Genomic DNA, 57,671 nt, shown 5'->3' on the forward strand with positions numbered 1-57,671 from the left:
CGACGATCGTCGTGTCCTACAATGTGAAGGACGCGCAGGGTGCGACGGTCGCGCAGACCGAGACGATCACGATCACCGGCACCAATGACGCGCCGACGGTTACGGCGGCGCTGACCTCGACGGCGGCCGAAGGTGCGCCGTCCTACGCGCTGGACCTGCTGTCCGGGGCCAGTGACGCGGACCATGGCGAAACAGCGACGCTGAGCGTTGCCGCCGTGAGCTATGCGGTTGACGGCGGAACTGCGTCTTCGACGGCGCCGGCCGGGGTGAGCCTGTCTGGCTCGACGCTGACGGTTGATCCGACGGACGCTGCGTTCAACAGCCTGGCGGTTGGCGAGCACACGACGATCGTCGTGTCCTACAATGTGAAGGACGCGCAGGGTGCGACGGTCGCGCAGACCGAGACGATCACGATCACCGGCACCAATGACGCGCCGGTGATCACCGCCAATGGTGGCTCGCTGTCCTATACTGAGAACCAGGCCGCGACGGCAATCGATGCCCTGTTGACCGTCTCGGACGTCGACAGCACCAATCTGACCGGAGCGACGGTGTCGATCACGACCAACTTCCCCTCAGGCCAGGATGTCCTCAGCTTCACCAACCAGAACGGCATCACGGGCAGCTACAATGCAGCGACCGGCGTGCTGACGCTGACCGGTTCTGCGACTGTGGCGAACTACCAGGCGGCGCTACGTTCGGTGACGTATTCGAACTCAAGCGATAACCCCTCGGGTGCGACCCGCACCATCAGCTATCAGGTGGACGATGGGGCAGGCGCCAATCACGCCAGCAACATCGTGACCTCGACGGTGGCGGTGACGCCGGTCAACGACGCGCCGGTGGCGCAGAATGACGCATATATCCTCGACACTTCAGGCGGAAATATCTTGACGGTTACAACGCCAGGAGTTCTCGCCAACGACTCTGATCCAGACAATGCAATAACTGCGGTCAAAGACACCAACCCGACCCACGGAACCGTGACGCTTAACCTCAATGGCTCATTTACTTACACGCGGACAGACTCCTTCTTAGGCACTGATGCGTTCACCTATCATGATTCAGATGGCTCGCTCTCTTCCAATCCTGTGACCGTCACAATAACGTTGGCCGGTAGCATCAGTGGACACGTGATCAATTTTGGAAACGGTACTGACATTGCCGATTTCGCTAACAATACTTTTGATGGAAATACGCCGGCCCCTTCAGGCAATTGGTCTGTCTTGATGGGGAATGGCGGCGATACTCTGGTGACAGCGTGGAATCACATCAACGGCACGACAACCTACAACGGTGGAAATGGATCAGACGGCGTCACCCTGGTTTTCTCGGCGACACAGCTTGAGCAAATCCTTTCGAATGCAACCTTTGAGAGCGCGCTGCAAAATTACTTGGACGGTAGTCCCACTGGAACCCTCGATCTTTTAGCCTCAAGTTGGCAGGCTAGCGTCACTGCTTTTGAAAGCGCAAATCTCGCTGTCGCTCTTAATGGGGGTGGCGCTGTCACCTACTCCGCAATCAGCCAAAATCTCCCCGACCTTTTGGCGGGGCTTACAGGCAATGCGTCCGATAATACTCTGGTCGGGACCGCCACCGGTGAGACGATGTCCGGCAATGATGGAAATGACATCCTCGTTGGCCTTGGCGGCGATGACACGCTAAACGGCGGAAATGGGTCTGATCTTCTGCTGGCAGGCGCCGGAAACGATACGATCACCGGCGGAGCAAACGCGGATCTACTGTCGGGCGGAGCCGGCAATGATACGTTCCGCTATACGTTGGCATCTGACTCGACAAACAGTGCTTTCGACACGATTATCGATTTCACATCGGGGTCCGATAAGATCGCAGCTACCTCGGGCCTAGCGATCACGTCGGTAGGCAGCTCGTTGGCTGCCGTGAACAGTAGCGTCGCAGCACACACGTTTGCCTGGTTCGTCGACACTGCCAACAACCAAACGATTGTCTACGGTAACGCCACCGCCGGCGCTCTCAATGGTGGCAATGCCAACCTGCTGGAAATCCATCTCGCGGGCATAACGTCACTGACTGCCGCCGACTTTGCGACCGGAGTAGCTCCGGCCGGCATCGCCGGAGAGCAGATCAACCTTGGCCTGACCGATCCGTCGTCGGACCCGAACGACCTTATCACGGTCACAGTCAGCGGTGTTCCGTTAGGTTGGAATTTGAACGCGGGAACGAACAACGGAGACGGTACCTGGACGGTGCAAACAAGTGATGTCCAGTCCCTGGCGGTTACCACGCTCACCGACGTCGCGGGCGCGGTTGTCCTCAACGTCGCCGAGACATGGACAGACGCGGACGGCAACACGGGGACCAAGTTTGTTTTCGACAATGTTGAAGCCTACGCGGCCGGTTTCCCAATCTTCGCTATTTCGGGGGACGACAACCTGACCGCTTCGAGCGGCAACGACTTGATCGTGTTCGCCCGACCGGTTGGCCACGATACGATCTACAATTTCGACGCCGCCTCGGATCAGATCGATCTGATCGGCTATGCCGAGTTCACCGGCTTTGGTGACATCCAGGCGCATATGGCCAATGACGCTGCCGGCAGCGCGGTGATCGCACTCGCTGATGGTCAGTCGATCACGCTAAACGGCGTCGATGCGTCGTCGCTTACCGCAAGCGACTTCGTCTTCGACCAAATCCCGGTCACGGAAAATGCCGGCAACATGGTGATCAGCGACGGCGCCGTCCTGCCGCTGAGCGGCGTGATCCATAACATCGGCTCGATCGCGCTGAACTCGACGGGCGACGAGACCGACCTCCAGCTGATCGAGCATGGCATCACACTCGATGGCGGCGGCCACGTCGATCTGTCGGATAGCGGCCAGAACGTGATCACCGGTACGGCATCCGACGTCACGCTCACCAACGTGGACAATACCATTTCTGGTGCCGGTCAGTTGGGAGCGGGACAGTTGACCGTGGTGAACCAGGGCACAATCGATGCAACTGGAACCAACTCGCTCGTCATCGATACCGGCACAAACGTCGTCACCAACTCCGGAACGCTCGAGGCAACGGGAACCGGTGGACTGGAGGTCCACAGCGACATCATCAACACCGGCCTGTTGTGGGCCAATGGCGGCAACGTCACAATCGACGGCAATGTCAGCGGTAACGGAACGGCTCAGATTAGCGGTTCGGCCACACTCGAATTCGGAGCGGCCTCGTCTGCGAATGTAGCGCTTGATGCCGAAGCGACCGGGACAATCGTGCTCCACGACTCCTTTGACTTTAGCGGGGTCGTGTCCGGATTTAACGGGGATGACCACCTGGATCTGCTCGGTGTGGCATTCGGGGCCGGCGCGACCGCGAGCTATGTCGCAAATCAGGCCGGTACTGGAGGAACCCTGTCGGTGACCGACGGAGTCCATACCGCCAACATTCTCCTGCTCGGCCAGTACGACCCGGCGGGCTTCCAGACAGAGGCAGACAAGAACACGGGAACGCTGATCAGCTACCACGACCATCTGGTCTGATGCGCAGCGCGGAAATGACTCGGGGCGAACGTTGCGGCTCCGACTTTTGACTACGATGTCCAGCGTTCGGCATTAATTTTGAAGAGGGGCGGATTTTCCGCTGATCTGTGTGAGTACTCCGTTCAAAAGACCCGACGAACTCCGACAGTTGCTGCAAGCCTGCAAAGGCTATTTCGCCACGGCTGCGATCTTCAGCTTGGCCATCAACCTGCTGTATTTGGCCGGCCCGCTCTACATGCTGCAGGTCTATGACCGGGTGATCTCGAGCGCCAGCCAGATCACGCTGCTCATGCTCACCATGGCCCTGTTGCTGGGTTATGCAGCACTTGCAGGTCTCGACGCGGTACGCGCGCGGGTACTCACGCGCGCCAGTGTTCGCCTCGACCATCAAATGGCACCGCGCGTGATGACAGCGGTGATCGATCGCACCGCAAGGGGCGGCAGCACGCGCAGCCAATTGCTGCGCGATTTCGACATCTTCCGCCAGTTCATCACCGGCGCAGGAGTTCACGCAGTCTTCGATCTGCCCTGGGCTCCGATCTACATTCTCGTGATTTTCGCGCTTCACCCGTTGCTGGGCGCCTTTGCACTCGCGTGTTGTGTCATTCTGATCCTGTTGGCCTTCCTCAATGAATTGGCAGTCAAGTCTCCGCTGTCGGAGGCCAACGAGGCGGCGAGCCGAAACTACATTTTTACCGAGATGAGCCTGCGCAACACCGAAGTGGTGCGCGCCATGGGCATGACGCCCGGACTGTTACGACGCTGGAGTCGGGACCGTATCCGGATGATCGAGCGCCAGGTCACCGCGAGCGACCGTGCCTCCACGATGCAGAGCCTGATCCGTTTCTCGCGACTGTCCATGCAATCGCTGATATTGGGAGTGGGCGCCTATCTTGTCATCGAGCGTCTCACCACCGCGGGAGCGATGTTTGCGGCCAGCATCCTGCTCGGCCGCGCGCTCCAGCCGATCGAGCAGATCGTGGGGTCCTGGCGCGGCCTTGTCTCAGCTCGCGGCGCCTTCGTGCGGCTGCGCGAGCTGTTAACCGCCCATCCACCGCGTGAAACCGGACTGACTCTGCCGCGTCCTGACGGCCAACTTTCGGTGGACGGCCTATTATTCGCAGCGCCGGGAACGTCAAAGGCCATTTTGCGCGGGGTCGCCTTCCGGATTGAACCGGGAGAAGTGCTGGGCATCATCGGTCCGTCCGGCGCTGGTAAATCGACGCTGGCGCGCCACCTCGTCGGAGTACAGACGCCTTCGGCAGGCGCGGCGCGGCTGGATGGCGCCGACATTTCGAGCTGGATCAGGTCGTCCTTGGGCCAGCACCTGGGCTACCTTCCGCAGGATGTCGAGCTCTTCGCCGACAGCATCGCCACAAACATTTGCCGGTTCGACGACGGCGACGACACTGCGATTATTGCTGCGGCAAAGCTGGCCGGCGTGCACGAAATGATTGTGCGACTGCCGGAGGGCTACGATACCGAGGTCGGGGAGGGCGGTGCCATCCTCTCCGGCGGCTATCGCCAGCGGATTGGCCTTGCTCGGGCGGTCTATGGCGATCCGAGCCTTGTCGTGCTTGACGAGCCGAGTTCGAACCTCGATGCGGATGGCGACGCCGCGCTTGCCCATTGCGTCCTGCAGCTGAAGCAACGTGGAACGACCGTGGTCCTGATCTCGCACCGGCCTGCCACCATTGGCGTTTGCGATAAGATTCTGGTGCTGCGTGAAGGTGTCGCCGAGATGTTCGGCCCGCGGAACGAAATTTTGTCGCGCCTGACGCGACCGGTGCCGGTCTCGTCCGTGCAGGCAGCGGCGAGTTAGGACAAATTGCATGGCCCTGGTGGATGCCGCAAACCGATCGAGAACCCCGATGTCAGCTGCAAGCCTACACGGCGGCCCCAATGACTCGATACGACGAATTGCCCTGGTGGGATGGCTGATCATCGCAGCGTTTTTTGGTGGTCTCGGCACCTGGGCGGTGACGGCGCCACTCAACGGCGCCGTGGTCGCGAATGCGGTGATCAAGGTTGACGGCAACCGCAAGAGCGTCCAGCACCTCGACGGCGGCATCGTCAATGAATTGCATGTCAGGGAAGGCGACAAGGTTCTCGCGGGCGATCTCCTGATCCTACTCGACGAGACCCAGGCTCGCGCCGAATACGACGTCCTGACGCAAGAATTTGCTGTGCTGCGGGCAACCGAAATCCGGTTGCTGACGGAGCTCGAGCATGGCTCCGAGCTCGTGATGCCCCCCGATCTCAAGGCTCGAACCAACGATCCCTATCTCAAGAGCGTCTGGAACGGTCAACTCAGCCAGTTCCAGAGCCGGCGGGCCGCGCTGGAAGGGCAGCGCAGCGTGATCCGAGAAAAGATCAACCAGCTCGGCTCGCAGATCGTGGGCGCCGAGGCTCAAGCCAAATCGTTTACCGACCAGATCAACTCCATTCACAAGGAAGCCACCGATATTGCCCCGCTGGTCGAGCGCGGCTTGATCGCCCGGCCGCGAATTCTGCAGCTGGAGCGCACCGCCTTTGGCCTCGAGGGGCAGATCGCGGATACAACGGCCAACATTGCCAAGGCGCGCCAAGCAATCGCGGAGCAGGAGCAGCAGATCGCGCAGCTCGATAACGATCGAATGACCGACGTCACCAAGGACCTGCGTGACACCCAAGCCAAGCTCCTGGAGGTGATTCCCAAGGCGATGAACGCCAAAGCGGTGTTAGGCCGGATGGAGATCCGCGCGCCGTATACAGGGCGGGTCGTGGGCTTGAGCGTATTTTCGGTGGGCGGCGTCATTCAGCGCGGGGATAAAATCCTTGATATCGTTCCGGACGAGGACTCGCTGACCATTGAGGCACAGGTCGGTGTCGATGACATCAGCGACGTGCATCCGGACACGCGCGCCGAGGTTCACCTCACCGCGTACAAGCAGCGCATCGTACCGATCATTCATGGCGACGTGATTCAGGTCTCGGCCGATCGGTTGACCGATCCGAAGACCAACGCGCCCTATTACACCGCATTCGTGCGGATCGACCGAGATGAGCTCGCCGCGATGCCGAACATTCGGCTTTACCCTGGCATGCCCGCGACAGTGATGATCCCGACCGTGCAACGAACTGCGTTTGAGTACATCGTGGGACCGCTCGCAATGTCGTTCAACCAGTCGTTCCGGCAGAAATGACGCGATCAGGCAAGTGATGGAAGACGCAGTTCGGTAGCGACGCAGATCGGAGCGAGGAGAGACAAATGCCTCATCCCGGAAGCCAGGCTCGCTCAACGACACAAATGGCGGCGGAAGCCAAGGCCGAACGAGTGCAGCGATGTGAAGATATAAGGCCTTCAACGCCATAGATGGCGCCTATCGCACAGGCGATCTCAACGCTTTGCTGGCTGCGCTGGTCATCCAGCTGATTCTCTAAACAGCCCGCATCCCGCCCATCTCGGCGTGACTGAATTCCCGCTCGGGTATGCGATATACTGGAGTCCATTCCATTTCGTCGAGACGCTGCTCGATCTCGGCTGCGATCCGAATTATCCTGACCTGTCCGGCTTTCCCTCACTGATCGCTGCGCTTTCCGCTTTGCGTAACGACCGGCATGACATTGTGCGCCTGTTGCCTGTGCGAGGTGCCGACGTGCAGCAACGCGGATTGAATGACTGGACGCCGCTGCACTACGCCGTGAGCCTTGATGACGGCGACGCAGTCGAGCTTCTGCTTACTCACGGTGCCGATATCGATGCGCCAATGCAAATTGATGATCGCGCCACGCCAGTGCAGCTGGCGGAATCATACGGCTTCAACGCAGCGATCAGGGTCTTCAGAGCAATCCCCTGAAGCGTCTGGCGTTGTCGCCCTCTGTGGCAATCCTCCTTTGCGAGACTTCCTTCAGGCGTGCCGGCCGCGCGCTTTCCTCGCAGACTCTCGTCGCTTGTGGGCAGCTTTGCAAATTGGTGGGCACATAAATTAAATGCCGGAACAATCAGCGTGGCGAATTCTTTTCGCGTGAGATATGCCATTTGGTGTCCGTATTATTCCGGTGATCCTGCGTCACTTCATGGTTAACTCCGCTATCTTGTTGTATTACCAGGCCATTTCTGCGATCGATCCGATGGCGCACTGTTCAAATCGATTAAAAGCGAAATCATATATATATTAAATATTGACGAGGATTTACATTTAATAGAGAGTTTATGAAGTGGCAGGTTGGAAATCGTCCGCAGCCGCTGAATGTGCCAACGGGCATCTGCAAATTCAACTGAGAAGGGATTTCGCTATGTTGAAATATTACATCAAGACCACGGAAGGCTTTAAGCGTCTGCGCGCGGACCAGGACGGCGTGGTGTCGTTCGAATACATCATCGTCGCCGTTTGTATCGTTGGCGCAGTCGGTGCTGTGTTTGGCGGTGGAGCTACTGGTCAGATCGGCGCGGCGCTGACGACCGGGATCACCGCTATCACCACTGCTTTCGCTACGGCCATCGCTGGTTGATACTGCCATTTTGATGCCAGAGGGGGGTAGTCCAAGCTGCCCCCCTCCTGCAAAAGTGCCCCCGCAAGTTTGCCTTCCACGTTTTTTGGGGCGTGCATTTCATGAATTGGATTGCTCCCACAGCCTCTATTCTGGAAATCTCATTGTTGCTCTATGTCGCAACGATCGATGTCGCGACGCGATTGATCCGAAACGAAATTTGTCTGGCGCTGGCGCTCCTCGGGATCGCTAGTCAATTGCCCAACGCGATGCAAGTTGCCGAGTCGCTAATAGCAGCCGCGATCCTCTTTCTGCTGCTGTTTGTCCTGTACACGCGCGGTGGAATTGGCGGCGGTGACGTCAAATTGCTGATTGCTTTGGCGATCGGCTTTCCGCTGACCGGCGTGATTCAGCTACTGACCATTACCGTGTTGGCCGGCGGCGTTCTTGCCCTGGTGCATCTGCTGATGCGCCTCCTGCCATATCCCAGGCTAGCGCCCGTCGGCTCGTCGCTCATGCGCCGCATCTATGCGGTCGAGCGTTGGCGTAATTTGCGACACGCACCGCTGCCTTACGGGGTGGCAATAGCATGCGGTGGTATTTGGACTATTTTGAGCAAAGGATTGTGAGATGTCATCCGCGTTGCGTCTGTCGATCATCATGGTGCTTTTGCTCGCAACCACTGCGTTCGGTCTGATTGCCTACAACATGAACCTGCCGAAGGCGCAGCCTCCGGCCCCGGTACAAGTCACAGAGACAACCCCGGCGCCGGCGGAGCCGACGACTTCCGGGTACTTTGTCGCGGCGCGTCCATTGCCGAAGGGGACTTTGGCCCGCGAAGAAGATTTCACCGTGCGGTCGGTGCCGCCGGAGCGCATTCCGCAGGGCGCTATCCTTGAAACGCCCGAATCCAAGGCCGGACTTCCCGGTTCTCTCATCCGCAAGTTCGTCGAAGCGGGCAGTCCCGTCACATTGCAGGACATCCTGCGCCCCCGGGATCGGGGTTTCCTCGCCAGTGTCCTGGCGCCAGACAGCCGTGCCATTAGCATCAAGGTCGACGAGGAGTCGGGCGTCTCGGGCCTGATCAGGCCGGGTGATCATGTCGACGTGGTGTTGACTCAGGTCTTCGAGAAAGTCGATCTCGTGCGTCGCGCCCTGAGCGAAACCGTTCTGGGCAATGTTCGAGTCATCGCGATTGACCAGGAGATCGTGCAGGGCGCGCGACCTATTAGCGGGATGGCAGGTAAGCAAACACAAACCGTGTCGCTGGAGCTCACGCAGGAGCAGGTCAAAAAGGTGTCTGTCGCAAAGCAGATCGGAACGCTCTCCCTGGCCGTACGCGCGGCTGTCGATCAATGGGATAAGGCGGACACTGGCGCGATGTCCAGCTGCGATGTCTCGCCGGAACTCGCCCGCCAGTATGCAATTGCCGCCCAGAGAACGGCAGTGGTCGTTCATTCGGGCGGTGAGGTCAAGCAATACACAGTCAGGAGACAAGACGAAGACGCTCTCATCAGCTGCGATGGGTCCTCGGAAGTTGTCCGCCAGACTGCAACCGCTATGGGTTACGCTAACAGATTGTCGGAGAAACGTTGATGAACATTGCCATAGCCACTCCGCCTGAAGAAGCGACATCGATCGTCACGCGTAACCGCATCGTCTGTTTCGTAAATGATGAGCTCAGCGCTGAGGCTTTGCGCAGAGGGCTGGAAGGCGCCAACCTCTCGATCAGACGCGGCACGATCCGCAATGCGATACGGATGCTTGAAACCGACACCGACCTGTTGGCGCTGGTGACAGACATCAGCGGCATCGATGATCCCTTTACTGAACTGGAAAGGCTTGCCGGAGTCTGTCCACCCGATGTCCGCGTAGCCCTGATTGGCGAGAACAGGGAAATCACCTTCTACCGTGAGCTTTTGGAGCTGGGCTTGACCGAGTACCTGCCGCGGCCGGTCACGCGCGATATCGTGCTGGACCAGCTGCGCCCGAAGCTGCTTGGCAACGTGACGCACAGTTCGGTTGATCGTGGCGGACATGTGATCTCGATCTGTGGTGCGCAGGGTGGCGCCGGCGCAACGAGTATCGCCATCAATCTCGCGCTGCAGCTGGCCGAGACCACCAAGGCCAAAGTTGCGCTGCTCGACCTTCACCTGCAAGGCGGCGAAACAGCTGTCATGTTGGGTGTTCAGCCCGGGCCAGGCCTGCGTATTGCGCTGGAAAACCCGATGCGTGCGGACACATTATTCCTTGAGCGCGCGGCAATTGAGGTCAACGAGCGAGTTTGCCTGATTTCTGCCGATGAAGAACTGGATGCGCAGCTCGACATCACTGAAGCCGGCGTGAGACACGTACTGGGTCTGCTGCGCCAACGGTTCAATTACATCGTTGTCGATGTCCCAGTGCCGTTTCCGGCATCCATTCACCCGGTGATCGCGCTTTCCCGTCACGTGCTGGTGTTGCTGGAAGCTGAGGTGACCGGACTGCGCAATGCCCATGCAGTGCGCGCTGCGGTGACCAATATCGCTGGCAAGGATCGGGTGTTTACTTTGCTTAACCGTGCCGATCGCCCCGGCGGCCTCCCCCGGGCGGCCGTTGTCAAGGCGTTGGGCGCAGAGCCAGATATGGTGGTGCCGGATCTCGGCAAAGGCATGACCCAAGCGGTCAATCTCGGAATTCCTGCGCTGAAGCACGTTTCAGGACTGCGACGTCACCTCGCCCCCATTGTACGGGAGATCACGGGGCTCGGCGCCGAGCGGAAGGGATGGCTGAGGAGGCTGCTCGGACGATGAAGACCTTCGGTAGGCGCGACGACGATACGCCAGCTCATTTATCGGCATTGACGCCGTTGCCGGCATCGCCGCCGAGCTTGCCTGCAGCTGCGCCCAGGCACGAACCTCCGCCCGAGCGGCCCCTGATGCCAACCTCGCTCCGCGAGCGGGTCATCGAGCAGATTGAGCCATCAGTGGCGGCAACTGTTTCGCGCGATGTCCTTCGGCGGCAGATCGAGCAAATCATCCATGGAATCGCCAACGAAGAACGGCTCGAGCTGTCAGCTCGCGAACAGGTTCAGCTGGCGGACGAGATTGCGGACGACATGACCGGCTACGGACCGCTGCGTCCGCTTCTGCTCGATCAATCGATCAACGATATCATGATCAACGGACCGAGTAACATTTATGTCGAACGAGCCGGCAAGCTGGAACGGGTCGCGGTGCGATTCCGCGACAATGACCACATCGCATCGGTGGCGCAGAAAATCGCCGCGCAAGTTGGGCGACGCGTTGACGAGTCCAGTCCGATGGTGGATTGCCGCCTGCCTGACGGCAGCCGGGTCAACATCATTTTTCCGCCGCTGTCGATCCATGGCCCTTGCATCTCGATCCGAAAATTTCCAAGCCGCCGTTTGGACATCGCCGGGATGATCGAAAACGGCTCGATGACCGCAGCCATCGGACAATTGCTCGAGATTGCCTCCCGGTCTCGGCTCAATGTTCTGGTCTCCGGCGGCACAGGGTCCGGCAAGACGACGCTGCTCAACGCCATGAGCCAATTCATCGATCACAGCGAACGCGTCGTCACCATCGAGGACGCGGCGGAGTTGCAGCTCCAGCAGCCGCACGTGATCAGCCTGGAGACCCGGCCTTCCAGCCTCGAAGGTACGGGGCAGGTGACGCAGCGCGATCTCTTGTGGAATGCGCTGCGCATGCGTCCTGACCGGATCGTCGTGGGTGAGGTGCGTGGCGCTGAGGCATTTGACATGCTGCAAGCAATGAACACCGGCCATGATGGCTCGATCTCCACGGTGCACGCGAATAGTACCCGAGATGCCCTGACCCGCATCGAAAATATGGTGCAGATGGGGCAGGTCAATCTACCGACGCGCGCCATTCGAGCTCAGATCGTCGCTGCGCTGGATCTCATTGTGCAGGTCGAACGCATGCGGGACGGACAGCGTCGGATCGTTCAGATCAGCGAGGTCGTCGGCCTGGAAGGGGACGTGATTACGACCAATGACATCGCAGCCTTCGAGTATCACGAGGAGGATGTGCATGGGCGTATATCGGGCTCCTACAGGTGCAACCTTGCAACCCCGAAATTCAAGAGCCGTCTTGTCTATTACGGGCTGGATGGAGCTTGGGCCGAGGCCATGAGGCAGGTGTGATGCCGGAGTTTGTGATCGTCGCTGTTCTGGCGCTCGCGATGTGCGCAGCAGCCATTTCGTTGTGGATCGACGCTCGGGAAAGACGCATCGATCGCCGGCTGTCGGTTGCCCTGCCGGCCTCACATCCAGCTAATCTGCCATCCATTCGCCGGTTGGAGACCGGGGCCGGGTCCCTGTTTCTCCATCGCCTGGCCAACTACAATTCCGAGATCTCGTACATTTGGCATCCGGCCTATGTGCTGCTTGCCGGTGTCGCCGCAGCAGCAGCAACTCTCTACGCGAATCACCTGCTCGGATATTCCATTCTCTACGGGTGCATTGGCGCTGCAATCGCAGCCATCATCGTGGTGCGAGGCCTGTTTGGATGGCAGCAACGTCGCGTTGCGCTTCAGCTTTTTCGACAGCTGCCTGATGCGATCCAGCTGGTGACCAGTACCGTTCGATCGGGTCTGCCCGTGCACGAAGCATTTCGCGCCCTCGCTCGCGATATGCCGCAACCAACGGCTGGCCAGTTTGCCATCGTATGCAGCGAGGTGAATCTGGGGAGACCTCCAGAGCAAGCCGTCGAAGCTGTTTATCAGCGAACGCAAGTGGCGGAATATGCAATGTTTGCGGTTACACTTGCAGTCCAGTTGAAGTCAGGTGGCAGCTTGGCCGAAACCTTACAGAACCTGGGAGACACGGTGAGGCAGCGTGTTGCGCTGGCTGGTCGCGCCAAGGCGCTCGCAGGAGAGGTGATCTTTTCATCGCGAGCGCTGACGATATCGCCGCTAGTTGGAGGCGGAGTATTATACGCGTCCAATCCGCAAACCGTTGATCTGTTGTTCACTGATCCGGTTGGAAACAAGCTGCTGGCTTACGCAGTGGGCTCGGTGCTTCTTGGGGCTCTGGTGATAAGCTGGATGGTCAGAAGGGAAACCGAGCTGTGACTGTTGGCCTAGGTCTGGTAGCCCTCGCACTAGCAGCTGGCAGTGCGACCTGCGTGTTGATCATCCAGGAATTACACCTTCGTGCATTGGACACGCGGGTATCGAACGCCGTGCTGGGTATCCCTTACCGGTCCGCCCCGTTCCAGGACGTGACCGGTTGGTTTTCATGGCTCGGCATGCGGTATCGCCGCTTCTACGCTGAGGAAAATCTGGATCAACTAAGCGCCATCCTTCAATCATCAGGTTTCAATCATCGGCGAGCGTTGCCGACCTGGATCGGCGTCAAAGCCGTCAGCATGTTCCTTTGCCCAATCATCGCCGCGGGTGTCGCCCTGCTTCTCGGCAAGGGACTGATGGATGTGCTGGTCTTTACACTCATGGGCGTGATGATCGGGATTTTGGGGCCGCGATTGATACTGACCGTGATGAAGCGGCGGTTCGATGCTGCCATTCGGGTCGGCACGCCGGATATGATCGATTTGCTGGTCGTGTGCAGCGAAGCGGGAATGGGTCTGGAGAGCGGGCTCGCACGGGTAACGCAGGAAATGAGCCAGACCAATCCCTCTGTCGCGCGGGTCTTGCAAGGTCTTATTGACGATCTCCGGATATTGCCAAGTCGCAGCGAGGCGTTCGAGAAATTAGGTGCTACGTCGGATGGGCTTCGCCGCTTCGGCACCATGGTCGCCCAAAGCCTGCAGTACGGAACGCCGGTGGGCCAAGCTCTGCGGAGTATCGCTGTCGACCTCCGGCGAGAACGCATTACCAAGCTTGAAGAACGAGCCCACAAGTTGGGCGCCAAGCTGACCATTCCGATGGTGTTGTTCCTGCTCCCCGCCATGTTCGTCATTTTGGGAGGAAGTCCAATTCTGCACCTGGTGCGTTCGTTCGCCAGCTTCGGTAAATAGCCATGAGCACGGTTGCCCTGTCGAAACCTTTCTCATACGGGCGCACGATGCAACTGTTCGGCGGCATGTGGTTCATGTTGCTGGCACTTGGTGTCGCCATCAAGATCGGATCATCGGCTCATGATCCCTGGCCGTCGCTCTTGTCGAGTGTTTGCCTCGCTGTCTTCTACGTGCTCCTGGCGCTGTTGATCATCACGCGGCCCCCGGCGAAGGCGCAAGCGAATGGCCTTCTCCCAAGGATAGCGGCGTTCGTCGGCACCTACATGCCATGGACGATCGCCTTCTTCGGCAAGACCGATCAAGCGTTACCAAACCTGGCGTCTACCGCTTGCGTGCTGATCGGCATGATCATGATGCTGGTCACCATTCGACATCTTGGCAGGTCATTCAGTTTGGTGCCACAGGCGCGCAACGTCGTGCAAACCGGTCCGTATCGGTGGATCAAGCACCCGCTCTACCTCGCGGAAGAAATCGCGGTGTTGGGCGTGGTGCTGAGAAACCCGACGCCGCTGACAGCGGTCTTGCTGGTCTTGCATATCGGCATCCAGATTTGCCGAATTTATTACGAAGAGGACCTGCTTCGGCGCACCTGCCCTGAGTATTCCGGTTACGAAGCCTCGCGCTGGAGATTGATCCCTCATGTCTGGTGAGTGCTATTGATCCGGTCGACGACCGGAATGGTGAGTATCGGTCGAGGTAGGCTCATGCGCCGCAAGAACTCTTTCATCGTGGATCAAGGCGGCGCCGTCGCGCTTGAGACCATGATCGTGTACATTTTCTTGGTGTCGTTCCTGCTTGTGCCGCTCGCCGACGTCGCTGCCGCGGGCTTCCAGTTTATCTCCGCGTGGTCGGCGTTGCGGTCCTTCGGGCAGTACGTCCAGTACTATAATCCGCTCGGCCCTGACGGCACGGTGACCTGGAGGTCAGGGCTACAGACGACAGTCGCTGGTCATGCGATCAGCAATCTACAAGTTAAATGCGGAGACGGGGGCGCTACCTGCTCGCCGAGCAATATTGCTTCTCCGAAGTACATGACGTTTTCGACGACCATCACTTTGGCTCCGATTGGGGCGCGTGTGCCTTTTTGGAGGTCAGTGCTGTGTCCCACCACTTGTACGTACACGCTGGCTTACTCAGAACGCTTCCAGTAGGTGCTTCCATGCGCAATCTGCTCCGTTCTCGACGAGGCTCTGTCGCATTCGCGACAGTCATAGCGCTCGTGCCGCTCATCGGAGTGGTCGCGCTCGGGGCCGAGGCCGGATCGTGGTACGTCACCCGCCAGCACGCGCAGAACGCCGCCGACTCTGCGGCCTACTCGGGCGCCTTGCGCCTTGCATGCACGATTGCTGGTGCGAGCTGCGACACGAAATCAGTGGACTATCGCGGCAAGGAATTCGCGGCGCAGAATGGGTTTTGCAACTCAAGTCCTAACGACGCTACCGCCTATCCGGACAGAAACTGTGCGACGAGCCTTCCGACCAGAGTGTCGCGAGCCGTGCAGATCGATATCGGCGATTACAATGGGACCACGTTCACAACGCCATCAACAGGCACCGGCAACGCCGTTCGCGCCAGGGTCAGCCAGCAACAACCGGCTTACTTGGCCGCAGTGCTGGGTTTGACCACCGTCAACATCCCCGCCCAAGCCATTGCGTTGGTCAAGCTGCCGAGCAAGGTGTGCGCCTTGGCGCTTGGACCTAATCCGACCGGTGGAGGGGCGCTTAAACTTGCTGGTGACGTCAGCAACAACGGAACAGGTTGCCCGCTGATGTCGGATGCGAGCGTCCAGTTTGCAAGCACTCCCTCTTTCAGCGGTTCGGGATGGGCCGTCTATGGTGCAAATGGCTGTTCTCCAACCAATACCTGCGCCGATCCCGGCATAGCGCACAACTACTTCATGCCTCCTGCGATGGATCCATTGCAGGGACTCACGACTGCGTCGTTCAACACGAGGACGAGCCCATCAACAAAACCATGCGGCGGCAATGTTACCAATGGTCAAACCTGCTCGCTGAACCCGAACAGCGCTAGCGGGGTGTACAGCGATCTAAAGGTGAACTCCGGAGGCACGGTAAATTTTGCCCCAGGAACCTACCTTTTCTACAATGCAACGATAAGTTTTGGAGGAACGGTCAGCGGCACAGGCGTAACGCTTGTATTGCTCGGGAATTCGAGCCTCACCATCAACGGCGGGAACGTCAATCTCTCGGCCCCTACGACCAACGCTTTCTCTTCTGCTCTGAATGGGGTTCTGATTGACGATCAATCGACTGCGAACGTCAACATTGGCGGCAATGGCGTGATCAAGCTCGCGGGCGCGATGTACTTCCCTAAAGCAGATGTGTCGTTCGGCGGGTCGACTCAGCCTAGCAACACGACCTGCTCAGAAGTGATCGCCAAAACACTCACCATGACCGGTGGCGGCTACCTGAGCACCGATGGATGTGCTCCAACTGTAATCGCCTACACCCAAGTCGTCTCTTTGGTGCAATGATGAGAAAGCTCGACAATCGTGGTGCCTCTGCGTTTGAATTCATCCTCGTGTTCGTGCCGCTTTTCACGTTGATGTTCGTCATCTTCGATCTCGGACGCTATGCCATCACGATGCAGTCCTTGCGGACGCTGGCGAGCGCCGGCGCCCGGGCGGTCATGATTAGCTGCTATACGCCTGCCATGGTCCAAAGCCCGCCGCAGTCGCCGGCCGGCTGCACAGGGGATCCCCTGTCCGCGACGGCCAAGCAGAACGCGGCGCCGTTCCTGTATTTCGGCCATCTCACGCCGACCCTGACGGTGGGGTCGAGTGGCAACAATTTGACCGTTACAGCTTCTCAGACAGCCTTTCAAATGCTGATGCCGATATGGGGCACATCCCTCAACAAGCCGAGCGCATCCACCCAAATTCCCTTCTAGTGGTAGTGAGCAACCACTCCCGGAATGCGTCTGGATTTCGGTAAGCGGGAAATTCCCGAACAGATCTTCCGAAAATGGATAGGGCGCTTGGCGAGCGCGAGAGCAACGGGAACCCGTCGGAGCGCTTACGCGGCGCGATAGTTCCAGGCAAGGCAGGAAAGTGGTGCGCGCTGGCAACATCTGCAAGTTTTCTCTGCTGTTGCCGCACTGCGGTAGCGGCTCTTTTCTTGCACTCAGGCGGCATAAGGGACGATGATCTTGCACCGCATCTTGCGGCCGGTGGAGAACGAGACGTGTCCTTTGCGGAGCCGGAGATAGGTTGGGGCCTCGACTGAGTGCGCGCATAAGCAGGTAACGATTTGTAGTGGGACAGATTGTAAACTCTGCGATGTAGTGCGCGAAGGCGAGTTGTTAGGTCAGTCGAGGACGTAGATTTACGGGGACAGCCGCGGATCGCGGCGAGAGGGACTCAGAATGAGTGGGGGGCGCGTTTCGAGTAAAGCGGAGGCGAGACTACTCGCCTTCAGCGCGATGGCTCTTGCCACGACGCTTGGCCTGTTCAATTCCGTTGACCGCGCGGCGGCTGCAGACCGGCGGGGCTCCGGCGGCGTCTTCCTCAGCGAGATGAACGATGTCCAGCGGGTCAAGATCGTCGTCAACAAGTCGCGCACCTTCAAGGTCGATACGGCCTTTGCGACGATCGTAGCGGGCTCACCTGACATCGTCGACGTGAAATCGCTGAGCGATCACCTTATCTATGTGCAGGGCAAGCAGACCGGCACCACAAATGTCATACTATTTGACTCGTCAATGAAGCAGATCGGGATCCTCGACGTCGAGGTCGTGATCGATTCCGGCAATCTGCAGCAGAACATCCGGAGCAGCACCGGCGGGCAGGGTATCCGCGTGTCGGCTTCCGAGGGGCAGGTGGTGCTCAGCGGAACCGCCGCCGACGCAGTTACCGCCGAGCGCGCCATGGCGATCGCCACCAGCACGGTTGCGAAAGGGGGAGTCGTCGTCAACGCCATGAGTGTCGCCGCGCCGCAGCAGGTGATGCTGGAGGTGCGCTTTCTCGAGGTCAGCCGGGAGGCCGGTCGAAACCTAGGCGTGAACCTTTCTGCGGCGAACGCCAACGGCACTAACATCGGTAACACCGGGCTGGGTCATGTGACCGCCGCCGGTCGATCACCGATTGGTGGTATTAATACCAACAACGGTCCGCTCGGTGCTGGGGGAGGACAGGTCGGCGACGCCCCGACGGGTAGCCTTCCGGTACTCCAAACTCTGGGGACGCTCGCCGGTACTGCAGGAGGCATCGCTCCTGCGCCGTTCGGAAGCTTGTTGACCAGTCTCATTCGGACCAGCAACGGCGGCTCGGTGGACTTGTTGATCTCTGCATTGGAAACGAAAGGGCTGGCACGTCGGTTGGCGGAGCCAAACTTGACCACGCTTTCCGGCGATGCCGCCCGCTTCCTCGCCGGCGGTGAGTTTCCAGTACCGATACCGACCCAGACGACGAACGGCTTTCCCACCATCACGATCGACTACAAGAAGTTCGGTGTTGAGCTGGCCTTCGTGCCGACCGTTCTTTCGCGCGGCGTGATCAACCTTCGGGTCGAACCCTCGGTCAGCGAGCTTGATTTCGCCAATGCGGTGACCATTCAGGGCACGACAGTTCCCGCATTGACCCGCCGCGATGCGCGCACCACGGTCGAATTGCGCGACGGCCAGAGCTTTGCCATCGCCGGCCTGCTCCAGACCCGCAATCGGCAGGACGTTTCGCAATTGCCATGGATCGGCTCGGTGCCCGTGCTTGGAACCTTGTTCAGCAGCAAGTCGTACCAGCAGGAGGAAACCGACCTCGTCATCATCGTGACGCCGCGCCTGGTTGCGCCGGCGGCACCCGGTCAGCAACTGGCGTCTCCGCTCGACTCCCGCCTTCCGGCCAACGACGTCGATTTCTTCCTCAATGGCCAGATGGAAGTCCGCAAGCGCTACAATGACTACGTCAATTCCGGCGGCGACGTGAAGGGTCCGTACGGCCACATCATCGCTCCTGAAGTTAGGGTGCCTGTTCCGGCACCGGCCGCCGCTGCCGACCAGCCGGTCGTAAAAACCCTCAACTAGCGGAGCGAGAGATGACCATCAGGTATCTGGTTCTGTTCGCGCCCTTGCTGCTCGGGGGATGTTACGGCCTCGCCGGTAACGACGAGATGGATCGCTACTTCCAGCGTTCCGATACCATCACCATGAGCGCCGGCAACGCCAAAGAGGTCAACGCCGTCACACATACGATCAGTCCATGGCCGCGAAACGTCGGTGACCGGAGGATCGCATATGACGCTCGGCGCGTGGGCGCCGCCGTCACACGCTATGGCAAAACGCAACAGCCGGTGGATCAGCTTCCCGACATAAGCGATGCGACGAGGCAAATGGGCCTGCGGACGACGCCGACGCAGAACGTCAACATCGAGGGCTTGGGGGCAGGTTCGGCAACCGGCGTGTCGGTACCGGTCGGCGGAGCAGGGGGCAGGTAACGCGTCCGGAAGTGAGTTTTTGTTTGCGAACGGCGCAGCGAGTTCGCTGGGCCGCGGGGGGATGAAGATTGATGCGACGTATCATCTTGATGCTGACCTGTTGCTGGTTGGCGACGGGCCTCGCAGGGTGTGACTACACGTTGCGGGAGGCTGCGATCGTCGCGCCTGTGGATCCGCCGGGCGGGGACCCCGTGCAGGAGCCGACCGACGTCAAATACTACCCGTCGGACGAACCCGTTCGGCTGGGGCTGGAGCATTACAACCGCGGCAGTTACGGGATTTCCCAGCGCTATTTCAAGGACGCCGTCGAGAAATCGCCGAAGGATTTGACGGCCTGGATCGGGCTTGCCGCGAGCTATGATCGGCTGCGTCGTTTTGACCTGGCTGATCAGGCCTATGCCCAGGCGGTCCGGCTGGGAGGCGAAACTGTTCAAATCCTGAATGACCAGGGATATTCGTACATGCTGCGCGGCAATCTGAGCGCGGCGCGGCGAAAGTTCGAGAAGGCCTATTCGCTCGATCCAGGTAACCCGGTTATCGCCAATAACCTTGAGCTCCTCAACGGCAGCCGGCGGTTCATTGAAAGGCCGCCGAACAATCAACCATAGGTAAAATAGCTAGCCGTAATAGATTAATCTTTATCGATTTGGTCTAGGCTGGAGCGCGCGCCGTGTGCCGGGGGCCATTGAGACAAGCTAACGTTTCTGACGTATGGTTAATCTCATGAGTCGACTTTTCAAGCTCCAATTCCTGGGACCATTTGTGCTCTTTGCCGCCACGCTTTGCGCCGAACTGGCCGCGCGTGCCCTTCAATATGCGCCCAGCTCTGAGCTTCTCTGGTTCATCAATCTCAGGATGTTCGGCATCTTTCAGCGTAGCGATGCCGCATTGAGCTATTTCGTTCCACTCAAAGGGTTTCAGTTCTTCGGGCTTGCGCTTCCGATCTTCGTGCTGGCCTGCGTTGGGCTCGCAGCTAGGTCGAGGCCCCTTTTCACGGTCGCAACGCACGTCAGTGTAGTCTATGCCTTGGTTTTGGTCGTCTCCTGGCAGCTTGGTACACCCACCGCTACGCAGGCATCGCTTGTAACCGTTGCGGTCCCGTCGGGTGGCTGGTTTGTGATGGCGACCATTTTAGGGGCCTGCCTCCTGTCCTTTGCGGTCACGCACCTGCTCTATTTCTTCGCAGTGGGACAGGAAATCAGAGCTTTGGTACGTTGGCTACGACCGATCCTGTTCTCGACGTAACAACCGCATTACGCGCAGGCTCACTGGATGCTCTTAGTCAGCGGCGGAGCTTGCGGTCGAGAATGGCGCCGAGAACGTCGGCATAATCGTCGTCCAGGTCGCTACGCGCGAGTCGGGATCTAGGCGCCTCCATCCCTCCATCTCCATCCGGGCCGCGCCGGCAGATCGCCGAGATCCCGCACATCCCGAGCAAACACAACCACTTCCGCGAGGATCCGCAACTCCTCGTCGACCGTGTCCGTCGGAAGCGGATCCTTTGCCATAGCCAACGAGGCCCTCCGCACTGCCGATTGCAGCCGCTGGCCGCCATAGCGCTATGTGCCGGCTGGAGATGTGCGACACGATCACGCCACGTGCCACGTGCGGTCAGGCGCGATAGATATCCGGCGAACGCCTCGCGCGTCAGAAGGTGCACATCGCATCGGAGGAGAACGCGTCGAGTACGATGAGATCCGGTGACGTTAATGGTTTCGGCGAGAGCATTGTCATAGGATTGTCCGAGACTGGCGACGGAGGGCTCCACGCCTCCTTCAGCCAGGCGCTCGGTGTATTTGATCGAGACGTACTGGGCGGAAGCGTGCGCCCAACTCCTTCAAACGGGTTCGGCGACCCTCGATGAAACTCCGCGCAACAGAACCGCGGTAAATCGCGAAGCTAACGAATTGTGCGCGTGAGCAGCAGTCAACTGGTTCGCCTAGCCGAGACGAGCAAGCGACTATGATCACGCTCGAACGTCAAGACGGGAGCGTGCTACGTCAGGCGAAGTGCTACTCAGTTGCGGCATCGCCGCTGCACTGGCTGCACGCAGATCTGTGCCTTTCGTTGAGTCGCCTCAGCGCCGCTGGCGCATCGCACCATCCGCGAGGCGCTGATTCCGGATCTCGCGGAGGAGCAGTATGCGTTTGGTTTGGGCGGCATTGAGCAGCCCCTCGAACATCACGAAAATCTCGCGCGCCTGCACGTAGACTTCCGTGGTGATGACGTGTTGATCGAAGCCGTGATTAGCGAGACGCGTGTCGATCTCGGTTGCAGCCGCTGCATCGATCCGCCAGCTCAGCGCGTTTTGTAACGTGTAGTACTCGGCCTCATCTTCGAACCCTGGGACGATCCCGACCATGTCGATGCTGCGAAGCGCAGCTTCGATTGCGTTTTGACGATAGGTCTCCAGAACCTTGTGGCGCAGCACTCGGTAGCGCTGGATCTCCCAGGAGAGTTCGGCGAGATCCACCGCGAGCAGCCATTCAACGGCGGATCGTGGCGCAAGGTCGGCGAAGATCGCCTGCCGCAGCGCCTGGTAATGCGCAAGAGTTTCGCCCGGCAGCAGCAAGGGAGGCGGCGCCAACACCTCAAACTCTGCCGGCAGCGCCGTCGCGGTCAGTTGGTCCGCCGTTTGGAAGGACCCGTTCATCGTGGTGCGGCCTCCGAGCCAAGGTTTGCGGGTAAGGCTGCGCTCCGGATCGTGGCTTTGGTTGCATCGTGGACCGGGCTAGCCGCCCACAAGCCATGCGCCGCCGGCAACGGCGCGATCTGCAGGTTCGCCCACCAAGCCCGCTCGTCGCCGTAGCGGTGCAGCTCGTGGTGATGGACGCGGCACAAGGGGACCGTGAACTCGTCGCTGACCTTGCGGCTCAGGGTCCGCGGTTGGGCGAATTTCAGATGGTGGGCGTCGCACGGGGTTTGCTGGCAAACGAGGCAGGGCTGGTCGCGGACAAACAACAGATGCGCCTTGCTGCGCTTGCGCGGCGGCTCCTTGGGATGGGCCAGTCCAGCTTCCTGCGCCGCCGGCAGAGCCGGCTGCAGCGCGGCCTCGGCGGCGGCCTCCGGGAGCGGTTCTGGCGGCGCGCCTTGCGCTCGATCTAAGACAGGCGCTTGGCCGGCCGTGCTTGCTGCAGGACGGATCGGGTCCTGAAGCTTGCTCTGATAGGCGGTCTCCACCAGACGGGCGTCAGGTTCCAGAAGAGTGTTCTTGAGCGGGAGGCTGGCCTTCGCCCAGGCAAGCAGGCCCTCACCCTCGTGCAGGGCGGCGAGCTGGCGCAACAGCCGCTCCCGGAGCTCCGCGGACTCTGGCGGCCCCAGCACCGGTGCGCGGTTGAGAACGTCCTTGGCGAGCTTGGCTTTCGCGCCAGAGGCTGCGTGCGGCACCGCGGCGGGCGGGCCGGCGACCACATCGGGGGCGTCGAGATCATCCTCGCCGGTAATCCCGACCAGCGCGAACAGGGCATAGCGCCTTGCGTAGGTCAGCGCCGCGCCCATGCGGTGCGGCGCCTCGACGTCCTTGAGTGCGCAGACCGGCCAGTCCGAGGAGATCCACTCGCCGGAGGCATGGGCGAGCAGGGTGGTGAGGTGAATGGTGGCGGTGGCCGTCTCGACCCGGGTGGTCTGGATGGTGGCGATCTCCTGCTGGCTTAAGGTCTTGCGCACGATATCGAGGCCGGACGCCAGAGAGGCGTAGCGAAACGTCCGATCGTCATCGCGCAGAAATGGCGAGCGGATCTGAGCCGTCAGGGTCTTCTCCGGGTTGGTCAGTTCCGCCTGCGCGCGGGCAAGCGCGGCGGCGATCGTTCCGATTTGCTCACTGGCCTGGTGCATGGATGCCCCCCATCTCCACCGGATCAAAGCTGATCGCGCCGGCTTTGGAGCGTTTGGCACGAAGGCCGTGGCCAAACGCTTCCTTGGCGTCCTCGGGCAGCAGCTTCTTCAGCTCGGCCTTGGCCAGTTCGTGCTCGCCATGGGCGGCGCGGGTGCGCAGATAGGTCGCCGCGCACTCCGCCCATAGATTGGACGCGGTCATGTCGACGACCTTGACGGCGGCTAATCGCGGCCGCGGCGGCTCGATCCCGAACAGGAGCGGCGGCTCGCCGGACTGCACGCAGCGCCAGAACTTCTTTTCTGCCGTAAGCAGCAGGTGCTGGTAGAGCGGGTCGGCATGCAGAGTGAGCTCGACCCATTTGCCGCCGCCGGTGATTATCGACAGCACCGCGGAACGGGCGGCGACCACCCACATGTTGTGCTGCAGTTGCGCCATGTGCTTGTCGGCCGCGGCGTCCTCGGTGAAGGCCCAGGGCAGCATGAACTTGGCCTCGAACACCGCGCCAGTTTCTAGGACGATGCCATCGAGCGTCGCCGCCATCCAGCGGTGGACGGGATGTCGGATCCGCTTCTGAATGTCGGTGACGGTCTGACCCGACGCGCGCTGATACCAGGTCCGGTTGAGGTCTTCGGTGACGGTGCCGAGCTGCACGATCAGGTTGTGCGCAAGATCTTGCGGCGCGATCTCGCCGCGCTTTTCGCGCCACAGACGCGTAAGATCCTCCTGATCATTGCCCATGATGATGCGGGCATCCGAGCCGCCGATGAAGGCCCGCCGGTCAATGGGGTCGAACTTGATGACATGATGTGGCGCCTCGGCGCCATTGGCTGAGATCGTGGCCACCCGGTATCTCCTTAGGTCTGACGCGGCTTGGCGCCGCACCGCCTAAAGCCCCGCCATTGCGAGGTGAGATTCCGGGGCTGGTGTGCCCGGTCCGACTCAGTAACGCTCCGTTTGCACGGGAATGCCAGTGCTTTCTGCAGCAAGATTCTTGCTCTTTTTAGGCCCAAATCCTTGATGGTTCGGCGCTTTGGAGCGACGTTTTAACGGACCGAAAGCGCGGGTCCTGGAGATGGCGTCAAACCAACAAATCGAAGCCAATCGCACCAATGCCAAGCGCAGCACGGGGCCGAAAACGGTGCCCGGAAAAGCAAAGTCCAGCGGCAACGCTTTGCGCCATGGACTCGCCAGGGGTTGCAAACGGGATAACCCGGAGTTCGCGAGGCTGATGGTCGCCATTCGCTCGGGCCTGGCATGTGAGATTGGATTGGAAACCGCAGCCGCCGTTGCGCACGCCAAGTGCGACCTATGGCGCGTGCGACTGGTCCGCCAGGCGATGTTGGCTGATCTATGGGATTGCCCGGTCGTAGACATCGCGCGGCGCCTAAACAAGCTTGAGCGCTACGAGCGCAGCGCACTGGCCGCACAGAAGCGCGCGCTTCGATCGCTCAGATAGAGCGAGCTAAGGTTGCCAAAAATGATTGGCTTCGTTCTGGAGAAAATTTCGACTTTCCACCTGACGGGGATGGGTTATGGGAAGTTATAATCATACCCCTCTCGGCCGACCGAAATGATGTCAAGTTCGATGTCATCGAACATTGCGTGGTTGCCCGCCCATTTCAAAAATTGCGAGGTGCTGTCGACCTGGTCGTCGTGCTTGCCGTATGGAAATGCCAGCAGTTCCAGCAAATAGTCGTCGAGCCAGGGGGCATCTGCGGGCAGATGCACTTGTCCGGCCTCGATCCGGAAGGATTGTGCCGCCATGCGATCCGCCTTGCTGCCTTCGGGCTTGATGCCAATCGGGCGCGGCATGCCGTTCGGCGTATCGCGTTGCAGGTCCTGCAACATCGCTGTACCGGGACCGGCGTCCTCGATCAAAACCGCGTCCGCTTTATGTGTTGTCGCCAGCGCGGCCAGGGCGCGCCGCAGGTCGGGATATTGGTGTCGGCCGCGGTAGAGATCCACGAGGTAATAGTCATTCTTGATCACGCGCCAGGTGGTGCAGACCGAGTAATCGTTGGCCTTTCCGGTCATCATGGCGGTGTCCCAGCTCTGCACGACATAATCAGATGCGCCAGCCGCCGGCAGCTGATCGTACCAGCGAAACCAGTCGCGCTTGATCAGATTGCCTTCGAGCGGCACCGGCCGCTGCTGGTATTGCGCCGAGAATTGCAGGCTGCCGATTTCAGCCTTGATCCGCTCCAGCACCAGCTTACCTTCGCGCCGCGGATGCAAAAGGTCGCCGGTGCGGCGGCGAAACACCCGATTTTTGCCGACAGCGATGATGCTATCTTCGACGGCGATGGCCGGCAGATCCAGATGATGCCAACCGCCCGCCTGCAACAGATGACCTGCGAGATCGTCTTGATGCAGGCGCTGCATCACCACGGTGATGCGGCCGGTTGCCTTGTCGTTCAACCGCGACACCAGCGTGCCGCCAAACCACTCGGTGACGCGGTTGCGCCCGGGCTCCGACATCGCGTCCTCCGCCTTGAGCGGATCATCGATGATGATGAGGTCCGCTCCCCGACCTGTCAGCGTGCCCCCGACCGTGGTCGCGTATCGGCTGCCCCCTGCCGTGGTCACGAGTTCGGTGCCGGTATCCTTGGCTGGACGCATGGCCGGAAACAGCTCTTGATACCAACCCGACTCGATCACCATTCTGAATTGGCGGTGCAGCTCGGCGGAAAGTTCGCTGGCGTAGCTGACCACGATGATGCGGCGGCTCGGGTCGTGACCCAGCAGCCAGGCCACGAAAGCGACCGAGACCGAGAGCGATTTGAGCGAACGCGGTGGCTGGTTGATGAGAAGCCGCCGGCATTCGCCATCGTGGAGGCGCATGAGCTGGTAGACGATAGCGTCGATATGCCAGTTCGATAGATACTCGCTGCCGGGGAAGACGGTCGAGAACACCCTTTGGATGAAATAACGCAAGTCGGTTCGGAGCAGCGCCGCCACTATTGGCATCATGTGCCGTCCTCCCCATCGCGCTGGGTCGGAGCCGCAGCGGTCGCATCGGCCAAGATCTGCTGCCGGAATGCATCCAGAATGGCCTGATCGTCGACAGATGGGGTTTTCGCGGCGTCCGGCGCGGTGTTGTCGCTCATGGCCATCGCGAGGGAGAGGAATTTATCCAGCGCCCTGACGTCGCCTTTCAGGGCTTTTTCCCGGAGGCGAAGCAATGCCGCTTTCTGCGTGGTGACGCGCCGTGGCTTGCCGCCGTCATTTAAAGCGACTGGGGCCAGCAGGGTGTTTTTCAGGTCGGTGGTAAAATTCAAGCTGCCCTTCGGGCGCCCGCGCGGATTACCGGATTGACCCGGTTTGAAACGGCTGTGACGCGGGGGTCTGGCGTAGCCAACGCCCTGATCGGATTTTTTAGCCACGGGCGCGCTCCAGGCTCGCGGTGCTTCGTTGGCCGAACGGCTCGCCCGTCTCGGCGTGCACCGCCGTTTTGCCGGTTAGATGCTGTCAGCGCTGGATCGTGACATCGACGTAGGCGGGGTCGATTTCGATCAGCCGGGCCCGGCGGCGGGTCCGCTCCGCGGCTATCAAGGTGGTTCCGGCGCCGCCGAACGGGTCGAGCACGATGTCGTGCTCGTTGGTGCAATCTCGGATCGCGTCGGCGACCAGCGCGACCGGCTTGACCGTAGGGTGAAGAGAGAGCTTTGACTTTGACGAATTTGTCCGGGTATTTTGGCTGGGATAGTCCCACACGTTTGAACGGTTGCGACCATGCCGGCCGAGGTGAACGTTGTTAACGTGGGGTGCGCGGCCCTTTTTGAAGACGAAGACGAGCTCATGTTTGGAGCGGTACAGCGATCCCATCCCCCCGTTCGACTTATTCCAGATACAGAGGTTCTTCAGCTCGCTGTAAAGGGGACGCGTGGCATTGAGGAGCGCCTGCATCGCCCGCCAATCCGAGCAAATATAGTGAATTGAACCGTCGCTGGCGTGCTGGGAGACATGCGCAAACACCTCGGTCAGCAACGCCTCGAATTCTGCAGCGGATAATTCTCCCGAACCCATGACAAAGTCAGGGTGCTTAATCCTGCCCAAGCCCGAGGCATGGCCATCGATCGGCACGTTGTAGGGTGGATCGGCGAAAATCATGCGCGCCTGCGCGTGTTCCAGGAGCCGACCATAGCTCTCTGCCTGCCGCGCATCACCGCAGCGGAGATAATGCTCACCCAAGATCCAGAGGTCCCCAGGCTGGGTGATCGCGGGGCCAGATTCCGGTGGCGGCAAGTCGTCTTCCAAATCGTCTGGATCCGAAACGGCAACATCGAGTTCTCCGGTCGAAAAGCCCGTCAATTGCAGGTCGATTTGAGGGTCGAGGGTCAGAAGCTCGGTTAATTCGAGGCGCAAGGCCTGGACATCCCAGCTGGCGTCCTCGACCAGTCGGTTGAGCGTAAGCTTCAGCACACGCAGCTGCGCCTCGCCGAGATCGACAATGGTCACGGCGGGCACGACGTCCAGACCGAGGAGCTTGGCCGCGAGGACCATTGCCCAGCCCGCTACCACCCGGCGCGTGGCGTCGACGATGATCGGCAGAACGAACCCGAACTCGCGCAAGCTCGCCGCCAGCTTCTCGATTTGGGATTGGGGATGGCGGCGGGTTTGATGGCCAAGCGGCCTGAGCTCGCCGATCGGAACGAGAACGGGATTCAAGTTGTGGCGGAGTGCGGCGCCATTGGTCAGTTGTTTCTTCAAGAGGGCCTCCGTGTTCGATATGCCTATCGGCATATTGGCGGAAGGCCCGCGGGATGCACTTAGAAGGACCTCTCCCTGATTTCCGAGTTGGGAGCGCGGGCGCGATTTCGCCATTTGATGGCCGCGGCCATCCAGTTGCTGACGGTTTGCGGGCTGGCGGACAGCGGCGGCTTGCATGTCCACATGAAGTGCAGCACGAACAGACCGGCTGGGGTCTGAGGGGAGCCGTCATACGCCGTTCCCACGTAGGGGTTGTGGGTGAATGTTCCGCCGTAGCGCTCGACCAGTTCGGCGAGCCAAATCACGACCTGCACCATCGTCGGCTGCGGAAGCGGGCCGCCCCGTTTCTTGCTCGTTTCGAGCGCGGTCCGGGTGGCGTGTTCGAGCCGCTGCGCGATACGGACGGCATCGACCAGATGACGCACCTCATAGTCGTACGCCTCAGGCAATTCCCGAGAAATCTTGTCCGATGACGCCCAATCTAACAGCATCAGGACGTCCGCGAGGCGATCGGCGGCGTTCGCCAAAACCACGAGCTCAGCGATGTCAGCGTGCCGAGCCTTCTTCTTGGCATAGTCGGCAAGCGTTCTTAGCCGTCGAGGAAACAACCAAAAGACGGTGAGGGGGCCCGGGGCCAAGATCGGCGACTCCTCGACGATCCAGTCGGCGTGACGTTGCTCCGAGGCGTCGACGAAATGGCGAAGGAGCTGGCCGGTCTGGTCCAGCGCTTCGTGAATCTCAGCCCGTGTTGGTTGCTGTGATCGCCGAAGACACTCTCTGAGAGCGTCCTCGCGAATCCAATTCAGCCAATCATGGCACTCGGTCCGGTGGCCGTCGAGCAACGGCAGATCGAGATCTTTGATGAGGTCGTCACATTGGGCGCCGGCCAGTGGACGATGCAGAGCCTGGCGCTGATCTCCGGCAGGTTCGGAGTGGCTATCGAGCTCGCCGAGCGCGTCATCGGGGCTGGCGTAACCCTCCAGTCGGACCATTCCGGTCCAGCCCCATTTCGGGTTGACGCGCTTAGGCATCGGCTCCGCCCCGCATCCCAGGTGAAGTTCTTAGATTCGCAGCAGACAAATTCGTCACGAAATGTCGTTCACGCAAGACCGGGCGAGCACGGGCCACCGCGGCGCAGCCGGCTGCATCGGCATCGGGCGCCAGGCGCCCGTAGATTTCCGGATGCCGAAGAGGTCAGGCGTTCACCGGCTTTCAGCGCTGCAGGGGGATCAATTGACGACGGTTGCTGGGCGCCAGTTCCAGGGAAAGAACTCGTCGAGCCGGCTCGAGCAGCCGCGGCCGTTCACGGCGCGGCTCCGTTAGCCAATCCCAAATTCGAGATGGAGCCCTCGAGTACGCGTGAAACGCGAGCGTCATTCCACACTCGTGGGCGACCGCAGATTTCGCCCTGATGCGCACGCGGGCAAGCGACCCAGAAAAGCGTGAACTGTTGGGACGCTTGGCAGATCAGATCGCCATAGCGGCTCTTGCGCTTGAGCAGGTGGTCAAGAGACAAAGCGGGAGCTTAGGTTCGAGCGACACGGTGGCCAAGGCACCGTCGCCAATGCCTCCGCCCACAATTACGATATCTCGCGATGCGCTGGTCATCGTAATGTCCTTCGATTGACAATCGATTCGCGAAACGGGAATGGAGCGAGTTTCAACGATCGGCGATAGCAACAGCGACATTTTGCAATACGGCTGAGCGGCCGCCGGTCGCTTCGGTTGTACCAGCAATCGCGCCGGTGTTGGCGTCGATCGACGTGCCGAGCTTGGTCTCCGAACGGAATTTATTAAAGACGATCGATCAACCCGTTCATGTTCCAAACTCACTTATTGCAGCGGCTGCTGCTTCCTTCTGTTGTTGTTTAAGGCCTGTGCCGGACGTGTATGCCACCAAGGCGACGTTGTATGCCTGCCAAAGCGTGTGCCGGTCGATATCCGGGAAACACTTCAACACGAGCGGCTCAACGTTAGCGACTTGATAGGTATCCAAGCATTGAAGAATAACGCAGCTGACGTCAGCGATGCTGTGGTGTTGCATCGCCATTGCTCCCGGTTGTGGACATCAGCTGGTTCCGCGGCCGCGGTCTCTTTGCTTGCCAGGACGATACGTGCAGCCACAAGCGAAGCGACCGCCGGCAAGCATTGAGCGATGGCCCCATCACCTTACCTGAGGAGCCTCGCTCGCCCGCAAGGTTTGCGGCAAGCGCGACGCCCTTCTCAGAGCCGGTCGCGACCCGATGATGACGCGCGGACACTGAGCTCTGATGAACCGCCCGGTCCGTCGGTATGGTGGAGCTGTTCGAGTCGCCTGTCGAGTTCTTGCTTTTTGGCAACGATCCTCGCGGCGAGAATCTGATCGACAACCGTGTAGAGAGCCCACAACTCGTCGACGGACATCTGCTCAAATTGCGGTCGGTAATCACGAATGTCCAAAGTCCAGCCCCCGGTTGGGGCGGGTCGCAGCAAAGTCAGTCGTCAAAGCCCGGACCCTTACGCCGAGTCAGATGGTCGCGTTGCTGGCCGGGCCGACCGCGCTGCCGTCATAAACCGCCTTCCTAGCTCTAGTTTCGCGTGCCGCACCGACGATTCTGCGCTCGGCCTTGGCTACTCGGTCTCGAAGGGTCGGAGACTTGAGAGGCGAGTGCCTCACAATGTTGGCGCAGAGCGAAATGACAACCATCCAGTCGCGCACGAGCGTCCATTAGAACAGATGGCCTGCGATTGGGACCACCCCGAGACTAGTCAAATTGGGCCATCAGGTCTGTTCGCTTTCGCACGCTGGCTGTATGGTTTTCTCGGTGTGGCTGAGAGCGGCAATCTGCCGCTCGGGCCTCACGGTTTTCGGAGTCCAAAATGGGCGGCTCAGGGCGACTGCCGCCCGCGGACAAGGCCAGCCTTGGATCTCGCCATCGTACAAAATACCGCCGAGCACCTTCTGCGGCCCGGCATTTGGGGTTGTGCTGGGGCCGTTTCGATCTGCGCGCGTTGGCTTCGATCGGCCGGGCGCAGTATCCCGCGCCGAGGAAAAATGGGCAGCCGGTTCTGGTCGGTTTTGAACAGGGGCTGCGGCAAGCGCGGCGCAGGTCCGAGGCGCGGTTCCGACCCGGCCCTGAAGGGTGGGGACGGCTAGTCTAATGATCGGAAGTCACGCCGAGCGCAGGGGTAGGAGCGCCGAGTGGAACGTGATCGGCAGAACCTACTGTTCGAGCTCGACGTACCGACGAAGCCTGAAGACGATATCCGGCAAAGCGTGTCGCAGGCGTTCAGCGTCTTGGGACGTGGTCGAGAACGGTGCGAACCTGATCATGGCATTCCAAGGTCGACTTCCGTAGACGGTGATCGAGACTCCGGATTTCGCAAAGCCATCAACTTTGCGAAGCTCACCAAGGACGAGGTCGGCGATCGCCACAGCGGGCAGTCGCGCTCGTTTTTCATCGGGGCCGCCGGCGGACAAGGGAGCGACTGGCTTCGCAGGTGGCGCTGCCGCGGTCACGGGCTCCTCTTGGAGCGTTGGCGGCATCTCCGGCGCCGGAGCGGGCGACGCGGACGGAGCAAAAATGCCACGGATTAGCGCCGCAAGGCCTGCATTTTTCGCGTCATCGCTCATCGCTCTCTCGCAGTTGAGCGTAGCCTAGCAGCTTTCGGAAAGGATACCACCACGCCCTGGGCAAGCGCAGGGCGGTTCCTGTGTTCGCGATCGAACATTCAGGCGTGCAAAGTTTCGCTAAGCTTCTCCTCAGCGAGATACCTGATTCACGAAGGGGGCGTCGAAGGTGTTGGGTTGGTCTGGTGATGCGCTGGCGTATGCGCAATTTTTTGTTGATTTGTCCATCTTGCAAAAATGCCGCTTCCGCGATCCGCGGGCGCTACATGCTCGGCCAGGAGCGATTGACGTGCGATCGCTGCGGAGCGACTGACTCTGTGACTTTCTGGCGTTTTGAAGGGATCGCTCATCGCGCGTGCGCGATGAGCGGTCGGAAGGACTCTTGCGTTCAGGGCTAGTTAGCACGCCGCTTTTTTGGGGGATAAGAGAATGACAAATTGTGTGATCGTTCGGGCCTATGGAAGGCAATTGGATCAGTTGCGCGGAGAGGCATCCCGCATTTCGCGGGCAAACAAAATCGACTGGTGGATCGAGCGCGGCATCCAAGGCACACGATTTTGCTTTGAGGACGCTGAGGCGAAGAGGGCGTTCGTCTCAATCTGCGAAAACGTCGGTGTTTCGCATATTGATGGCGCCCCGCCAGCGTGAACAGGCGGGACCGCGACTGGTTTGGTCGAGGCGTTCTCCGAATGCCTTGATGGCGGCAGCAGCCAACCGGAGCGTGAGCATCGAACACTAATTCCATGAGGTTCGGAGGCAACCCAGGCTTCCGATGTAAGACCGGGCTCAACTTTCCCCAGCGTTGAGTGCTCTTCCAACTAGACGCGATTGGCATAGGCAACGCCCGCACCGAACTCACGACCAGTGCTGCCGAGCCGGACACGCCAAAACGCCTCGCCATATCGAACACGCAGCTGGCTCTCGTTCGCCCATCCTGGTTCTCCTTTCATCTGCACATCGAGGAGGAGAACAGATCGCGTCCACGCGCCGCGAAACACGTGTGTGAGAAATGGACGCTTAACGCACCGGATATCGCTCCCTGCTCAGGGCGACCCCATTCCCTGTTCGCCGGGCGCAAATTCCCTGTTCCGAGTTGGGCGCAGCGCGCCGCGAGGGGTGGGATTTCCCTGCGATTCTAGGATATTGCCGCAATTTGGGATGAGATTGCTCCTGCGGTGGAGGCGTGTTTTAACTGTAAATTTCCCTGTTTGCAGGGAAAGATGCTTTCGGGCCCAAAAAACGTTCAATGGCGCAACTCCTGCGGGACGGTATTGGCTGCTGCGGGTCAATTTTGCCCAATCACAGCATCAGCGTGACGGCTGCCGCTGCGGATGATGACAATGATGCCATTGCGAACGGTAAATCGCGCGCCGAGCAGTTTCCGCACCTTCTCCGTGATCGGAAAAGGAAAGGGCACGGCTTCTCCTCCGACGGGATCGCCGACCTTGATCGTCTCAGTTGCGGAGCCTGCAACTGGTGCAGGCTTGATATAGTCTCGGATAAGTTGAATCTCTTCACGTGATAGGATGAGCGGAGCCTGGTCAGGACGGGCCTCCGACGGCGGCTTGGATGTTTCACTGTTTGCTTTTTCACGTATCTCATTCGTGCTTGCGATCTGATCGAGCCTGGCTACGCGTAGCTTGAGCGCGATGATGTCACGTTGCAGCGTTGCGATCTCCAATTTGCGCGAGTTGACCTGCATGAAGACGATGATCGCGCAAACGCAGCTCACGACAAAGCCGACGCTCAGCAATGCGATCAACCACCGCTCAAAGTTTCCCATCGACCGTCCGGCCGTCCGGGGGAGTTGTTCGCGCTGGAGATGGCTCCGCCAGATGCGGCGTGCTCGATCCATCCAGTCTGTAGAGCCCGTTACGCTTGCCGCCGGCCGGCCTGACCCAAAATGCGCGGGCGACGAGGCGGCGTCCTCTCGGGCCGGATCAACTAACGACGCCGTGTCGACTTGCTCAAGCTCTAGATCCTCGGGGACGCGATCCTCCGTAGTCACATGAGCGGCAGGGTGGAAGGGATCCATCTGCTTATCGAGCCGGCCCATCTCCATTCTCCGTGGAGCCATCTATCAACTTCACCAGTTCCGCCGACGCGGATAGAATAGGGTACCCGAGGATTCGATCAATCGGAACGAAAAAGGCGCCAGGCCGCGCCGTGAGCCGTTCTGAGGATAGCTTCAGGAGATAGGGCACCAACAGATGCCAAGGTTCGCCCCGCGAATGCACGTTCCGACCACGCGGACCGTAGACAGTGCAATGAGGCACCATGATCGCGCGACGAATGCCCAATCTCAGCTGGTTAAGGGTGCGACCGGTAAGTTGGGCTTGTTTAAATTCTTAGGGAGAACAAACCGGGTCTCGTGTAACGCTTTTAATGGTCGCACGCCGTGCGACGAGCCGGATAATTAGGACCGAGCCCATCCACCACCGTAGCACGAGACCCACCGGTCTGCGTTCAGCTCGTCATGACTTCCTTCCGCACCTACAGTTCAAGCCTGTCGATACCAGAATCGGCGCGAGCCGCATTGCGGGCGCGGTAGTGCTTCACGATGGTCTGCGCGCTTCGGTATGAATGCCCAGTGATGTCGCAGATCGTCAGCAACCGTAGATTCCGCTGCTCCGTCAGCGGGCGCTAACGTGCAACCAGACCGTTATGCGGCTGAATATCGAGGAGGCCGCGAGTTTTTCCGGGTTTTCGTCACGAGCGAGCGCGTTGATTTTGATTTGATGAGGTCGCTTTTGTGCGAAACAGGGCGTTAGAAATCGGCGAAAGCCGCCCAGGTATTTGCTTCGCTGCGATTTCCCTCTCGCTCAGGTCTGCCTCATGCCGATTGCTTGCGATATTCCGCAGGCGTGAGGTTCATGTGTCGGCGAAAGACTCGGTTGAGGTGGCTTTGATCCGAAAACCCGCTGAGCAGCGCGATCTCCTTCAGCGGCAAGCGGTCCTTGCGGAGATGCTGGCAGGCGTGTTCCACCTTGCGGCTCAGCACATAGGCGTGGGGACGCATTCCGTAATGCACATGGAATTTGCGCGCGAACTGCACGGGCGTGCAGTTGCAGATGTTGGCCAATTCCTCCAGCGTGATGTTCCTGGAGATGCTCTGTTCGATATAGTCTTCGATCAGCCGCGCATGGGCAGGTCTGAAGCGTCCCTGCGAGCAGGGCATCTTGAACCGCACGGAGGCATATCTTCGCAGGATGTGCACGCTGGCCTGAAGAGCCAGCGCATCGTAGCAGAGGCGGCCACCCGGTCCTCCGGCGGAAACCTCTTGCACCATCTGGTCGCCGATCCAGGTCAGGACCGGATCTTCGATCTTGAGGAGGTCGTGCAGTTCGACCGCCTCCGCGTCGCGATCGAAGGCCTCGCCCGCAGTCTTTGCCATCAAGGTCGGTGAAATGTAGAAATGGCTGACTTCGAGATCATGGCTCCATCGCCAATTCGAAGCTTCCGCGCGCGTGAGCAGCGTCGTGACACCTCGGCCGACGTGATCTTGCTTCCACGCGCCGGTGACGCGGCGGTTCATCGCAGTCGAGCCTTCGCGGTAGATGACGATCAGATAGTTCTCGGACGGGGGGACCCAGATGTCGGATGGCGCATAGCGGAACACCCGCAGCCGAAAGTCGGCCTTTCCTACCGCCGAACTGTCCAACATCAACTTGCCAGGCGCGTACCGTGGCAGCTCGTCGACCGTAATCAACCGGCCCATCGCGCGAACTCCCTCCCTCTAAGGCGCGGTTGACCGCTTCTTCTTCTCTTGAGCCGAACAGCTGCGCAGCAGCATAAGCCGCTTTTGGCTTTTGCCAAGCGAACTGCGTCCGGATCAGCTCCTTGAGACCGCGGCACCAGTGGCCTCGTTCAAAGGATTGTCGGTTTTGTTCAAGCCCCAGGCGCAGGCAATCTCGTAGCTTGCCGCAGTCCCTTGCCGAGTGGAAAGCGAACGGCACGAGCGTCGCAAGCAGAACAAGCCCCATCCGATCGAGCCGTCGGGATCAACAATGACGCGATGCACCATCATCCGGTCACAGCACGGATGGGGAGGCCACGCGCTCTTACACCCTAGGAGGGGAAAATGGCAGAACCCGTGACCGAGTTCAACGGAAGCAACGGCGCGCATGTGACGGCGAAATTCGACGCCGTGGTGGTTGGAGCCGGCGTCGCCGGACTCTATCAGCTCTATCGCCTGCGTGAACAGGGATTGAACGTCAGGGTGATCGATGCTGGATCCGGCGTCGGCGGCACCTGGTACTGGAATCGCTATCCTGGCGCGCGCTTCGACTCCGAAGCCTATATTTACCAGTACCTGTTCTCCGAAGAGCTCTACAAGGGATGGAGCTGGAGCGAGAAATTCCCTGGCCAACCCGAAATCGAACGCTGGCTGAACTACATCGCCGATCGCCTCGATCTGCGCAAGGACATCCAGTTCGGTACGACGGTCAAGAGCGCTCATTTCAACGAAGCCGCCCAGCGCTGGCTGGTCACGACCGACAAGGGCGACGTGATCGATACCCAGTTCCTGATCACCTGCTGCGGCATGCTTTCGGCCCCGCACGTGTCCTTTCCGGGGCAGGAGACCTTCAAAGGGCAGTTGTTCCACACGGCGCGCTGGCCGAAGCAGCCGGTCGATCTGGCCGGCAAGCGCGTCGGCGTCATTGGTAACGGCGCGACCGGAATCCAGGTCATCCAGACGATCGCCAGCGAGGTCGGTCACCTCAAGGTCTTCATTCGCACGCCGCAATACATTATCCCGATGAAGAATCCCAAATACGGCGCGGCGGATGTCGATGCCTACAAGTCGAAATTCAAGTCGTTCACGGAGCGCCTCCCGCACACCTTCACCGGATTCGAGTATGACTTCGAGCACGCCTGGGCCGAACTGTCGCCAGGGCGGCGCCGTGAGGTGATCGAGGATTGTTGGAATGACGGCTCCCTGAAGCTGTGGATATCCTCGTTCGGCGAGCTGTTCTTCGACGCGGAGGTCAACGCCGAGATATCCGAATTCGTGCGCGAGAAGATGCGCGAACGGCTCAAAGATCCAAAGCTGTGTGACGCGTTGATCCCAGCCGATTATGGCTTCGGGACACACCGGGTGCCGCTCGAGCAGAAATTTCTCGAGGCCTTCCATCGCCCGAATGTCGAGATCGTCAGCGTCAAGGAAAATCCAATCGAACGGGTGACACCGACGGGAATCCAGACCGCCGACGGCGCCATCCACGAGCTCGACATCATCATTCTGGCCACCGGATTCGACGCCGGAACCGGAGCCTTGACGCGCATCGATGTCAGAGGTCGCGGCGGCCGCTCGCTGAAGGAGGATTGGAGCCGGGACATCCGCACCACAATGGGCCTTCAGGTTCACGGCTATCCGAATCTCTTCACGACGGCCGTGCCGCTCGCCCCTTCAGCGGCGCTCTGCAACATGACCACGTGCCTGCAACAGCAGGTCGAATGGATCGATGATTGCATCAGGCATATGCGCGGCAAGAATCTGAAGGTCGTCGAGCCGACGAAGGATGCGGAAGACGGATGGGTGGCGCATCACGATGAGATCGCCAACGCGACGCTGATCGCGAAGACTAATTCCTGGTACCTGGGCTCGAACGTCGAAGGCAAGCCGCGCCGGGTGCTGTCCTATTGCGGCGGTGTCGGCGCCTATCGCCAGAAATGCGATGAAGTCGCGGCGAGCGGCTACCCGGGTTTCGACATGCATTGAGGGCTGCCAAGGGACGTGTCGACCCAATCAATCCAATTCAGGCTGGAGCACAATCATGACCATGAATTTTGATGCGGTGGCAGATACCGTTCTCGACGGTGTCGTTACATCGACGCCACGCGTACCCGGCGTCGTCGCGATGGTGACGAACCGCCATCGTAACGTCTACGTAGGTGCAGCCGGCAAGCGTCGTCTCGACCAGGCGGCCGATATGACGACCGACAGCATCTTCGGGATATTCTCAACGACCAAGGCGATCACCGCCACGGCCATCCTGCAGCTTGTCGAGGAAGGCAAGCTCGATCTCGATGAGCCGGCCAAGCGATACGCGCCCGAGATCGGCAAGCTCCAGGTGATCGAGGGCTTCGATGACAAGGGCGACCCGATCCTGCGCGCTCCGAAGCGCGACATCACCACGCGCATGCTGATGACGCACACCGCAGGCCTGAGCTATGATTTCATCAATCACACCTACAATCGGCTGGCGCAGGAAAAGGATCAGCCGAGCGTGATCACGGCGACCAAGGCCTGCCTGATGACCCCGCTGCTGTTCGATCCGGGCGAGCGGTGGGATTATGGCACCAATCTCGATTGGTGCGGCCAGATCGTCGAGGCCATCACCGGCCGAAGGCTTGGTGACGTCTTCAAGACGCGCATCTTTGAACCACTCGGCATCAAGGACATGACGTTCGAGCTGACCGATGCGATGCGCGGACGGCTGGCCGGGATCCATGCGAGAGGTGCCGATGGCTCGCTCACCCCGATGGATTTCGAGCTGCCGGCCAAGCCCGAAGTGCATATGGGCGGCCATGGCCTTTACGGCACGGTCGGCGACTACATGTGCTTTATCCGGATGTGGTTAAACGACGGCGCGGGCGAGCACGGCCGCGTGCTGAAGGCGGAGACCGTGCGCATGGCTGAAAAGAACCATCTGGGCGACAAGAAGGTGACGCCGATTACCGGCGTCATCCCGTCGCTGTGCAACGACGCGGAGTTTTTCCCGGGCCAGTCAAAATCCTGGGCGCTGAGCTTCATGATCAATGATGAGCAAGCCCCTACGGGGCGTCCCGCCGGTGCTCTGGGCTGGGCTGGCCTTGCCAATCTGTTCTATTGGATCGATCGGCAGAATGGGGTCGGTGGCTTCTGGGCCACCCAGATTCTTCCCTTCGGGGACCCGGCATCGTTCATCGGCTTCATGAATTTCGAGACGGCATTCTACCAGAGCCTGAAACAGCGAATGGCGAGCTAGGTTTGATGGAACGACACGAAACTGTAGGAATTGCGTGACGGTGCACTTAGCTGTGAGCATTCGAACTCGCAAAAGGGACCGGAGCCATTGAGTGCACTGTCACTATGATCCCATGCCTTTTGCGGCACCGGCTTTGCCGAGCCCCAGCTCGCGAAGCGAGCGAAGGCTGGCGGGCCCGGCAGGCCTCGAACCTGCAACCAGACCGTTATGAGCGGCAGACTATCGATCGGGTTCGCTGATTTCGCTGCAGTTTCGTTCGAGCTCGATCGCGTTCGTTGCGGTTCGTTCACGCCGTTTCTGAGGCGAAACTGGTGCGGCTGCCCGGTTCGTGGCTCTAAGGATGGATCATCGTTTGGCCGGTGCTGACCACCTAAGTCGCTTACGAATCTTTGCGCGTTGCACGAGGCCAATGGCGTCGACGCAACGTAGAGCTCAAGTTGGCAACGTAATCGGAAGAATGTTGACAAGCGCTTCAGCGCTGTCGGGTCCGAAGGTCGCCTTCATCCAGGGCAGCATGAACGCACCGACGACGGCGCCGATCGCCCTCGAAAGGGGAGCACCGTCGGTTAGATCGCAAGCCGAACTGAATGCCAGTATCGGTGGCTGCGTCTCCACGGTTTTGAGCTGCGGCAGGATCATGGGTCGAGAAGCAAGGAGGAAAGAGCGGTCCTTGTTTTGTCGTCTGTGAGAGTACACTGTCCCCGATTGCACTCAATTGGACATCTGTTGTCGGAGCTAGCTCATACTTGCCCATGATGGCTTGGAGGGAGAGTCCAAGGTCTTGAACGGGCGTCGCGCTATCGCGGCGGAAATCTTCTCTGCTCGTCCCAAAAATGTCATTGCCGCTGACCGACAAGAGAGCGCGGGCTCGTGGGGCCGCCGATATGAGTGTTTGAACTCCATGCCCGAACAGCCTGCTTGCAATGTTTAGTATATCGTGGTTCACTAAACAAATCGAGCTTGGCTGAATCCCTAAGAATCCAGGCAGGCACGAGGAAACGTCCGTTAGTCGTTCAGCCCGTGAAGGACTGTATCGCTCTGCTCGAAGCATTCGAGCGGGTTGGAGAGTCGCGCCATGTCGATGGCCGGCCCCACTGGGAGGGAAAGCTTTATGAAACAGACAGTAAAGGCGCTTCTTACTAGTTTCGGAGTTCTCGCATCCGCGCTCAGTGCCGGAGTGGGGACTACCCCTGCGCACGCGCAGGCGAAGACCATCACGCTGTGCTGGGCCGCCTGGGACCCTGCCAACGCGCTAGTCGAACTGTCGAAGGACTTCACCGCTAAGACCGGCATCGGTATGAAGTTCGAGTTCGTGCCGTGGACCAACTATGCCGATCGCTTCCTGAACGAGCTTAACTCGCACGGCTCGTTGTGCGATCTCATCATCGGAGATTCTCAGTGGATCGGCGGCGCCGCGGAGAACGGCCAGTACGTCAAGCTCAACGATTTCTTCAAGAAGGAAGGAATCAGCATGGACGACTACATGCCGGCCACCGTGGTCGGCTATTCGGAGTGGCCGAAGAATACGCCAAACTATTGGGCGCTGCCCGCCATGGGTGACGCGGTTGGCTGGACCTATCGCAAGGACTGGTTTGCGCGGCCAGAGATCCAGAACGACTTCAGGGCCAAGTACGGCCGCGATCTCGCTGCGCCGAAGACGCTCGACGAACTGCGAGACATCTCGAAATTCTTCCAGGGCCGTGAGATCGACGGCAAGAAGGTCTATGGCGCTTCGATCTATACCGAGCGCGGCTCGGAAGGCATCACCATGGGCGTGTCGAACTATCTCTACGATTACGGCTTCCAATATCAGAAACCCAAGAAGCCCTATGCGATGGACGGCTTCGTCAACGCGCCCGGCGCCGTCAAGGGGCTTGAGGCCTACAAGGAGCTCTACAAGTGCTGTACGCCACCCGGCGCCTCCAACTCCTACATGTCCGAAGGACTTGATGCGTTCAAGTCAGGCCAGGTCGCGCTGCAGATGAACTTCTTCGCCTTCTTCCCAGGCCTCTACAAGGATCCGAACGTTGGCGGCGACAAGATCGGCTTCTTCAGCAATCCCGCGGGCCCCGCGACACAGGCGACGCAGCTCGGCGGACAGGGTATCTCGGTTGTTTCCTATTCGAAGAACCAGGGCGAAGCGCTGCAATACATCAGATGGTTCTCCGGCGGGGATGTGCAGAAGAAGTGGTGGGCGCTGGGCGGTTATTCCTGCGCCAAATCCGTGTTGAACGATCCGAGCTTCCCGAACAGCGCGCCGTTCGCCGGGGAGTTTCTGAAGTCGATGGGAATGGTCGTCGACTTCTGGGCCGAGCCCTCCTATGCGCAACTCCTGCAGGCCGAACAGAAGCGCGTGCATGACTACGTGGTGGCGGACAAGGGCACCGCGCAGGAAGCGCTCGACGGTCTGGTGAAGGACTGGAAGGCCATCTTCAAGGAAGAAGGCAAGAAGTTCTAAGGCAACCGCCTGGGGCGCACGCGAGCGCGCTCCAGGCACTCTTCGGCAATCTCGGCAGCTGTCGCATAGCTGATGGTCCCGGCGCGAGGATCGACCAAAGCCATGAACGATTTGAGTGCTTCGTCCCAGATCACCTATCGGGCCGTCCCGGCCCGGCCAGCCGTGGCGCGTCGTATCCGGGGTTTGTCGGACCAGGCGCTCGCCTGGCTCTTTATCACGCCGACGATCGTGCTGCTGCTGGCGATCAACATCTTCCCGCTGGTGTGGACGATCTATCTCTCGTTCACCAACTACCGCGCCAATCGGGCGAACGCGCCGACGATATGGCTGGGCACCGACTGGTACCAGTCGATACTGACCGATCCGGATATCTGGGCGGCGATGCAGGTGACGGCGCATTTCGTGATCTGGACGGTGGTGATCGAGACCGTGCTCGGATTTGGCCTTGCCTACCTCATCGATAAGAAGTTCCGCGGCCACGGGATGTGGACCACGATCATCCTGCTGCCGATGATGCTGTCACCTGCCGTCGTCGGCAATTTCTGGACGTTCCTCTATCAGCCGCAGATCGGATTGTTCAACTACGTCGTCGCCTTCTTCACCGGACGCGCGGCCTCGTCGTTCCAGATGCTGGGCGACGTCACGCTGAGCCCCTGGGCCATCGTCATCGTCGATGCCTGGATGTGGACGCCCTATGTGATGCTGATTTGTCTCGCGGGCCTGCGCTCGATCCCTGGTTACATCTATGAAGCGGCGGAGGTCGACCGCGCGTCGAAATGGCGGCAGTTCTGGTCGATCACGCTGCCAATGGCGCTGCCGTTCATCATGCTGGCGGTGCTCTTCCGCGGTATCGAGAACTTCAAGATGTTCGACATGGTCAACCTGCTGACCGGCGGTGGGCCGGGGTCGACCACGGAAGTTGCGTCGATCACGCTCAAGCGTGCGGCGTTCGAGAGCTGGCGCACCGGCTATTCCTCGGCCTTCGCGATCATCCTGTTCGTGACGGTCTTCGGCCTCGCCAACATCTATGTGAAGGCGCTGAACAGGGTGAAAAGCCGATGATCTCAGCCACCACAGCCCATTCCGTCGTCGAGCCGTCGACCACGACGCGGCGTTTTGCCGGCTCGCTCGTCGTGCTCTATGCCATCATCACCATGATCCCGCTGGTGTGGATCATGCTCACCGCGTTCAAGTCGCCGGACGATGCAATCTCCTATCCGCCCAAGATGATGTTCAAGCCATCGCTCGAAGGCTTCTGTAACGTCTTCACGACCCGCTCGCGCCAGACCCCGGAGTTCATCCGTTCGCTGGGGGCGCCGCAGGGGCTTTGCGACAGCCTCGCGCGCAGCCGTAACATGGTGGTCGCCGGTCCCTCGAACTATGTGCCGCGCTTCGTCAATTCGCTGATCATCGCGTTCGGCTCGACCGTGCTCGCCGTCGCGCTCGGCACCTTGTCGGCCTACGGCTTCTCGCGGTTCCGCGTGCCCCTGAAGGACGACCTGATGTTCTTCATCCTGTCGACCAGGATGATGCCGCCGATCGCGGTCGCGATCCCGATCTATCTGATGTACCGCAGCATCGGATTGTCCGACACCAGGCTCGGCATGATCCTGCTGTACACCTCGGTCAACGTCTCGCTTGCGGTCTGGCTGCTCAAGGGCTTCATCGACGAAATCCCGCGCGAGTACGAGGAGGCGGCCATGATCGACGGATACACCCGCTTTCAGGCCTTCGTGAAGGTGGTGCTGCCGCAGGCCACGACGGGAATTGCGGCGACGGCGATCTTCTGCCTGATCTTCGCCTGGAACGAATACGCCTTCGCGGTGCTTCTCACCTCGGGCAATGCGCAGACCGCGCCGCCCTTCATTCCGATCATTATCGGCGAGGGCGGACAGGACTGGCCCGCGGTGGCGGCGGGCACGACGCTGTTCCTGGTGCCGATCGTGGTGTTCACGGTGCTGCTGCGCAAGCATCTGCTGCGGGGCATCACCTTTGGAGCCGTCCGCAAATGAGTATCGATGCCACCCGATCCGTCGCGCGTCGCGGTGTTGCCGATCGCGTTCTGCGCCGTGGTCCGCTCGAAGCCGCCGCGACCGCGATCATCGCCGCCGGCGTCGTGATGCTGATGCAGCCGTTCTCCCTGACGCTGTATTCCTGGTCGTTTGCGACGACCCTGTTCGGCACGGTGATGTTCACCATCGTGTCGAAGGTTCGGGAGTAGGGCGCGATGGCACAGATCAGGGTCGAGGCACTCGACAAGTCCTTCGGGACGTTCCATGCGGTCAAGTCCGCCAGCTTCACGGTCGAGGACGGCCAGTTCCTCTGCCTGCTTGGACCGTCCGGGTGCGGCAAGACCACGACGCTCCGCATGATTGCGGGCCTGGAGCTGCCGACATCCGGCACCATCCGGCTCGATGGCGAGGACGTGACGATGAACCGCGCATCGGCGCGCGACATCGCCTTCGTGTTCCAACTCTTCGCGCTCTATCCGCACATGGATGTCCGGCGCAACATCGGCTTTCCCCTGAAATGCGAAGGGATCAGTGCGGCCGAGCGCGATCGGCGGGTCGTAGAGGCCGCGCGCATCCTGCGGATCTCCCATCTGCTCGACCGATCGGTGTCGGGCCTTTCCGGCGGCGACCGTCAGCGCGTCGCGCTGGGGCGAGCGATCGTGCGCAAGCCGAAGTGTTTTCTGATGGACGAACCGCTCGGCGCGCTCGATACCGAGATGCGCGAGGCCATGATTCATGAACTACGCGCCCTGCATGACCGCCTGGGAGCAACCACCGTCTATGTCACGCATGACCAGCTCGAGGCCATGGCGATGGCCGACAGGATCGCGGTAATGAACAATGGCGTCGTCGAGCAGGTTGCGAGCCCGCGCGACATCTACGACCGGCCTGCTTCGCTCTTCGTCGCGGATTTCATCGGCTCGCCGCCGATGAACCTTCTGCCGTTCCGTGGTCACCTGCAGACGGGCGCGGAGGCGATCCGGCTCGGTGAGCGCGACGTTGCAATTCCTCCCTTGCGCGAGGCGATGGCGGAAAGCGAGTTCGTGCTGGGGGTGCGGCCCGAGCATGTGCGCTTCACCGATCGCGGCATGGTCCGCGGGGTGGTCTATGGCACGGAATATCTCGGCACGACGCAGATCGTGACCGTGACGACGCACTACGGCGCACTGAAGGCCCGCTCACCCAGCAGCAGATCCTTCCGGACCGGCGAGACTGTCGGGCTCGATTTCCGGCCCGATACGCTGTCAGTCTTCGACAAGGTGTCGGGCCGGGCCATTCGTACCGCGTTGCATGAGGGAGGCGCGCATGGCTGAGGTCGAGATCAACGCCATTTCCAAGGCCTTCGGCAAGACGCAAGCTGTGAACGATCTGTCGCTGACAATTGGCGATGGCGAGTTCGTCGCGTTGCTTGGGCCGACTGGTGCCGGCAAGAGCACGGCTTTGCGCTTGATCGCGGGATTGGAGCAGCCGGACAGCGGTTCGATCCGCATCGACGGGCGCGACGTGACCTGCGATGCACCGGCGGACCGTGACGTCGCCTTTGTCTTCCAGCAATATTCGCTGTATCCGCACCTGACGGTGTTCGAGAACATGGCCTTCGCGTTGCGCGCGCCGACCCGGCGCGTGCCGGAAGCCGATATTCGCGCGAAGGTGCAGGAGGTCGCACGTCTTCTTCATATCGAGACCAAGCTGGACAACAAGGCGACGCAGCTGTCGGGCGGGCAGATGCAGCGCGTCGCGATCGGGCGGGCTCTGGTCCGTTCGCCCTCGATCTACCTGATGGACGAGCCGCTCTCCTCGCTGGACGCGAAGCTGCGCGGCGAACTGCGGCTCGAGCTCAAGCGGATCCAGGTCGATCTCGGCGCCACGATCCTCTATGTCACCCACGATCAGACCGAGGCGATGACCATGGCGTCGCGCATCGGTGTAATCGAAGGCGGGCGGCTGATGCAGGTCGGCTCGCCGCGCGAAATCTACGAGAACCCGATCAACGCGCATGTCGCGGCAAGGTTGGGCCAGCCGACGATCAACCTGCTGCCGGCGGCCCTGTTCGGCGGCGCGCCTGATGGCGCCGAGACGATCGGTGCGCGGACCGAGCACCTGACGATTGCGCGCGGCGGTGGCGATGTGTCGGCGACCGTCAAACGGGTTGAACATCTCGGCGATCAGAGCCATCTCCATCTCGACCTCGCCGGCCGGCCGGTGGTGACGCTGGCGGATCCCGAGGCGGACTTCGGCGCCGGTGATGTGGTGTCGCTCTGTCTGAACAAACCTCTGTTCTTCGATGCGATGGGCTGGAGGGTAGCGGCATGAGCCTTGATCGGGTAGCCAGGGAAAGACTGGTGCGAGCGCTGGCGGGGTCGATGATCGAGCACGCCGACGAATTGACGAGCCTCGACCAGGCGATTGGCGATGGGGATCACGGACTGAATATGAAGCGTGGTTTCGAGGCAGTGCTGGCGGCATTGCCGGGCCTTGCCGACAAGGCGCTCCCGGACATGCTGAAGGCGATCGGAACGACTTTAGTCATGAAGGTCGGCGGTGCTTCGGGGCCGCTGGTCGGAACTTTCTTCATGGAGCTGGGCAAGGCACTTCCGGAGCAGCCGAGCCGCGCTGATCTCGTCGCAGCGACCGAGAAGGCGATCGACGCCGTCAAGGCGCGCGGGCGTTCTGAGGCGGGGCAGAAAACGTTGCTGGATGTCCTGGTGCCGGTGCAGGTCGTGTTGGCGGGCGGTGGCGATGCCGAGGCGATTGCAGCGGAAGCGGCGCAAGCGGCCGATCGCACCACGCCCATGCTTGCGATCCGCGGCCGTGCGTCCTTTCTCGGCGAACGTTCCATCGGTCATATGGATCCCGGTTCGCGTTCGGCGTCCCTTTTGATTGGCGCGGCAGTCAAGGTACTGGAATTCGAGGCAAGTTCATGAACAGTTCAAATTCCTGCAATGTCGGGATCGTTATCGTTTCACATTCGCGCAAGATCGCGGAAGGCGCGGCGGATATGGTGCGCCAGATGGTAGGCAGCGCCGTGCCGCTCGCCTGGACAGGCGGCGACATCGATGGAGGGCTCGGCACCAATGTTGCCGGGATCCTCGACGCGATTGAAGCGGCGTGGTCGCCCGCAGGCGTGGCGGTGCTGGTTGATCTCGGCGGGGCGGAGACAAATTCCGAGATGGCGGTGGAAATGCTGCCTGAAGATCGACGCGCGCGCGTCGTCGTCTGCAATGCTCCGGTGGTCGAGGGAGCCGTGATTGCGGCAACCGAGTCTTCGGGTGGCTCGCCGCTTGCCGCTGTCAAGCGTAGCGCGGAGGAATTCTATGCATGATGCTCACGCCAGCCGGCCGGGCGAAACGGCGGTGCCGCTGACAGCCTCGGCGGTTCTCGTCAACAAAGTCGGACTTCATGCGCGACCGTCGGTCAAGCTCACGCAGTGCGCAAAGGGTTTTACCGCGAAGATAGAGCTCGCCCTCTCGGCGGACGGGCCCTGGACGGACGCCAAGAGCCCGGTAAAGGTCATGCGTGTGAAGGCGCCGCAGGGCGCAACACTGCATTTCCGCGTTACCGGTTCCGATGGCAAGGCAGCACTTGCTGCTGTACTGGCGCTTGTGCATGACGGTTTCGGTGAGGCCTGATCGCAGTGGCAGAGATCCATCTCACCGGCCGTGCTGCCTCGCCGGGTCTCGCGATCGGACCGGTCACCATGCTGACTGCGGCTGTGGCCAGGCGGACAGCGAGCGACGATCCCGCGCAAGAGGCGGCGGCACTGCGGGCGGCGATTGAGGGCGCGAGGGCGGAGATCGCCAACCAGATCAAGACGATCCGGGGCGATGTAGCCGACGTTCTTGAATTCCAGGTCGCCATGCTTGAGGATGATGCGCTGGCGGAGCCGGCATATGGGGTCATCTCGGACGGGATCACTGCCGACCACGCCTGGCGCTTGGCACTCGACGTGGAGATAGCTGGCTATCGCGCTGCTGAAGATGAATATTTCCGTGCCCGTGCGGCCGATATCGTCGACATCCGCGACCGCGTGCTTGCGCATCTGAGCGGCGTGGACACGGTCGCCAGGATTACCAGCGGCTCGATCGTGGCGGCTGACGACATCACCCCTTCCGCTTTTCTTGCTGCCGACTGGTCGCACGGCGGCGCCATCGCGCTGGCTGCGGGCTCACCTTCCTCGCATGTTGCGATGTTGGCGCGGGCGCGCGGGGCGCCCATGGTCGTTGGGCTCGGCCCACTGTCGTGGAACGGACAGCCACCTGCGCTGGCGCTCGTCGACGGCGATGCCGGCACCGTGATCTTTGATCCCGAGCCGGAAACGCGCCGCCTGTTCGAACAGCGCATGGCGGTTGCGAATGCCGCCCAAGCCGCCGCCGATGCCGCCTGCCTTGAGTCCGCACGCACGGCCGACGGCCGGCGGATCGCGGTCCTTCTCAATATCGCCGCGCCCGAGGACCTCGCCGGCCTCGATCCTGCAATCTGCGACGGCATCGGCCTCGTGCGTACGGAATTTCTGTTCGAGGCGGCCCAAGGCCTGCCGGATGAGGATGCGCAATATGCAGTCTATCGGCGCATTCTCGAGTGGGCCGACGGAAGGCCGGTGACAATCCGCACCCTCGATGCGGGCGGCGACAAGCCAATCGCCGGCTTGACGATCGATAACGAGCGCAATCCGTTCCTCGGTCTGCGCGGCATCCGTCTCTCGCTCGCGCGGCCGGAAGTGTTTCGGGTGCAACTGCGGGCACTGTGCCGCGCGGCTGTGCACGGGGCGCTGAAGGTGATGCTGCCGATGATCGCGGTTCCTTCGGAGCTCGACCGTGCGAATGCCCTGCTGGATGCAGAGTTCACGGCGCTCAGGGCCGAAGGGATCGCCTGCGCCCACCCGCCGCTCGGCATCATGGTCGAGGTCCCGGCGGCGGCGCTCCGCGCCGAGGATTTCGGCGCGGCGTTCTATTCCATCGGCTCGAACGACCTGACCCAGTACACGATGGCGGCGGCGCGCGACGTCGGTGCCGTCGCGGACCTCAACGATACCGGCAATCCGGCGGTGCTGGCGCTGATCTCTCGGACTGTCGAGGCCGGACGAAAGCGTGGCGTGGAGGTCTCACTCTGTGGTGACGCCGCGGCCGATACGCGCCTGACCGCGGCGCTGATCGCCACCGGGTTGACAATTCTCTCGGTGTCGCCGATTGCCGTCGCGCGGCTCAAGGCCGCAATCGCAAAGGTGCGTTCATGACGGATGAAGCAGGCGAGGATACCCGCGCGCCTGGTGACAGCAATGTGGCGGATTACAAGGCCATCCTGCGACGGGTGCTCGACAATAGGCCCTCGGGGACGCGGCTGAAGCTGGCGGCGGCGTTGGGCAAGAATCGCTCCTTCGTGACCCAGATCACCAATCCGGCCTATCTGGTTCCTATTCCGGCGAAGCATGTCGCGATCATCTTCGAAGTCTGCCATCTGTCCGGCACTGAGCGTGCGGCGTTCCTCAAAGCCTATGGACGCGCGCATCCCGGCCGGCTGCGCGCACCCCATCGCGAGGCGCGCACCCGCATTGTCTCGGTGACCGTACCCGACCTCGGCGACGACAAGAAGAACCGTGCGCTCGAACAGCTGATTGTGGATTTCGCCGCGCAACTCGCGCGCTATGCCGAAAGTGTGGGTTGAGCCATTGATTTGAACTTTAGACGAGATGGGAGGACGTTCATGAAAAAGCTGATCAACAGCACCGATACGATACTCGAAGAAAGTCTGGACGGTTTCGCGGCAGCTCATGCGGGTATCCTGCTTCTTGGTGCCGAGCGCAAATTCGTCCGGCGCCGCACGTTGAAGCCAGGCAAGGTCGCGCTGATTTCGGGTGGCGGCGCGGGACATGAGCCGCTGCATGCGGGCTTTGTCGGCCTCGGCATGCTCGATGCCGCTTGCCCCGGTCAAGTCTTCACCTCGCCGACGCCAGACCAGATGATCGAGGCCGCGGAGGCCGTCGACACGGGCGCAGGCGTGCTCTTCATCGTCAAGAACTACGAAGGTGACGTGATGAATTTCACCATGGCAGCCGAGATGGCCGCGCGGGAAGTTGCGAGCGTGGTGACTAACGACGACGTGGCTGTGGAGAAATCGACCTATACGACCGGTCGTCGCGGCGTCGCGGGGACATTGATCGTGGAAAAAATGGTCGGCGCTGCGGCCGAGACCGGAATGCCGCTTGCCGCTCTCACGGCGCTCGGCGAAGAGGTCAACCGGCGCACGCGCTCGATGGGGGTGGCGCTGTTGCCATGCACCGTGCCGGCCGTAGGGCGGCCAAACTTCGCATTGGCCGACAATGAAATGGAAATGGGCGTCGGCATTCATGGTGAGCCCGGCCGGCGCAGGGTGACGCTGGCGTCCGCCGATGCGATTGCCGCCGAGCTGCTCGATGCGATCCTGAACGATCTTGCGCCCGGCAAGGGGAGTGAAGTGCTGCTTCTCGTCAACGGGTTTGGCGCGACGCCTCTGATCGAACTCTATCTGATGGTCAATGCCGCAAAGCGGATTCTGGACAGCGCGGGGGTGGCAGTGGCGCGCTACCTGACCGGTTCCTACGTCACATCCCTCGACATGGCTGGTGTCTCGATCACCGTATCTGTGCTCGATAGTAAGTCGACGAAATTATGGGATGCCCCGGTGCAGACGGCAGCTCTGCGGTGGGGCGTCTGATCTCAGCTCGCGGCTTGGTTTTGATCACAAACAATGACTTATCGACTCCGCTCCCGCGAAACTAAGCCTCGTCGTTCCCACCCAAGAGAAAAATCCATCGAAAGTTCAATGTAGCCCTCGCGGCTCAATTGTTGGAATGGCCCGCATCGCGCGGGCCATTTTTGTCTGGCGATGGATCGCCACGCTATCGGGCTGTACTCTGCCAAGCGAGCATTCGCTGCTCGACGAGCGACACCGCAATTGAGGTCAAATATCCGGTCGCACCGAGCAGAATGACGCCGGCGAACAGGTCGGCGGATCGGAACGCACGTGCCGAGAGCAAGACCCACTGGCCAAGGCCGTCTAGTCCGGCCAGGATCTCGCAGACCACCGAAAGGATCAGCGCGACCGTCAGGCTGAGCCGCATGCCCGCAAGGATGTCGGGCAATGCCGAGGGCAGGGCGATCTTGCCGATGACGGCGCCGCGCGACATCTGCAGCGAGAGGGCGACGTCGTAGAGCCGCGGCTCGACCGCGGCAAAGCCGTGGATGGTTGCGAGCATGATAGGCCAGATCGCGCCGAAGGCGATGACGAACAACGCCATGCCTTGCGTCAGCCCGAGCATCGCGATCGCGACCGGGACGATCGCGGAGACCGGCAGGGGCCGCAAAAATTCCAGGGAGGGCGCCACATAGGCGCGCATCATCCTTGACGATCCGATCAGCGCGCCGAGCGCAACGCCGGCGATCGAGGCGGCGAGCCAGCCATAGGCCATGTGTTCGAGCGTGCCGATGAGCTTGCTTGCGAGATCGCCGCTCGAAAAGCCGCGCATCAGGGCAGCCCAGGCTCGGTCCGGACCCGGCAGGAACACCGGTGAGACCAGCCGCAGATCGGCGATGAGCTGCCACGCCGCGATAAAGCCGGCCGCGACGAGGATGCTCGCGATACGCCAGAGAATCGCAGCGCGGTTCATGGATTGTCTCCGGCGAACGCGGCACGGCCGAACAGCCGGCGCTGGGCCGCAATCAAAAGGACGTTCAGCGCGTAGCCGATTACGCCGATCCAAAGCAGATAGGCGAGCATCAGGTCGGCGCGTAGCGCCTGCTGCGCCAGCATGATGCCGGCGCCCAGGCCGATCGGATTGATGGCGATCTCGACGGTGACAGCGACGATCAGGGCGATACCGGCCGACAGACGAAAGGCGACAAAGATCCGCGGCAGTGCGGCCGGAATCACGATCTTCGCGATCCGCTGCGCCGCGCTCAGCCGCAGGGCCCGTGACACTTCCATCAATCGCGGCTCAATGCCGCGCACGGCGCTGCGCGTCATGATCAGCATCGGCCAGATGCAGGCGAACGCCACGATCACGATCTCCATCCGGTAGCCGAAGCCCAGGGCGATCAGCGTGATCGGCAGCAGCGCGATCGAGGGAATTGGGCGGATCGCCTCGACCGTTACCTCCATCAGGCGGTCGAGGGGTCGCGAGATGCCGAAGGCAATACCGAGTGAAAGCCCAATGACACTGCCGATCGCCAGTCCGGAAAAGGCGGCGAACAGTGTGTCGCGGGTCGCGGTCGGAATCGAGAGATCGGTAAGCGCTGCGGCCAGCGCCGCGAGGATCGCGCTGGGCGGGGCGAGGCTGTCGCTCTGCAGGTGGGTGAAGCGCGCCCAGAGCTCGAACGCAAGCATCAGCGTCAGCGGCAACAGCAAGGGTCTGGCGCGGTCGAGGTTCAATGTTCGGTCGCCTTGATGAAGTCGAACAATTGCCGGCGCAGCCGCAGGAATTCCGGATGCTCACGCGTGGCCAACTGGTCGCGAGGGCGCGGCAGGTCGATGTCGAGCTCGATGCCGATCCGGCCCGGATACGGCAGGAGGCCGATGACGCGGTCGCCGAGGTAGATCGCCTCCTCGAGATCGTGGGTCACGAAGATCACGGTCGTTTGGCTCATTTGCGTCAGCGACAGGACCTCGTCCTGCAGCCCCTGGCGCGTCATCGCATCCAGCGCGCCGAACGGTTCGTCCATCAGCAGCGTCGTCGGCTCCTGCGCAAGGCAGCGCGCGATCTGCAGGCGCTGCTGCATGCCACCCGACATTTCGGTCGGATATTTGTCAGCGTGGCCGGGCAAGCCGACCTTGCGCAGCAGCGCCTCGATGCGCGAGCTGCGCTCGCGTGCCGGCACGCCGGAGGCTTCGAGCGCCAACGAAATGTTGCCGGCCGCGGTCCGCCACGGCAGCAGCGCCTTGCCGTAATCCTGGAATACGATCGCGACCTCGCGGCGCGGCCCGGTGATCGGCTCGCCGTCGAAGATCACGACGCCGCTCGTAGGGCTGTAGAGGCCCGCGGCGAGCCGCAGCGCTGTGGTTTTGCCGCAGCCGGAGGCGCCGACAATGCAGAGGAATTCGCCCGGCCGCACCTCCAGATCAAGATTCTCGATGATGGTCTTGCCGCCGAGCTGCAGCGTCGCGGCGCTGAACGCGATCAGCGCTTTTTGCCGTCGCGCCGCGCGCGCCTCGTCGAGCCTGGCAACGACACTCATGATTGCTCCCCGCTTGTCGCCGGATAGACGAAATTGATGGTCGAGTGGAGATGCGCGGCCAGCATCGCTTGCGCGGCGGCAAGATCGCGGGCGAGCACGCGGTCGGCGAGCATCTGGTGGCTCTGTATGAATTCCTCCCCGCTGTCGATGGCACGCATCATCATGCGGCGGTAGCGATAGGCCTGATCGTAGAGATCGGAATGGGCGGCCAGCATGCGCCGCGAGCCGCAGGCCGCGAGCAGGGCGGTGTGAAAGCCCTTGTGCAGCCGATCGAAATCGACCGCACCCTCGCGGAATTCATTGCCGGTGCGCTCGATATGCCTTCGCATCTGATGCAGCGCGCTAACGATGCCGGCCTCCCAGGCGACATCGCCGTGGAGGATGGCGAGCCTGACGGCCTCGATTTCGACCGCCGTCCGCATGCAGGTGATGTCGGCGAGATCGTCATGGCTGACCTCGGCGACACGAAAACCGCGCTGTCCGATGCCGACGATCAGGCCGCGTGACATCAGCCGAGACAGGCCTTCGCGCAGGGGGGTGGCGCCGATATCGTAGCGCTGCACGAGATCGACGATGCCGAGCCGCGATCCCGGTGCAAGATCCCCGGAAAGGATGTCCTGCTCGATGAGGTTTGCGGCGCGCTCGCTCAAGGTGCCGGCCTCGGCCGGAGGACGTTCGAGAGTGCGCTCGGGGGCAGGCATCGCCAATGTCCTCAGTTCAGCACCAGTTTGGAGGTGTCGGGTTTCGACTGCAGCATCTTCTGCGACGACATCACATCGATCCACCAGGCGAGGTTTTCCGGCTTGAGATTCGGCTCGGACTGGTTCGGCGGTGTCGCCTTGACGAGCTCGAGTGGCTGCTTGGTGAACTTGGCGATCGAGGCGGAGGCCTTCTCGCGATCGCTATTGACGATTGCGGCGGCCTCCGCGATGGCTTCGCGGAACTTCTTCACCGTCGCCACATTCTTCTCGGCCCAGTCGCGCCCCGCGGCATAGAAAATGATCGGGTCGGTGCGGCCGAGCTCGGCGCCGTACCGCGCGCCGACCGAACCGATCCCCGCATTGGTCATGCGCGTGACGAACGGCTCGGCAGTGAGCACCGCATCGACGCCGCCTGACTTGATGATGTCAGCCATGGTCGGGAAGGTGACTTCGACGAAATTGACGCTTCTGGGCGGGACGCCTTTCTCCACGAGCCATTTCACGAACAGCACGTGGAGAAAGGCGTTGAGGCCGGGCGCGCCGACCTTCTTGCCGATGAAATCCTTCGGCTCCTTGATGGTGATGCCGTTGCGGACGAAGGCGGCGATCGCGGTGTTCGAGGTCGGGTTCATGACCGAGGCGCCGGCGATCGCGACAAGGTCGAGGCCGCCGTCGACGGCCTGGAGGAAGACGGTGGAGGTGGGGCCGCCGACCTGAATCGAGTTCGACAGGATTGCCGCCGGGATGTTGGAGTTGATCGCAATCGGCGTCATCTCGACATCCAGCCCGTGCTTTTTGAAAATGCCTTCGTCGACAGCCACCATGGCCGAGGCGCAGTCGGAGGTCGCAGTGCAGCCGATCTGGATCTTGGCCTGCGCCAGCGCGGGTGCCGTCCAGGCAACGGACCCTGCAACTCCAAGCGCGAGACCCAACATCGCCTTGATCTGCGTTCGCCTCACCGCGCTCTCCCCAATTTGTATTTTTCAGGCTTGTTTATCGATATTTTATCTGATCATATATTTCAAACGATAGCAAGGGGTACCCAAGATGAAGCTCGCAACATTCAGATCTGCCGGTCAGGAGAAGATCGGAGCCGTCCACGACAATGACAGCCAGCTGTTCGACTTCGCCGCCGCCGCCGCGCGGGGCGGCCAGGCCGATCCGGCCTTCGGCTCGATGCTGGCGCTGATCGACGCCGGGCCCCGCGCGCTCGATCGGGCCAGGGCCCTGCTCGACAAGCACGGCCCGGACGCGACGCTGTCGGCGGCAGTCAGTGCCGTCGACATCCTCGCGCCGGTGCCGGAGCCGCGGCAGATGCGCGACGGCATGTCGTTTCCCCTGCACATCCTGCAAGCGCCACGCGGGCAGCGGAAGCTCGCCGCCCGCGCCAGGGGCGACATGGCCGAACTGGCCCGCATCGACGCCGAGCCGCTCGGCGAGCTGCCCGAGGTCTATCGCAAGCAGCCGATCTTCTACATCACCAACCGCTTCAGCGTCCGCGGCACCAACACCACGGTGAAATGGCCGCGCTACAGCAAGGTCATGGACTACGAGCTCGAATTCGGGATCATCACCAAGAACAAGGGCGCGAATATCTCCGCCGCGAAGGCGAAGGATCACATCTTCGGCTACACCATCTTCAACGATTTCTCAGCGCGTGACGCACAGCGCATCGAGATGGAGGGACGGCTCGGCCCGGCCAAGGGCAAGAGCTTCGACGGCGGCAACGTGATGGGTCCCTGGATCGTGACACCGGACGAGATCGGTGATCCCTATCATTTGAAGATGGAAGCGCGCGTCAATGGCGAGACCCGCTCGAAAGGCGTGAGCGAGGGCATGCTGTTTTCCTTCGAGGAGATCATCGCCCATGTCACGCAGGACGAGACGCTGATGCCCGGCGAATTCATCGGCTCCGGCACGGTCGGCAATGGCTGCGGCCTCGAGCTCGGCTGGTTTCTCGAGCATGGCGATACGATCGAGCTCGAGGTCGAGAAGATCGGTATTTTGAAGAACCGCGTCGAGCGGCAAGAAGTCTGAAGGGACGCCTGACGGTCCCAACGAGAACAATCAACGAGGAAGCGCCATGACGAGCAAGCTGATCGACATTTCCGTCCCCCTCCAGAACGACGTGCCGGCGGACCCGCCCGGCAATCATCCGACGATCCAGTATATCGACCACCAGCAGGGTCTGCCGCGCATGCTGCAGTTCTTCGACGGGTTGAAGGCCGAGGATCTGCCCGACGGGCAGGGTTGGGCGGTGGAACAGGTCAGTCTCTCGACCCACAACGGCACGCATCTCGACGCACCCTGGCATTTTCACCCGACCATGAATCGCGGCGAGCGTTCCTGGACCATCGACGAAGTGCCGCTGGAATGGTGCTTCCAGCCCGGCGTGAAGCTCGACTTCCGGCACCTGCCCGACGGCTATGTCGCAACGGCCAAAGACGTCGAGGCCGAGCTCAAGCGCATCGGCCATGAGCTGAAGCCATTGGAGATCGTCGTGGTCAACACCAGCGCCGGTGCCAAATATGGCCGGCAGGACTACGTCACGTCGGGCTGCGGGATGGGCTATGAAGCAACCATGTACCTGCTCGAGCGCGGTGTGCGCCTGACCGGTATCGACGGCTGGAGCTGGGACGCGCCGTTCGTTCATACCGCGAAGAAATACGCCGAAACCAGGGACGCCAGGCTGATCTGGGAAGGTCACAAGGCCGGCCGCCATATCGGCTATTGCCATCTCGAGAAGCTGCACAATCTCGAATTGCTGCCGTCGACCGGCTTCAAGGTGTCATGCTTCCCCGTCAAAATTGAGCGAGCCTCTGCAGGATGGACGCGAGCGGTCGCAATTTTGGAGAGCTAGCCTCTCAGGCCCCGTGCGCGCCAATCGCGGTTCAAATGGCCATCATCAGCAATAGTCGGTCTCCGGTTGCGCTTGCACCATTGAACTTACCGTTCGACATGCTTCTGAGTTTGGGCGGACGATCGCAGGAAATATCGCAGATTTGAGTCATGTTGGGGAAAAGCGATAGCGGTTTCCCGACTTGAGCCCCCGACGAGTCAAGATCCGTGTTCCGCCGCGCTCTGGTTAAACTGAGACCCGTCATTCCGACGAAGAGAAAACCCACGGTAGGTCCAATGTAGGTCTGGCGGTGAAGTTGTCGGAATGGGCATTGATCTTCCAAGCAAATCATACGCCTCTTAATCGGCGGGTCCCAGGTTCGAGCCCTGGTGCGCCAAGACGGATGGGGTCGACGAGAAAAAGGCGGATCTCGTGCGACGTTTTTTGCGATCGTGCCCCGGATAGCAGTGCGACTTATGCTTTTTCTTTATTTCTGCATCTTCGCGCAATGCGATACGGTGTGCAGATTCAACGGTACAGGCCGACTACGCGCTCGTCGTAGAATAGGATACTAGGGCGGGCAAAACGGACAACCTGTTTTGCCCAGTCGCCTCGTGATCCCTCGACCGTTCTGCGACAGCTTGGTGATTTAATCCCCGCCGCGGCAGCCGGGATCGGCAGGGCTGTGATCGACTTGATCTTCTCGACCGCAAAGCGCGAGGTGCGTGCTCGAAGTTGGAACCGGCAATCCGGCCACAATCAAGAAGCGTCGGCAGGGTGGGCCGGTACGGTGAAGTGAAAAATTGCGCCGTGGGGCTGGTTGCGCGTCACCCACAAGCGTCCGGCATGCGCTTCGATAATCGAACGACAGATCGACAGTCCCACCCCCAAACCGCTGGGCTTCGTCGTGTAGAAGGGCGCGAAGGCGTGCTCGAAGGTTTCAGAGCTCATCCCCGGTCCCGAGTCCTTTACCTCGACGAGAACACCGTTCGGTGCAGCCTGCGCGGTGGTGATCAGCACTTTGTTGGCTCCATTCGCGACCGTGCCGATTGCCTGGACAGCGTTGACAATCAGGTTGAGAACCACTTGTTGCAATTGGACGCGGTCGCCCTCGACAAGCGGCAAGCTGTCTGCAAATTCCGTCTGCACCGAGATGCCGTTCTTCATCGCTTCGCCGCGGGTAAGCTCAATAACGTCCCTGATCGCCTCATTGATGTCCAAGCGATCCTTCCGGGGCGGTGCTTTTTTGACGAGATCGCGAATTCGTTGGATGATGTCGCTGGCCCGAGCGGTATCGTTCATAAGCCAGTCCAGTGATTCCCTGACCCTCTCAAGATCCGGCGGATTTCTCTCCAGGAATCGCGCGGCCGCACCAGCATTCATGGATGCCGCGGCAATCGGCTGGCTCACTTCATGCGCGATCGAGGCCGTGAGTTCGCCCATGGTGGCGAGGCGGTTAGCGTGCGCAAGCTCCTTCTGTATCTCGCGCAGCGCCTCTGCGGCCCGCTTCTGTTCGGTGATGTGCCGTCCAACGCCGCGATAACCGATGAAGTGCCCGGACTTGTCGAGCACCGGCAGCCCGGAGACGGACACGTAGCGCTTGCCGCCATCGGGCGTAGGGCGCGCGAGCTCGAAATCGCGGAACGGAAGGTGGGCATCGAGCGTCTCCCGATGCTTGCGCCAAGCCTCCTCGTCGGGCTCCAAGTAGGGCACTTCCCAGCGCGTCTTACCAAGTTCAGAGCCCGACGCGGGTGCGTCGACCATGCCTTCGGCGAATTCCTGGCGAATGAAACGATGCCGCGCATCGGATTCCCAGTACACGTCGAAAGAGAACTGTACGAGAGTCCGGAAACGCTCCTCGCTCTCCTGCAGAGCCACTTCCGATCGTTTGCGCTCCG

Annotated in this window: 54 protein-coding genes (1 of these 54 running past the window's edge); 35 read left to right on the top strand and 19 right to left on the bottom strand. The window is 61.0% G+C overall.

The features are described from left to right. The first annotated feature begins 11 nt into the window (after nt 1-11). From ABIB91_RS11955 to ABIB91_RS12045, 19 genes are all read left to right on the top strand, one after another. Nucleotides 12-3,512, top strand: coding sequence for a beta strand repeat-containing protein (locus ABIB91_RS11955; RefSeq protein WP_354160976.1), 3,501 nt, complete (start codon nt 12-14; stop codon nt 3,510-3,512). 148 nt (nt 3,513-3,660) lie between these two features. Further along, nucleotides 3,661-5,334, top strand: a complete 1,674-nt coding sequence (locus ABIB91_RS11960; RefSeq protein ID WP_157158555.1) for a type I secretion system permease/ATPase — start codon at nt 3,661-3,663, stop codon at nt 5,332-5,334. 10 nt (nt 5,335-5,344) lie between these two features. After that, nucleotides 5,345-6,697 (top strand): HlyD family type I secretion periplasmic adaptor subunit, encoded by a 1,353-nt coding sequence (locus ABIB91_RS11965; protein WP_354160980.1) that lies wholly within the window; start codon nt 5,345-5,347, stop codon nt 6,695-6,697. A 264-nt stretch (nt 6,698-6,961) separates the two neighbouring features. Further along, nucleotides 6,962-7,351: an ankyrin repeat domain-containing protein gene (locus ABIB91_RS11970; protein WP_007592701.1), complete on the top strand. Its 390-nt coding sequence runs from the start codon at nt 6,962-6,964 to the stop codon at nt 7,349-7,351. Between the two features lie 439 nt (nt 7,352-7,790). Then, nucleotides 7,791-8,006, top strand: a complete 216-nt coding sequence (locus tag ABIB91_RS11975; protein WP_007592700.1) for a hypothetical protein — start codon at nt 7,791-7,793, stop codon at nt 8,004-8,006. A gap of 101 nt (nt 8,007-8,107) precedes the next feature. Beyond that, on the top strand, nt 8,108-8,614 hold the full coding sequence (locus ABIB91_RS11980; RefSeq protein ID WP_007592699.1) for an A24 family peptidase: 507 nt from the start codon (nt 8,108-8,110) through the stop codon (nt 8,612-8,614). A 1-nt stretch (nt 8,615) separates the two neighbouring features. Continuing rightward, nucleotides 8,616-9,581: a Flp pilus assembly protein CpaB gene (cpaB, locus tag ABIB91_RS11985; RefSeq protein ID WP_354160985.1), complete on the top strand. Its 966-nt coding sequence runs from the start codon at nt 8,616-8,618 to the stop codon at nt 9,579-9,581. Then, complete coding sequence (locus ABIB91_RS11990; protein ID WP_007592696.1) at nt 9,581-10,777, top strand: CpaE/TadZ family protein; 1,197 nt, start codon at nt 9,581-9,583, stop codon at nt 10,775-10,777. Before cpaB ends, ABIB91_RS11990 begins: the two co-directional genes overlap by 1 nt. Further along, on the top strand, nt 10,774-12,150 hold the full coding sequence (locus ABIB91_RS11995; protein WP_007592694.1) for a TadA family conjugal transfer-associated ATPase: 1,377 nt from the start codon (nt 10,774-10,776) through the stop codon (nt 12,148-12,150). Before ABIB91_RS11990 ends, ABIB91_RS11995 begins: the two co-directional genes overlap by 4 nt. Next, on the top strand, nt 12,147-13,079 hold the full coding sequence (locus ABIB91_RS12000; RefSeq protein ID WP_198288231.1) for a type II secretion system F family protein: 933 nt from the start codon (nt 12,147-12,149) through the stop codon (nt 13,077-13,079). Before ABIB91_RS11995 ends, ABIB91_RS12000 begins: the two co-directional genes overlap by 4 nt. Next, nucleotides 13,076-13,984 carry a type II secretion system F family protein gene (locus ABIB91_RS12005; RefSeq protein WP_007592691.1) on the top strand — a complete coding sequence of 303 codons (909 nt, stop codon included), beginning with the start codon at nt 13,076-13,078 and terminating at the stop codon, nt 13,982-13,984. The genes ABIB91_RS12000 and ABIB91_RS12005 overlap by 4 nt, the downstream gene beginning before the upstream one ends. Nucleotides 13,985-13,986: 2 nt before the next feature. Further along, entirely contained in the window at nt 13,987-14,634 is a 648-nt protein-coding gene (locus ABIB91_RS12010) for a methyltransferase family protein (protein WP_354160991.1), read from the top strand. Nucleotides 14,635-14,688: 54 nt separating this feature from the next. Beyond that, nucleotides 14,689-15,135 (top strand): hypothetical protein, encoded by a 447-nt coding sequence (locus ABIB91_RS12015; RefSeq protein WP_007592686.1) that lies wholly within the window; start codon nt 14,689-14,691, stop codon nt 15,133-15,135. A gap of 8 nt (nt 15,136-15,143) precedes the next feature. Next, entirely contained in the window at nt 15,144-16,478 is a 1,335-nt protein-coding gene (locus tag ABIB91_RS12020; protein WP_007592684.1) for a pilus assembly protein TadG-related protein, read from the top strand. Further along, nucleotides 16,475-16,894 carry a TadE family protein gene (locus ABIB91_RS12025; RefSeq protein WP_007592683.1) on the top strand — a complete coding sequence of 140 codons (420 nt, stop codon included), beginning with the start codon at nt 16,475-16,477 and terminating at the stop codon, nt 16,892-16,894. The genes ABIB91_RS12020 and ABIB91_RS12025 overlap by 4 nt, the downstream gene beginning before the upstream one ends. 474 nt (nt 16,895-17,368) lie before the next feature. Further along, nucleotides 17,369-19,021: a type II and III secretion system protein family protein gene (locus tag ABIB91_RS12030; protein WP_354160996.1), complete on the top strand. Its 1,653-nt coding sequence runs from the start codon at nt 17,369-17,371 to the stop codon at nt 19,019-19,021. An 11-nt stretch (nt 19,022-19,032) separates the two neighbouring features. Then, on the top strand, nt 19,033-19,431 hold the full coding sequence (locus ABIB91_RS12035) for a hypothetical protein (RefSeq protein ID WP_007592679.1): 399 nt from the start codon (nt 19,033-19,035) through the stop codon (nt 19,429-19,431). A 71-nt stretch (nt 19,432-19,502) separates the two neighbouring features. Next, on the top strand, nt 19,503-20,039 hold the full coding sequence (locus tag ABIB91_RS12040) for a tetratricopeptide repeat protein (protein ID WP_007592677.1): 537 nt from the start codon (nt 19,503-19,505) through the stop codon (nt 20,037-20,039). A gap of 115 nt (nt 20,040-20,154) precedes the next feature. Continuing rightward, nucleotides 20,155-20,676 (top strand): hypothetical protein, encoded by a 522-nt coding sequence (locus ABIB91_RS12045; RefSeq protein WP_157158554.1) that lies wholly within the window; start codon nt 20,155-20,157, stop codon nt 20,674-20,676. A gap of 832 nt (nt 20,677-21,508) precedes the next feature. Here the strand turns inward: ABIB91_RS12045 and ABIB91_RS12050 are convergent. The 12 genes from ABIB91_RS12050 to ABIB91_RS12105 all read right to left on the bottom strand — a co-directional run bounded on the left by ABIB91_RS12050 (nt 21,509) and on the right by ABIB91_RS12105 (nt 35,304). Further along, nucleotides 21,509-22,084, bottom strand: coding sequence for a hypothetical protein (locus ABIB91_RS12050; protein WP_007592671.1), 576 nt, complete (start codon nt 22,082-22,084; stop codon nt 21,509-21,511). Next, nucleotides 22,081-23,265 carry an ERF family protein gene (locus ABIB91_RS12055; RefSeq protein WP_247404663.1) on the bottom strand — a complete coding sequence of 395 codons (1,185 nt, stop codon included), beginning with the start codon at nt 23,263-23,265 and terminating at the stop codon, nt 22,081-22,083. The genes ABIB91_RS12050 and ABIB91_RS12055 overlap by 4 nt, the downstream gene beginning before the upstream one ends. Further along, nucleotides 23,249-24,100: a YqaJ viral recombinase family protein gene (locus tag ABIB91_RS12060; protein WP_371261366.1), complete on the bottom strand. Its 852-nt coding sequence runs from the start codon at nt 24,098-24,100 to the stop codon at nt 23,249-23,251. Before ABIB91_RS12060 ends, ABIB91_RS12055 begins: the two co-directional genes overlap by 17 nt. 105 nt (nt 24,101-24,205) lie before the next feature. Then, the gene (locus ABIB91_RS12065) at nt 24,206-24,505 is read right to left on the bottom strand and encodes a hypothetical protein (RefSeq protein ID WP_157158553.1); all 300 of its coding nucleotides are present in this window, start codon (nt 24,503-24,505) and stop codon (nt 24,206-24,208) included. A 291-nt stretch (nt 24,506-24,796) separates the two neighbouring features. Next, entirely contained in the window at nt 24,797-26,233 is a 1,437-nt protein-coding gene (gene terL / locus ABIB91_RS12070) for a phage terminase large subunit (protein WP_245286072.1), read from the bottom strand. Further along, nucleotides 26,233-26,649: a DUF5681 domain-containing protein gene (locus tag ABIB91_RS12075; protein WP_007592662.1), complete on the bottom strand. Its 417-nt coding sequence runs from the start codon at nt 26,647-26,649 to the stop codon at nt 26,233-26,235. Before ABIB91_RS12075 ends, terL begins: the two co-directional genes overlap by 1 nt. A gap of 85 nt (nt 26,650-26,734) precedes the next feature. After that, on the bottom strand, nt 26,735-27,976 hold the full coding sequence (locus ABIB91_RS12080; protein ID WP_354161004.1) for a site-specific DNA-methyltransferase: 1,242 nt from the start codon (nt 27,974-27,976) through the stop codon (nt 26,735-26,737). Between the two features lie 59 nt (nt 27,977-28,035). Continuing rightward, nucleotides 28,036-29,007: a hypothetical protein gene (locus ABIB91_RS12085; RefSeq protein ID WP_354161007.1), complete on the bottom strand. Its 972-nt coding sequence runs from the start codon at nt 29,005-29,007 to the stop codon at nt 28,036-28,038. A 785-nt stretch (nt 29,008-29,792) separates the two neighbouring features. Beyond that, entirely contained in the window at nt 29,793-30,020 is a 228-nt protein-coding gene (locus ABIB91_RS12090; RefSeq protein ID WP_007592656.1) for a hypothetical protein, read from the bottom strand. Between the two features lie 1,158 nt (nt 30,021-31,178). Beyond that, entirely contained in the window at nt 31,179-31,589 is a 411-nt protein-coding gene (locus ABIB91_RS12095; RefSeq protein WP_035992923.1) for a hypothetical protein, read from the bottom strand. A 1,282-nt stretch (nt 31,590-32,871) separates the two neighbouring features. Beyond that, nucleotides 32,872-33,642, bottom strand: coding sequence for a hypothetical protein (locus tag ABIB91_RS12100; protein ID WP_354161011.1), 771 nt, complete (start codon nt 33,640-33,642; stop codon nt 32,872-32,874). A gap of 777 nt (nt 33,643-34,419) precedes the next feature. Beyond that, nucleotides 34,420-35,304 carry a helix-turn-helix domain-containing protein gene (locus tag ABIB91_RS12105; RefSeq protein WP_354161014.1) on the bottom strand — a complete coding sequence of 295 codons (885 nt, stop codon included), beginning with the start codon at nt 35,302-35,304 and terminating at the stop codon, nt 34,420-34,422. Between the two features lie 363 nt (nt 35,305-35,667). Here ABIB91_RS12105 and ABIB91_RS12110 point away from each other — a divergent pair, with 363 nt between their 5' ends. Together ABIB91_RS12110 and acmB are read left to right on the top strand one after the other, a co-directional pair. Then, nucleotides 35,668-37,308 (top strand): flavin-containing monooxygenase, encoded by a 1,641-nt coding sequence (locus ABIB91_RS12110; RefSeq protein ID WP_354161017.1) that lies wholly within the window; start codon nt 35,668-35,670, stop codon nt 37,306-37,308. 55 nt (nt 37,309-37,363) lie between these two features. Then, the gene (gene acmB / locus ABIB91_RS12115) at nt 37,364-38,557 is read left to right on the top strand and encodes a methyl acetate hydrolase AcmB (protein ID WP_354161020.1); all 1,194 of its coding nucleotides are present in this window, start codon (nt 37,364-37,366) and stop codon (nt 38,555-38,557) included. A gap of 432 nt (nt 38,558-38,989) precedes the next feature. Here acmB and ABIB91_RS12120 read toward each other — a convergent pair whose 3' ends face one another. After that, the gene (locus ABIB91_RS12120) at nt 38,990-39,196 is read right to left on the bottom strand and encodes a hypothetical protein (protein ID WP_354127811.1); all 207 of its coding nucleotides are present in this window, start codon (nt 39,194-39,196) and stop codon (nt 38,990-38,992) included. Nucleotides 39,197-39,668: 472 nt separating this feature from the next. Here ABIB91_RS12120 and ABIB91_RS12125 point away from each other — a divergent pair, with 472 nt between their 5' ends. The 12 genes from ABIB91_RS12125 to dhaK all read left to right on the top strand — a co-directional run bounded on the left by ABIB91_RS12125 (nt 39,669) and on the right by dhaK (nt 49,717). Next, the gene (locus ABIB91_RS12125) at nt 39,669-41,015 is read left to right on the top strand and encodes an ABC transporter substrate-binding protein (RefSeq protein ID WP_354161024.1); all 1,347 of its coding nucleotides are present in this window, start codon (nt 39,669-39,671) and stop codon (nt 41,013-41,015) included. A 102-nt stretch (nt 41,016-41,117) separates the two neighbouring features. After that, entirely contained in the window at nt 41,118-42,077 is a 960-nt protein-coding gene (locus tag ABIB91_RS12130) for a carbohydrate ABC transporter permease (RefSeq protein WP_354127813.1), read from the top strand. Further along, nucleotides 42,074-43,027, top strand: a complete 954-nt coding sequence (locus ABIB91_RS12135) for a carbohydrate ABC transporter permease (protein ID WP_354127814.1) — start codon at nt 42,074-42,076, stop codon at nt 43,025-43,027. Before ABIB91_RS12130 ends, ABIB91_RS12135 begins: the two co-directional genes overlap by 4 nt. Then, nucleotides 43,024-43,236 (top strand): hypothetical protein, encoded by a 213-nt coding sequence (locus ABIB91_RS12140; protein WP_007592640.1) that lies wholly within the window; start codon nt 43,024-43,026, stop codon nt 43,234-43,236. Before ABIB91_RS12135 ends, ABIB91_RS12140 begins: the two co-directional genes overlap by 4 nt. A 6-nt stretch (nt 43,237-43,242) precedes the next feature. After that, nucleotides 43,243-44,340 carry an ABC transporter ATP-binding protein gene (locus ABIB91_RS12145; protein WP_354127816.1) on the top strand — a complete coding sequence of 366 codons (1,098 nt, stop codon included), beginning with the start codon at nt 43,243-43,245 and terminating at the stop codon, nt 44,338-44,340. Then, entirely contained in the window at nt 44,333-45,340 is a 1,008-nt protein-coding gene (locus ABIB91_RS12150) for an ABC transporter ATP-binding protein (protein ID WP_354161030.1), read from the top strand. Before ABIB91_RS12145 ends, ABIB91_RS12150 begins: the two co-directional genes overlap by 8 nt. Next, a complete protein-coding gene (gene dhaL, locus ABIB91_RS12155) occupies nt 45,337-45,951 on the top strand; it encodes a dihydroxyacetone kinase subunit DhaL (RefSeq protein WP_354161033.1) in 615 nt (204 codons plus the stop codon). The genes ABIB91_RS12150 and dhaL overlap by 4 nt, the downstream gene beginning before the upstream one ends. Next, a complete protein-coding gene (gene dhaM, locus ABIB91_RS12160; RefSeq protein ID WP_007592631.1) occupies nt 45,948-46,349 on the top strand; it encodes a dihydroxyacetone kinase phosphoryl donor subunit DhaM in 402 nt (133 codons plus the stop codon). The genes dhaL and dhaM overlap by 4 nt, the downstream gene beginning before the upstream one ends. Further along, on the top strand, nt 46,342-46,656 hold the full coding sequence (locus tag ABIB91_RS12165; protein WP_007592629.1) for an HPr family phosphocarrier protein: 315 nt from the start codon (nt 46,342-46,344) through the stop codon (nt 46,654-46,656). Before dhaM ends, ABIB91_RS12165 begins: the two co-directional genes overlap by 8 nt. A gap of 5 nt (nt 46,657-46,661) precedes the next feature. After that, nucleotides 46,662-48,260: a phosphoenolpyruvate--protein phosphotransferase gene (gene ptsP, locus ABIB91_RS12170; protein ID WP_354161038.1), complete on the top strand. Its 1,599-nt coding sequence runs from the start codon at nt 46,662-46,664 to the stop codon at nt 48,258-48,260. Continuing rightward, nucleotides 48,257-48,688, top strand: a complete 432-nt coding sequence (locus ABIB91_RS12175; RefSeq protein ID WP_007592625.1) for a hypothetical protein — start codon at nt 48,257-48,259, stop codon at nt 48,686-48,688. The genes ptsP and ABIB91_RS12175 overlap by 4 nt, the downstream gene beginning before the upstream one ends. 39 nt (nt 48,689-48,727) lie before the next feature. After that, nucleotides 48,728-49,717, top strand: a complete 990-nt coding sequence (gene dhaK / locus ABIB91_RS12180; RefSeq protein WP_007592624.1) for a dihydroxyacetone kinase subunit DhaK — start codon at nt 48,728-48,730, stop codon at nt 49,715-49,717. A 184-nt stretch (nt 49,718-49,901) separates the two neighbouring features. Here dhaK and ABIB91_RS12185 read toward each other — a convergent pair whose 3' ends face one another. Genes ABIB91_RS12185 through ABIB91_RS12205 form a run of 5 tightly spaced genes read right to left on the bottom strand, consistent with a single transcriptional unit; the run spans nt 49,902 to nt 53,893 of the window. Next, nucleotides 49,902-50,669, bottom strand: a complete 768-nt coding sequence (locus ABIB91_RS12185; protein WP_354161042.1) for an ABC transporter permease — start codon at nt 50,667-50,669, stop codon at nt 49,902-49,904. Further along, the gene (locus ABIB91_RS12190; protein ID WP_354161045.1) at nt 50,666-51,430 is read right to left on the bottom strand and encodes an ABC transporter permease; all 765 of its coding nucleotides are present in this window, start codon (nt 51,428-51,430) and stop codon (nt 50,666-50,668) included. Before ABIB91_RS12190 ends, ABIB91_RS12185 begins: the two co-directional genes overlap by 4 nt. After that, entirely contained in the window at nt 51,427-52,233 is an 807-nt protein-coding gene (locus tag ABIB91_RS12195; protein WP_354161048.1) for an ABC transporter ATP-binding protein, read from the bottom strand. Before ABIB91_RS12195 ends, ABIB91_RS12190 begins: the two co-directional genes overlap by 4 nt. Next, on the bottom strand, nt 52,230-52,934 hold the full coding sequence (locus ABIB91_RS12200) for a GntR family transcriptional regulator (protein ID WP_354161051.1): 705 nt from the start codon (nt 52,932-52,934) through the stop codon (nt 52,230-52,232). Before ABIB91_RS12200 ends, ABIB91_RS12195 begins: the two co-directional genes overlap by 4 nt. 11 nt (nt 52,935-52,945) lie before the next feature. Continuing rightward, nucleotides 52,946-53,893: an ABC transporter substrate-binding protein gene (locus ABIB91_RS12205; protein ID WP_502916970.1), complete on the bottom strand. Its 948-nt coding sequence runs from the start codon at nt 53,891-53,893 to the stop codon at nt 52,946-52,948. A gap of 88 nt (nt 53,894-53,981) precedes the next feature. On the opposite strand from ABIB91_RS12205, the gene ABIB91_RS12210 reads away from it, so the two are divergent. Next, nucleotides 53,982-54,971, top strand: a complete 990-nt coding sequence (locus ABIB91_RS12210) for a fumarylacetoacetate hydrolase family protein (RefSeq protein ID WP_354161054.1) — start codon at nt 53,982-53,984, stop codon at nt 54,969-54,971. 46 nt (nt 54,972-55,017) lie between these two features. After that, nucleotides 55,018-55,794: a cyclase family protein gene (locus tag ABIB91_RS12215; protein ID WP_354161057.1), complete on the top strand. Its 777-nt coding sequence runs from the start codon at nt 55,018-55,020 to the stop codon at nt 55,792-55,794. Between the two features lie 738 nt (nt 55,795-56,532). Here ABIB91_RS12215 and ABIB91_RS12220 read toward each other — a convergent pair. Further along, nucleotides 56,533-57,671, bottom strand: partial view of an AAA family ATPase gene (locus ABIB91_RS12220; protein WP_354161060.1) — the 3' portion only. Its footprint extends 4,741 nt past the window's final position; only the last 1,139 of its 5,880 coding nucleotides appear in the window; its start codon lies off the right edge, out of view; it ends in the stop codon at nt 56,533-56,535.

It is taken from the genome of Bradyrhizobium sp. JR4.3, assembly GCF_040547695.1.
In the GTDB taxonomy this organism is placed as follows: domain Bacteria; phylum Pseudomonadota; class Alphaproteobacteria; order Rhizobiales; family Xanthobacteraceae; genus Bradyrhizobium; species Bradyrhizobium canariense.

What these genes read in the sequence shown, in the direction of transcription:
- terL (WP_245286072.1), bottom strand. Translation starts at nt 26,233, where the DNA reads ATGCCAATAGTGGCGGCGCTGCTCCGAACCGACTTGCGTTATTTCATC.
- ABIB91_RS12090 (WP_007592656.1), bottom strand. Translation starts at nt 30,020, where the DNA reads ATGCAACACCACAGCATCGCTGACGTCAGCTGCGTTATTCTTCAATGC.
- ABIB91_RS12065 (WP_157158553.1), bottom strand. Translation starts at nt 24,505, where the DNA reads ATGGCGACCATCAGCCTCGCGAACTCCGGGTTATCCCGTTTGCAACCC.
- ABIB91_RS12145 (WP_354127816.1), top strand. Translation starts at nt 43,243, where the DNA reads ATGGCACAGATCAGGGTCGAGGCACTCGACAAGTCCTTCGGGACGTTC.
- ABIB91_RS12185 (WP_354161042.1), bottom strand. Translation starts at nt 50,669, where the DNA reads ATGAACCGCGCTGCGATTCTCTGGCGTATCGCGAGCATCCTCGTCGCG.
- ABIB91_RS12055 (WP_247404663.1), bottom strand. Translation starts at nt 23,265, where the DNA reads ATGCACCAGGCCAGTGAGCAAATCGGAACGATCGCCGCCGCGCTTGCC.
- ABIB91_RS12015 (WP_007592686.1), top strand. Translation starts at nt 14,689, where the DNA reads ATGCGCCGCAAGAACTCTTTCATCGTGGATCAAGGCGGCGCCGTCGCG.
- dhaK (WP_007592624.1), top strand. Translation starts at nt 48,728, where the DNA reads ATGAAAAAGCTGATCAACAGCACCGATACGATACTCGAAGAAAGTCTG.
- ABIB91_RS12175 (WP_007592625.1), top strand. Translation starts at nt 48,257, where the DNA reads ATGACGGATGAAGCAGGCGAGGATACCCGCGCGCCTGGTGACAGCAAT.
- dhaL (WP_354161033.1), top strand. Translation starts at nt 45,337, where the DNA reads ATGAGCCTTGATCGGGTAGCCAGGGAAAGACTGGTGCGAGCGCTGGCG.
- ABIB91_RS12150 (WP_354161030.1), top strand. Translation starts at nt 44,333, where the DNA reads ATGGCTGAGGTCGAGATCAACGCCATTTCCAAGGCCTTCGGCAAGACG.
- ABIB91_RS12025 (WP_007592683.1), top strand. Translation starts at nt 16,475, where the DNA reads ATGATGAGAAAGCTCGACAATCGTGGTGCCTCTGCGTTTGAATTCATC.
- ABIB91_RS12045 (WP_157158554.1), top strand. Translation starts at nt 20,155, where the DNA reads ATGAGTCGACTTTTCAAGCTCCAATTCCTGGGACCATTTGTGCTCTTT.
- ABIB91_RS12105 (WP_354161014.1), bottom strand. Translation starts at nt 35,304, where the DNA reads ATGGGCCGGTTGATTACGGTCGACGAGCTGCCACGGTACGCGCCTGGC.
- ABIB91_RS12130 (WP_354127813.1), top strand. Translation starts at nt 41,118, where the DNA reads ATGAACGATTTGAGTGCTTCGTCCCAGATCACCTATCGGGCCGTCCCG.
- ABIB91_RS12215 (WP_354161057.1), top strand. Translation starts at nt 55,018, where the DNA reads ATGACGAGCAAGCTGATCGACATTTCCGTCCCCCTCCAGAACGACGTG.
- ABIB91_RS12095 (WP_035992923.1), bottom strand. Translation starts at nt 31,589, where the DNA reads ATGAGCGATGACGCGAAAAATGCAGGCCTTGCGGCGCTAATCCGTGGC.
- ABIB91_RS12200 (WP_354161051.1), bottom strand. Translation starts at nt 52,934, where the DNA reads ATGCCTGCCCCCGAGCGCACTCTCGAACGTCCTCCGGCCGAGGCCGGC.
- ABIB91_RS12195 (WP_354161048.1), bottom strand. Translation starts at nt 52,233, where the DNA reads ATGAGTGTCGTTGCCAGGCTCGACGAGGCGCGCGCGGCGCGACGGCAA.
- ABIB91_RS12125 (WP_354161024.1), top strand. Translation starts at nt 39,669, where the DNA reads ATGAAACAGACAGTAAAGGCGCTTCTTACTAGTTTCGGAGTTCTCGCA.
- ABIB91_RS12140 (WP_007592640.1), top strand. Translation starts at nt 43,024, where the DNA reads ATGAGTATCGATGCCACCCGATCCGTCGCGCGTCGCGGTGTTGCCGAT.
- ABIB91_RS12050 (WP_007592671.1), bottom strand. Translation starts at nt 22,084, where the DNA reads ATGAACGGGTCCTTCCAAACGGCGGACCAACTGACCGCGACGGCGCTG.
- ABIB91_RS12110 (WP_354161017.1), top strand. Translation starts at nt 35,668, where the DNA reads ATGGCAGAACCCGTGACCGAGTTCAACGGAAGCAACGGCGCGCATGTG.
- ABIB91_RS12085 (WP_354161007.1), bottom strand. Translation starts at nt 29,007, where the DNA reads ATGCCTAAGCGCGTCAACCCGAAATGGGGCTGGACCGGAATGGTCCGA.
- ABIB91_RS12165 (WP_007592629.1), top strand. Translation starts at nt 46,342, where the DNA reads ATGCATGATGCTCACGCCAGCCGGCCGGGCGAAACGGCGGTGCCGCTG.
- ABIB91_RS11980 (WP_007592699.1), top strand. Translation starts at nt 8,108, where the DNA reads ATGAATTGGATTGCTCCCACAGCCTCTATTCTGGAAATCTCATTGTTG.
- ABIB91_RS12135 (WP_354127814.1), top strand. Translation starts at nt 42,074, where the DNA reads ATGATCTCAGCCACCACAGCCCATTCCGTCGTCGAGCCGTCGACCACG.
- ABIB91_RS12120 (WP_354127811.1), bottom strand. Translation starts at nt 39,196, where the DNA reads ATGATCCTGCCGCAGCTCAAAACCGTGGAGACGCAGCCACCGATACTG.
- ABIB91_RS11990 (WP_007592696.1), top strand. Translation starts at nt 9,581, where the DNA reads ATGAACATTGCCATAGCCACTCCGCCTGAAGAAGCGACATCGATCGTC.
- ABIB91_RS11975 (WP_007592700.1), top strand. Translation starts at nt 7,791, where the DNA reads ATGTTGAAATATTACATCAAGACCACGGAAGGCTTTAAGCGTCTGCGC.
- ABIB91_RS12040 (WP_007592677.1), top strand. Translation starts at nt 19,503, where the DNA reads ATGCGACGTATCATCTTGATGCTGACCTGTTGCTGGTTGGCGACGGGC.
- ABIB91_RS12210 (WP_354161054.1), top strand. Translation starts at nt 53,982, where the DNA reads ATGAAGCTCGCAACATTCAGATCTGCCGGTCAGGAGAAGATCGGAGCC.
- acmB (WP_354161020.1), top strand. Translation starts at nt 37,364, where the DNA reads ATGACCATGAATTTTGATGCGGTGGCAGATACCGTTCTCGACGGTGTC.
- ABIB91_RS11965 (WP_354160980.1), top strand. Translation starts at nt 5,345, where the DNA reads ATGGCCCTGGTGGATGCCGCAAACCGATCGAGAACCCCGATGTCAGCT.
- ABIB91_RS12010 (WP_354160991.1), top strand. Translation starts at nt 13,987, where the DNA reads ATGAGCACGGTTGCCCTGTCGAAACCTTTCTCATACGGGCGCACGATG.
- ABIB91_RS11995 (WP_007592694.1), top strand. Translation starts at nt 10,774, where the DNA reads ATGAAGACCTTCGGTAGGCGCGACGACGATACGCCAGCTCATTTATCG.
- ABIB91_RS12035 (WP_007592679.1), top strand. Translation starts at nt 19,033, where the DNA reads ATGACCATCAGGTATCTGGTTCTGTTCGCGCCCTTGCTGCTCGGGGGA.
- cpaB (WP_354160985.1), top strand. Translation starts at nt 8,616, where the DNA reads ATGTCATCCGCGTTGCGTCTGTCGATCATCATGGTGCTTTTGCTCGCA.
- ABIB91_RS12030 (WP_354160996.1), top strand. Translation starts at nt 17,369, where the DNA reads ATGAGTGGGGGGCGCGTTTCGAGTAAAGCGGAGGCGAGACTACTCGCC.
- dhaM (WP_007592631.1), top strand. Translation starts at nt 45,948, where the DNA reads ATGAACAGTTCAAATTCCTGCAATGTCGGGATCGTTATCGTTTCACAT.
- ABIB91_RS12100 (WP_354161011.1), bottom strand. Translation starts at nt 33,642, where the DNA reads ATGGGCCGGCTCGATAAGCAGATGGATCCCTTCCACCCTGCCGCTCAT.
- ABIB91_RS12020 (WP_007592684.1), top strand. Translation starts at nt 15,144, where the DNA reads ATGCGCAATCTGCTCCGTTCTCGACGAGGCTCTGTCGCATTCGCGACA.